54 protein-coding genes (1 of these 54 running past the window's edge) are annotated in these 57671 nt (G+C 58.6%); 34 read left to right on the top strand and 20 right to left on the bottom strand.

Annotated features, from left to right (window positions below; translation table 11 throughout):
* Positions 1 to 286: 286 nt before the first annotated feature.
* A complete protein-coding gene (locus tag HGP12_RS11660) occupies positions 287 to 514 on the bottom strand; it encodes a hypothetical protein (RefSeq protein ID WP_168878838.1) in 228 nt (75 codons plus the stop codon).
* A 210-nt stretch (positions 515 to 724) separates the two neighbouring features.
* Here HGP12_RS11660 and HGP12_RS11665 point away from each other — a divergent pair, with 210 nt between their 5' ends.
* The 4 genes from HGP12_RS11665 to HGP12_RS11680 all read left to right on the top strand — a co-directional run bounded on the left by HGP12_RS11665 (position 725) and on the right by HGP12_RS11680 (position 1870).
* Positions 725 to 934 carry a cold-shock protein gene (locus HGP12_RS11665; RefSeq protein ID WP_168842867.1) on the top strand — a complete coding sequence of 70 codons (210 nt, stop codon included), beginning with the start codon at positions 725 to 727 and terminating at the stop codon, positions 932 to 934.
* Positions 935 to 1003: 69 nt separating this feature from the next.
* Positions 1004 to 1327, top strand: coding sequence for a cold-shock protein (locus HGP12_RS11670; RefSeq protein WP_246703334.1), 324 nt, complete (start codon positions 1004 to 1006; stop codon positions 1325 to 1327).
* A 14-nt stretch (positions 1328 to 1341) separates the two neighbouring features.
* Entirely contained in the window at positions 1342 to 1587 is a 246-nt protein-coding gene (gene rpsU, locus HGP12_RS11675) for a 30S ribosomal protein S21 (protein WP_168842868.1), read from the top strand.
* 70 nt (positions 1588 to 1657) lie between these two features.
* Positions 1658 to 1870: a hypothetical protein gene (locus tag HGP12_RS11680; protein WP_168878839.1), complete on the top strand. Its 213-nt coding sequence runs from the start codon at positions 1658 to 1660 to the stop codon at positions 1868 to 1870.
* 691 nt (positions 1871 to 2561) lie between these two features.
* Here HGP12_RS11680 and HGP12_RS11685 read toward each other — a convergent pair.
* From HGP12_RS11685 to HGP12_RS11720, 7 genes are all read right to left on the bottom strand, one after another.
* Positions 2562 to 2825, bottom strand: a complete 264-nt coding sequence (locus HGP12_RS11685; RefSeq protein ID WP_168842869.1) for a DUF982 domain-containing protein — start codon at positions 2823 to 2825, stop codon at positions 2562 to 2564.
* Positions 2826 to 2954: 129 nt separating this feature from the next.
* Positions 2955 to 3200 carry a hypothetical protein gene (locus HGP12_RS11690; RefSeq protein WP_168842870.1) on the bottom strand — a complete coding sequence of 82 codons (246 nt, stop codon included), beginning with the start codon at positions 3198 to 3200 and terminating at the stop codon, positions 2955 to 2957.
* Positions 3201 to 3674: 474 nt separating this feature from the next.
* Positions 3675 to 3902 (bottom strand): hypothetical protein, encoded by a 228-nt coding sequence (locus HGP12_RS11695; RefSeq protein ID WP_168878840.1) that lies wholly within the window; start codon positions 3900 to 3902, stop codon positions 3675 to 3677.
* 321 nt (positions 3903 to 4223) lie between these two features.
* Positions 4224 to 4529, bottom strand: a complete 306-nt coding sequence (locus HGP12_RS11700; protein WP_168842872.1) for a hypothetical protein — start codon at positions 4527 to 4529, stop codon at positions 4224 to 4226.
* Between the two features lie 279 nt (positions 4530 to 4808).
* Complete coding sequence (locus HGP12_RS11705; protein WP_168842873.1) at positions 4809 to 5072, bottom strand: hypothetical protein; 264 nt, start codon at positions 5070 to 5072, stop codon at positions 4809 to 4811.
* A gap of 864 nt (positions 5073 to 5936) precedes the next feature.
* Positions 5937 to 6233: a type II toxin-antitoxin system RelE/ParE family toxin gene (locus HGP12_RS11715; protein WP_168878841.1), complete on the bottom strand. Its 297-nt coding sequence runs from the start codon at positions 6231 to 6233 to the stop codon at positions 5937 to 5939.
* Positions 6230 to 6496: a type II toxin-antitoxin system ParD family antitoxin gene (locus HGP12_RS11720; protein WP_168842875.1), complete on the bottom strand. Its 267-nt coding sequence runs from the start codon at positions 6494 to 6496 to the stop codon at positions 6230 to 6232. Before HGP12_RS11720 ends, HGP12_RS11715 begins: the two co-directional genes overlap by 4 nt.
* A 320-nt stretch (positions 6497 to 6816) precedes the next feature.
* Here HGP12_RS11720 and HGP12_RS11725 point away from each other — a divergent pair, with 320 nt between their 5' ends.
* Positions 6817 to 7200 carry an EAL domain-containing protein gene (locus HGP12_RS11725; RefSeq protein WP_281408258.1) on the top strand — a complete coding sequence of 128 codons (384 nt, stop codon included), beginning with the start codon at positions 6817 to 6819 and terminating at the stop codon, positions 7198 to 7200.
* A 34-nt stretch (positions 7201 to 7234) separates the two neighbouring features.
* On the opposite strand, the gene HGP12_RS11730 is transcribed toward HGP12_RS11725, so the two are convergent.
* Positions 7235 to 8245 carry a LacI family DNA-binding transcriptional regulator gene (locus tag HGP12_RS11730; RefSeq protein ID WP_168842953.1) on the bottom strand — a complete coding sequence of 337 codons (1011 nt, stop codon included), beginning with the start codon at positions 8243 to 8245 and terminating at the stop codon, positions 7235 to 7237.
* Between the two features lie 181 nt (positions 8246 to 8426).
* Between HGP12_RS11730 and HGP12_RS11735 the strand changes: the two genes are divergently transcribed.
* The 14 genes from HGP12_RS11735 (at position 8427) to HGP12_RS11800 (ending at position 17269) form a co-directional block, all read left to right on the top strand.
* The gene (locus HGP12_RS11735; RefSeq protein ID WP_168878842.1) at positions 8427 to 9380 is read left to right on the top strand and encodes a sugar ABC transporter substrate-binding protein; all 954 of its coding nucleotides are present in this window, start codon (positions 8427 to 8429) and stop codon (positions 9378 to 9380) included.
* 126 nt (positions 9381 to 9506) lie between these two features.
* On the top strand, positions 9507 to 10628 hold the full coding sequence (locus tag HGP12_RS11740; RefSeq protein WP_168842877.1) for an ABC transporter permease: 1122 nt from the start codon (positions 9507 to 9509) through the stop codon (positions 10626 to 10628).
* Positions 10628 to 11416 carry an ATP-binding cassette domain-containing protein gene (locus HGP12_RS11745; protein ID WP_168878843.1) on the top strand — a complete coding sequence of 263 codons (789 nt, stop codon included), beginning with the start codon at positions 10628 to 10630 and terminating at the stop codon, positions 11414 to 11416. Before HGP12_RS11740 ends, HGP12_RS11745 begins: the two co-directional genes overlap by 1 nt.
* A gap of 82 nt (positions 11417 to 11498) precedes the next feature.
* On the top strand, positions 11499 to 12290 hold the full coding sequence (locus HGP12_RS11750; RefSeq protein ID WP_168878844.1) for a TIM barrel protein: 792 nt from the start codon (positions 11499 to 11501) through the stop codon (positions 12288 to 12290).
* Between the two features lie 26 nt (positions 12291 to 12316).
* Positions 12317 to 13339: a Gfo/Idh/MocA family oxidoreductase gene (locus HGP12_RS11755; protein WP_168842880.1), complete on the top strand. Its 1023-nt coding sequence runs from the start codon at positions 12317 to 12319 to the stop codon at positions 13337 to 13339.
* A gap of 54 nt (positions 13340 to 13393) precedes the next feature.
* A complete protein-coding gene (locus HGP12_RS11760; protein ID WP_168842881.1) occupies positions 13394 to 13687 on the top strand; it encodes a MurR/RpiR family transcriptional regulator in 294 nt (97 codons plus the stop codon).
* Between the two features lie 21 nt (positions 13688 to 13708).
* Entirely contained in the window at positions 13709 to 13882 is a 174-nt protein-coding gene (locus HGP12_RS11765; RefSeq protein WP_168842839.1) for a hypothetical protein, read from the top strand.
* A 189-nt stretch (positions 13883 to 14071) separates the two neighbouring features.
* On the top strand, positions 14072 to 14281 hold the full coding sequence (locus tag HGP12_RS11770; protein WP_149637803.1) for a cold-shock protein: 210 nt from the start codon (positions 14072 to 14074) through the stop codon (positions 14279 to 14281).
* 170 nt (positions 14282 to 14451) lie between these two features.
* A complete protein-coding gene (locus HGP12_RS11775; RefSeq protein ID WP_168842954.1) occupies positions 14452 to 14832 on the top strand; it encodes a DUF6481 family protein in 381 nt (126 codons plus the stop codon).
* Between the two features lie 85 nt (positions 14833 to 14917).
* Positions 14918 to 15958 carry a fatty acid desaturase gene (locus HGP12_RS11780; RefSeq protein ID WP_168842882.1) on the top strand — a complete coding sequence of 347 codons (1041 nt, stop codon included), beginning with the start codon at positions 14918 to 14920 and terminating at the stop codon, positions 15956 to 15958.
* Between the two features lie 56 nt (positions 15959 to 16014).
* Complete coding sequence (locus HGP12_RS11785) at positions 16015 to 16338, top strand: hypothetical protein (protein ID WP_205926435.1); 324 nt, start codon at positions 16015 to 16017, stop codon at positions 16336 to 16338.
* Between the two features lie 67 nt (positions 16339 to 16405).
* Positions 16406 to 16714: a YkgJ family cysteine cluster protein gene (locus tag HGP12_RS11790; RefSeq protein WP_168842956.1), complete on the top strand. Its 309-nt coding sequence runs from the start codon at positions 16406 to 16408 to the stop codon at positions 16712 to 16714.
* Positions 16715 to 16768: 54 nt separating this feature from the next.
* A complete protein-coding gene (rpsU, locus tag HGP12_RS11795; RefSeq protein WP_168842883.1) occupies positions 16769 to 17011 on the top strand; it encodes a 30S ribosomal protein S21 in 243 nt (80 codons plus the stop codon).
* Between the two features lie 33 nt (positions 17012 to 17044).
* Positions 17045 to 17269: a hypothetical protein gene (locus HGP12_RS11800; RefSeq protein ID WP_168878845.1), complete on the top strand. Its 225-nt coding sequence runs from the start codon at positions 17045 to 17047 to the stop codon at positions 17267 to 17269.
* Positions 17270 to 18360: 1091 nt separating this feature from the next.
* Here the strand turns inward: HGP12_RS11800 and HGP12_RS11805 are convergent.
* From HGP12_RS11805 to groES, 8 genes are all read right to left on the bottom strand, one after another.
* Positions 18361 to 18870, bottom strand: coding sequence for an Hsp20/alpha crystallin family protein (locus tag HGP12_RS11805; protein WP_168842885.1), 510 nt, complete (start codon positions 18868 to 18870; stop codon positions 18361 to 18363).
* A gap of 93 nt (positions 18871 to 18963) precedes the next feature.
* Positions 18964 to 19440: an Hsp20 family protein gene (locus HGP12_RS11810; protein WP_168842886.1), complete on the bottom strand. Its 477-nt coding sequence runs from the start codon at positions 19438 to 19440 to the stop codon at positions 18964 to 18966.
* 460 nt (positions 19441 to 19900) lie between these two features.
* Complete coding sequence (locus HGP12_RS11815; RefSeq protein ID WP_168878846.1) at positions 19901 to 22111, bottom strand: amylo-alpha-1,6-glucosidase; 2211 nt, start codon at positions 22109 to 22111, stop codon at positions 19901 to 19903.
* 13 nt (positions 22112 to 22124) lie between these two features.
* A complete protein-coding gene (locus tag HGP12_RS11820) occupies positions 22125 to 23219 on the bottom strand; it encodes a glycosyltransferase family 4 protein (RefSeq protein WP_168878847.1) in 1095 nt (364 codons plus the stop codon).
* 75 nt (positions 23220 to 23294) lie between these two features.
* On the bottom strand, positions 23295 to 23726 hold the full coding sequence (locus HGP12_RS11825) for a hypothetical protein (protein WP_168878848.1): 432 nt from the start codon (positions 23724 to 23726) through the stop codon (positions 23295 to 23297).
* A gap of 51 nt (positions 23727 to 23777) precedes the next feature.
* Positions 23778 to 24032 carry a hypothetical protein gene (locus tag HGP12_RS11830; RefSeq protein WP_168842890.1) on the bottom strand — a complete coding sequence of 85 codons (255 nt, stop codon included), beginning with the start codon at positions 24030 to 24032 and terminating at the stop codon, positions 23778 to 23780.
* A 50-nt stretch (positions 24033 to 24082) separates the two neighbouring features.
* The gene (gene groL / locus HGP12_RS11835; RefSeq protein ID WP_168878849.1) at positions 24083 to 25711 is read right to left on the bottom strand and encodes a chaperonin GroEL; all 1629 of its coding nucleotides are present in this window, start codon (positions 25709 to 25711) and stop codon (positions 24083 to 24085) included.
* 58 nt (positions 25712 to 25769) lie between these two features.
* Positions 25770 to 26084 (bottom strand): co-chaperone GroES, encoded by a 315-nt coding sequence (groES, locus tag HGP12_RS11840; RefSeq protein WP_168842892.1) that lies wholly within the window; start codon positions 26082 to 26084, stop codon positions 25770 to 25772.
* A 276-nt stretch (positions 26085 to 26360) separates the two neighbouring features.
* On the opposite strand from groES, the gene HGP12_RS11845 reads away from it, so the two are divergent.
* The gene (locus HGP12_RS11845; protein WP_168878850.1) at positions 26361 to 26633 is read left to right on the top strand and encodes an usg protein; all 273 of its coding nucleotides are present in this window, start codon (positions 26361 to 26363) and stop codon (positions 26631 to 26633) included.
* A 512-nt stretch (positions 26634 to 27145) separates the two neighbouring features.
* Here HGP12_RS11845 and HGP12_RS11850 read toward each other — a convergent pair.
* Complete coding sequence (locus HGP12_RS11850) at positions 27146 to 29485, bottom strand: methyl-accepting chemotaxis protein (protein ID WP_168878851.1); 2340 nt, start codon at positions 29483 to 29485, stop codon at positions 27146 to 27148.
* Positions 29486 to 30111: 626 nt separating this feature from the next.
* Between HGP12_RS11850 and HGP12_RS11855 the strand changes: the two genes are divergently transcribed.
* From HGP12_RS11855 to HGP12_RS11910, 13 genes are all read left to right on the top strand, one after another.
* Positions 30112 to 30999, top strand: a complete 888-nt coding sequence (locus tag HGP12_RS11855) for an amino acid ABC transporter permease (RefSeq protein ID WP_246703335.1) — start codon at positions 30112 to 30114, stop codon at positions 30997 to 30999.
* Positions 30999 to 31760, top strand: coding sequence for an amino acid ABC transporter ATP-binding protein (locus tag HGP12_RS11860; protein ID WP_168878853.1), 762 nt, complete (start codon positions 30999 to 31001; stop codon positions 31758 to 31760). The genes HGP12_RS11855 and HGP12_RS11860 overlap by 1 nt, the downstream gene beginning before the upstream one ends.
* Before the next feature lie 40 nt (positions 31761 to 31800).
* A complete protein-coding gene (locus HGP12_RS11865; protein WP_168878854.1) occupies positions 31801 to 32631 on the top strand; it encodes an ABC transporter substrate-binding protein in 831 nt (276 codons plus the stop codon).
* Between the two features lie 130 nt (positions 32632 to 32761).
* Positions 32762 to 33634: a polysaccharide deacetylase gene (locus HGP12_RS11870; protein ID WP_168878855.1), complete on the top strand. Its 873-nt coding sequence runs from the start codon at positions 32762 to 32764 to the stop codon at positions 33632 to 33634.
* A complete protein-coding gene (locus HGP12_RS11875) occupies positions 33631 to 34530 on the top strand; it encodes a polysaccharide deacetylase family protein (RefSeq protein WP_168878856.1) in 900 nt (299 codons plus the stop codon). The genes HGP12_RS11870 and HGP12_RS11875 overlap by 4 nt, the downstream gene beginning before the upstream one ends.
* Positions 34520 to 35881 carry an MmgE/PrpD family protein gene (locus HGP12_RS11880; protein WP_168878857.1) on the top strand — a complete coding sequence of 454 codons (1362 nt, stop codon included), beginning with the start codon at positions 34520 to 34522 and terminating at the stop codon, positions 35879 to 35881. The genes HGP12_RS11875 and HGP12_RS11880 overlap by 11 nt, the downstream gene beginning before the upstream one ends.
* Positions 35882 to 35929: 48 nt before the next feature.
* Positions 35930 to 37318: an argininosuccinate lyase gene (argH, locus tag HGP12_RS11885; RefSeq protein WP_168878858.1), complete on the top strand. Its 1389-nt coding sequence runs from the start codon at positions 35930 to 35932 to the stop codon at positions 37316 to 37318.
* Between the two features lie 75 nt (positions 37319 to 37393).
* Positions 37394 to 38335 (top strand): LysR substrate-binding domain-containing protein, encoded by a 942-nt coding sequence (locus tag HGP12_RS11890; RefSeq protein ID WP_168878859.1) that lies wholly within the window; start codon positions 37394 to 37396, stop codon positions 38333 to 38335.
* 363 nt (positions 38336 to 38698) lie between these two features.
* Entirely contained in the window at positions 38699 to 38821 is a 123-nt protein-coding gene (locus tag HGP12_RS34460) for a hypothetical protein (protein ID WP_281408504.1), read from the top strand.
* A gap of 481 nt (positions 38822 to 39302) precedes the next feature.
* Positions 39303 to 40697 carry a TolC family outer membrane protein gene (locus tag HGP12_RS11895; RefSeq protein WP_409527209.1) on the top strand — a complete coding sequence of 465 codons (1395 nt, stop codon included), beginning with the start codon at positions 39303 to 39305 and terminating at the stop codon, positions 40695 to 40697.
* A gap of 29 nt (positions 40698 to 40726) precedes the next feature.
* Entirely contained in the window at positions 40727 to 42880 is a 2154-nt protein-coding gene (locus tag HGP12_RS11900) for a type I secretion system permease/ATPase (RefSeq protein WP_168878860.1), read from the top strand.
* The gene (locus HGP12_RS11905) at positions 42877 to 44181 is read left to right on the top strand and encodes an HlyD family type I secretion periplasmic adaptor subunit (protein WP_168842905.1); all 1305 of its coding nucleotides are present in this window, start codon (positions 42877 to 42879) and stop codon (positions 44179 to 44181) included. Before HGP12_RS11900 ends, HGP12_RS11905 begins: the two co-directional genes overlap by 4 nt.
* A gap of 41 nt (positions 44182 to 44222) precedes the next feature.
* A complete protein-coding gene (locus HGP12_RS11910) occupies positions 44223 to 44840 on the top strand; it encodes a ribbon-helix-helix domain-containing protein (protein ID WP_246703336.1) in 618 nt (205 codons plus the stop codon).
* A 56-nt stretch (positions 44841 to 44896) separates the two neighbouring features.
* Here the strand turns inward: HGP12_RS11910 and HGP12_RS11915 are convergent, their stop codons facing one another.
* Together HGP12_RS11915 and HGP12_RS11920 are read right to left on the bottom strand one after the other, a co-directional pair.
* Complete coding sequence (locus tag HGP12_RS11915) at positions 44897 to 45847, bottom strand: transglutaminase-like cysteine peptidase (protein WP_168878862.1); 951 nt, start codon at positions 45845 to 45847, stop codon at positions 44897 to 44899.
* Between the two features lie 260 nt (positions 45848 to 46107).
* Positions 46108 to 47151, bottom strand: a complete 1044-nt coding sequence (locus tag HGP12_RS11920; protein WP_168878863.1) for a hypothetical protein — start codon at positions 47149 to 47151, stop codon at positions 46108 to 46110.
* 408 nt (positions 47152 to 47559) lie between these two features.
* Here HGP12_RS11920 and HGP12_RS11925 point away from each other — a divergent pair, with 408 nt between their 5' ends.
* On the top strand, positions 47560 to 57671 hold the 5' portion of the coding sequence (locus tag HGP12_RS11925; RefSeq protein ID WP_168878864.1) for an S-layer family protein. It continues 3466 nt past the right edge of the window; only the first 10112 of its 13578 coding nucleotides appear in the window; the start codon lies at positions 47560 to 47562; its stop codon lies off the right edge, out of view.

Consider the following 57671-nt stretch of genomic DNA (forward strand, 5'->3'; position numbering starts at 1 on the left):
CCGCAGCGTCCCGACGGCGCGGATATAGACGATCTACTTCCGTTTAACTTTGCCAAATCCACTGCCACCTGACCCAGGGCGGTCGTCACAATCCACCCCGTCAACGCGCAGCGAAATGAGCGCTTACGATACACATGCGTGTCTGCAGCAATGCAAACTCTGATGCCGATCGTTGGCACACAGATCCCTAGCCGTCGCTTCTGATGGCCTGCACGATTTCCTTGTATTGAATCGGTCTATTCAATTAGTTGCACCAACCGGCACTTGAGGATTTGGTTCCTGGATTTCATGCGGGTGCCGCAGATTTGTCAAAAGAAGCAAGCCTTGACGAGACCCAACGAATGGCGTTGGGCGTTTCGCCGCAGCCGAAACGAGCGAAAACTGGCCTCATCATTCGTCGCTCCTGTTTGTGAATGAGGTTGTCTTCACCGGCACTGAGAGTGCCATTGCGAAACTGCCAGCGCGCTGCGGGATTTCCTCCTTTTTCCTCCAGGATAGTGGACAATTGTCGCATCTTATTTATCCAGCTGGTGGTCGAGAAGTCTCATTTATTTTTGAACGCACATTGCCAAATCAGAAATAGAGGCTATGTATGGGTCATCGACCATTGCTTGTGACGTCGCTCAAGGGCTCAATGCTCTTCCTCGGATTCCCTTTCAAATAATCGATCTAATCCCGCAAGGCATCGCGGGAATAACAACGATTGCTACGAAAGGAAATCGTTATGAACACTGGTACAGTTAAGTGGTTTAACGCCACCAAGGGCTTCGGCTTCATTCAGCCCGATAACGGCGACACGGACGTCTTCGTTCATGTCTCCGCTGTTGAACGCGCTGGAATGCGCTCGCTCAACGACGGTCAGAAAATTCGCTACGACATTGTCCAGGACCGCAAGTCCGGCAAGAGCTCGGCGGACAATCTTCAGGCCGCATGAATTGTCATTCGCTTAGGCTGACCACGGATGTACTGGCAGCGAAGTGAATGGTGCAGAGAGGTCGGGGTGATGCCCGGCCTTTTATTTTGCCCATCGGAGAACCGTATGCAAAAGTGGCATTATCGGATCGGTGACACAATCCTGTTGAAGTCCGGCGTTCTCGGAAGTTCCGGCCCTTCGGGATACGGTCGAATTCTTTCATGCCTGCCCGAGGCTCAGGGCACCGCACAATACCGTGTTCAGTTCGACGCCGAGAATTTCGAACGCCGCATCCTCCAGGTCGACATTGATGCTGCGGCATCCTCGTCACCAACACGAGAAGCGTCCTCCATGCCGGAAGGGAAGCTTTCCAGCTGGGTCAATTCGAGCGCAATCAGCATCAGAAAACGCTAACCGAAGGAACAATCTTGAGAGTAGATGTAAGAGATAATAACGTCGATCAGGCGCTTCGCGTTTTGAAAAAGAAAATGCAGCGCGAAGGCCTCTTTCGAGAAATGAAGGCCCGCAGTGCTTATGAAAAGCCCTCAGAGAAGCGCGCGAGAGAAAAAGCCGAAGCGATCCGCCGGAGCCGCAAGCTTGCCCGCAAGCAAGCCCAGCGCGAAGGCCTTCTTCCGATGCCAAAAAAGAAAGTAATAATCGGACGGGCGCGCTGAGCGTCCCGCCCTTGGAGCTCTCCACCGGCGCGCAGGGCTGGCATATTCTCTACCGCTTGAGAGGTAAGGCATGACTGCGAAAAAAGATCGGTTTTTCAAAACTGGCAAGATCACGGCCGAAACGAAGTTGGCCCAGACAAATGCTGCCGCAAAGGATATTATGGACGCCGAGGCTGCCATCAGGGCCAAGAAGACGGAGAGACTCCGCGCCCTTCGCTTAGCCCAGCCCGTGGCGGAGGCGCCGGAGAAGAAGGGGCGGCTCAAGTCAAACTCAAAGCCGTAACAATTGCGGATCTGCGACCTGTACCTGGAGCGCCACGCGTCACGTAACCGCGCGAGGCCGCTCGTGTGCGCCTGCCTTAAACGCTGATCAAAATGGGCAGATTGCCCATCCTCGGAGTAAGTAGGTTCAACTGGCCTGAGGAATAATGGCACGCATTATTGGCTTGGATGCGTGAGGCGTAGCGAACGGCGATTGGGTACTTCCTGCTAAAGCCACGGCAATGCCCTGGGCGCCGGCGCAATTGGTTTGATCATCTTATAGCGGTTCTTCGACCTTTGCGTGGTATCGTGGGCAGGATTGATGAACGCAAAGACCGCTTGGTCGCCGCCATCCTTCAAGAGAATGCGATGACAAGTAGAACCCGACGGTATGCCCTCCGCCAGGAAATAGATCTGTCCTGGACGGTCTACGATGTGTTTACGGGCAAGTCGGCAAAGCCTTCAACTTGGGCTTTGGAGAGTTTGCCCGAAAAGGAGGCCCGCATTTTTTGTGCTATTCTCAACGAAAAGGATGCGGCTCGCCGGATTGACGGCGATCGGAAGTAAGATTCCGCTCATCCTCATTGTCCAATTTAACAGGGCTTTCGCACTCGGCGGTCTCGGAGAACTAGGCTACGCATTCTCCATCGCATGGAGGCTTCGTCGCCGAGGCAGATGCGCGGCATCTTTGATGAGGCGGCAAGCGGTGAGCGCTACTTGGCGTCGATACAGGCATCACCACAAGCAAAAATAAAATACTGGCGGGCGATTTCAGGGGCGGAGCGATACCGAAGTGCTTTCGTGCAGGAGTAAACTGCGTTCCAATAGAGTTGGCCCGAGCGTTGTTCGAAGTCCTTTTGCAGATATCGAAGCGCCTCTCTGGGGCCGCTTATGATTCTCGTGTAAAAGCCCTCCTTCTGAATGAGGACTGGCGCCTCCCACACGAGAGAAAACCCAACATTTATGATCGAGCTCATGAATATCCTCCTCGCCGTCCCGGACGGAATCCCTTTGACTGCCGGCAAGCGGTGCCCGTGACACGAACCTCGGGATTCGCTGCTCGACCAGAAAATGGGAGCCGATCGTTCGTTCCGCTGGATCCTTGGCTATCGATGCGCCTTTTGCCCATCGAGATAGCCGTGTTCAAAAGCCTTCGCGAGCAAGGTTCCTTCCGGATAGGGATTTTCTTCATCTTCCTTTTCTTGGATGCCGGCGGCGCCTCCACGCTCATAGGCTTCTCTGGTTGTCTCATCGGAAACTTGCGAGCATGGGGGGCCGATTGTTTCGACTTTTCCCGGACCATACAGCTCTGGCCCCAACCGGGATGGAGCGAGGGGATTTTGGGTATGCATAGGTCTTTCCTCCCTAAAGCATAAAGCGGTCTGCCGCGGATGGTCCGAGCAAGTTTGTCGGTTTTCTGAAACGCTGACCTGCAAGGATTCGCTGCCGCTGCGGGCGCCAACCGGTCTTTCGATGGACTACGAAAGAGGAGGGCGACGATGATGGAACACTATCGCTCTCAGTTTAAGGCTATTTGATGCGCTGCGGCTCAATCCGCCGTTCGTCGTCGCCGGGCTTAGCGGAGCACGGGCTTGACCTTGCTGGACGTTCGGTCCTTTTCTCCCGCTTACCGATGCGAGGCGTCTGATCGATCTCTCGACGGCAGGCGTGATACGCCTACACTCGGATGGTCGAGAAAGGCATCAGCGTCGATCCGCCACTGGTCTGATTCTATTGAGGAATTGTCTCCAGCCGGACCAGGAGGGGTGTGCGCCTTGCGGATTAAGTGCATTGGCAAGCATTGCCGGCATCTGCATCGGTTGTCGTCAAACGTCCAGGCTGGCGCTTGCCGCCATGGCGAGTTGGAAGAGCTTTTCCTCCTCGTGAACTCCCTGCTGGTACAGTTTGATGACGAAGGCCGCGATAACCTCGGATTCTTGATGTTCGCGTGTGATATCCAGCTTGATCAAAGTGGCATCGAATGCGCGTTGGCAGACGTCCAGCGCTTCAGAATCCAGTGGTATCTCCCGCTGGTGAGCATACTTCATAATCATCGCGACCACCTCTGCAAAAGCAGATATCCCTAGACACGATCAAAATCTAAATCTTCGTGTTGGCGATTTCAATACTACAAACAGCCGGGATATCGGCAGTAACCGCGTCGGCGCATTCGCTGAGATGTTCGATATCTATTTCTGCCGCAGCATCCGTTGCAAGTCCACGGATAAGCCTCGGATGAGCTCGTAGCGTCGGTTAGCGGGTCCGGTCTTTTGGCCGATCCTGCGCAAGCTCATCGCGCCGAAAATCCGCAACGAGGTCTACCGCTTCTGCCGATCTCATCTTGTCGAATCCTCGCGATACGCCGGCGCGAATTCTCAGATGCCTGACCCATCGAGTTGCTCCGCATCGTCGCCTTCCCAGGGTGCGGGCATCGCGGTGCGGCTGAGATTGGCCGAGGGCATCGGCATCCAGCACTTCAATTCCGGCTCGGCATATTCGATGATGCAGCCGGGCGAAGAATCGGAGGCGCGCCAACCTTCCGCACCGAACTGATCGCCATTCGACCAATATGCGAGGTCAACTTGTGCCGGCCCCTGTTCGGACGGCCGGATGGTGACGAGGATCCGACTGCCGTCTTTCGGCGCGGCCGCCATATGGCGCCATTGGTCTGGCTCGTCCATCGTCTTCCCTCCTGCCTTGCTGTAGGTTGCAAGTGTCGCCCGGTCATCGGAAACGGTCAATTGAAACTTTGCAAGAAAATTCCTCTATCGATTGGCTGACGGTTCTCCTAAACCTCAGTGAGGTCATGCTAGCGACCAAACCCACTGGGCGGAAGTCACTAACTACCAACTTTGCCTTGGACTGGTTCCCTTCGGTGCCGACGATCTGCTCGAAACGTGTAGAGGCACGTAGGCCGCATTTGGCAAAATGGGGGCGGTCGAATACCACTCGCGCATCTTCTAGCCATTGAAATCTCGATCCAACTGGAACATCCAATGGCGCATATGATCGAGCAAAAGCGCGACGTCATATCGCCATTCCAGGGCGAGAAGTTTCAAATCCATTCGACCAGCCCGAAGGCGCACATCAAGCCGAAGCCTGAGGTCGGTGAGCTCGTTTGCGGTTGGCGAATGCTCAAGCGTGTTTTTCGGCGTAGCACTGCGAACGAGGCGCTTGGCAAAGAGGTCCAAATCCGAAGTTGGTTCATAGGTCGTCTTGGTCATGAGCAATCCTCCCGACCGTAATTTATATCGTAATACGACATAAATCTAGCGGGCAGGGTGTTTTTCGAGGCAGAAGATTAGCTCGCCGTGTGGTCGATCGGCCCGCTACAGCGCTCGGCGGAAATCGCGCAAAAACGGCGTTTGTGTTCGAACATTGACGCAGAAACGGAGCCGTTCAGCGAAAATGTAAGCGGAGAATGGCTTCCAGTTGGGGCGAGACCTTGCCGAAAACCCGGGCTTGACGGTTTCGGGCTATCAGACAAGGCTTTGTCCAAATGGAATGATTTCGGCAGCTTGCCGTAGCCCGGTTGCAACCACCGACACCCTAAATTTTCCAGCGAGAGCATTGTCGAAGATCGCTGGAGCCGATCCTTCCGGATCTCGCCGCGACTTACCCTGAGATCGAGCCTGAACTGACCGTAGAGGACCGCTTTATCGACATCGTTGCTGAGCGGTACGACGCCGGGATCCGCATCGCGAAATGATCAAGCAGGATGTGATCGCGGTATAGCGCAAGGTGAACGTCGACGCTGGCAGCGGGCGTCAAACCGACGCGAAAATTTCAATGAACAAAGGTCATCTCACTAGAATAGGAGGAGGGTCGACGGTTCGAGTTGGTTCAAGTGCGAGGTTATACGGCGGAACGGCCAGCATCCGTAATTGCGCACAGTCCTGGTCGTGAAGCGAGAAAATCAATGAAGGTACAACCTTCGCCGGCGGATACTTCCTGCTCGGATCACCCGCATCAGGGTGGTGCTGAGTGCTGCGGAGGTCGAGGGGCGCTTGCGATGATGATAAGACGTACAGGCCAGCCGCCTAGCTCCGCTGTTTGAGAGGGCGTTCGTCTCGGATCGACCCGTGCAGCTATTCACCGAACAGAATGGTCCCATAATCGGTGGTGCCATGCAGAAAATGGACGATGACTACCTTCATGGATTCGACGCGGTAGAAGATCAGATAGTTGCCATGGACGCGCCGGCGGATACCATGGTGCTCGTAGCGGGGGACGAGGGAGTAGCCGTTCGGATTGTCGACGAGAACCTCGCACTTGCTGCGCAGCTCTCGGATGAATGACAGCGCGCGCTGGGGATTGTCCCTTGAGATATAATCGGCGATCTGCTCAAGGTCGTTTTCCGCCTCGTAGGAAAACTCGAGGATCATGCCGACTTTTCGGCCTTGTCAGCCATCGCGCTGTATTTGGCCTCAAGCCGATCGAAGACACCACTCGCCGGCTTCGTTCGGCCAGCATCTCCATCGGCAATGCCGCGCATGATTGAAGCATCGAGTGCGGCAAGCCGGGTCTCGCGGTCCTGGACCAGTCGCACACCTTCCCGAAGGACTTCGCTTTTCGAACCATAGCGGCCTGTCTCGACAAGTTGCTGAATATAGCTTTCGAGCTGCTTTCCCAGATCGGCACTGATCATGCGGTCCTCCATCTGACGTGATTCAGAACAAAAATAGGCCGTTTATCAACTATTATCAATCGCTCGCGACCTGGCATCGAAGGAATTTACTTTTCGAGGCTGTTGATGGGCCATCCTAAACGAGGGCGGCCCAGCGGCCCGCAAGGTTTTGCTCATTTTTAACACATCGCGTGCATGAAAATTGACGGCGTTGTATTGAGTACACGCCACTCTTTGACGCGCGGACGGAACGGCCATGAATTACCGCGTGCTCGCGCACAACTTCATGTGCGGCCTGTAATGTCTCCTGTGAGCGTTGTCTGAAATTGCAGTCGTCGATCTTGTCAGCCGCGAAACTGAGGCTAATCGAGGAGCTTCGCACTGAGGGATTGCTCGTGGCTTTGGATGATTTCGGAACGGGTTACGCATCTCAAACCCACCTCCTCGAGTTCCCCGTTGACATAATCAAGATCGATAAGAGTTTCGTCGACCGGATATCTGACGATCGTGGTGAAACGATAGTCAAGGCTCTGCTTGATATGGCCGCCGGCCTCGGCGTGCGGATGGTAGCCGAGGGTGTAGAGACTACAAATCAAGCAAGCGATCTTGCGCGTTTGGGATGTCCATTTGCACAAGGCTTTTTGTTCGGTCGCGCTGCCGATCGTGATAAAATCACGGAGCTGTTGCAGGCAGGGATGGTGCCCGTGCCACCAATGGTCTCGTAGAAATGGATGGATTCCGGTCTGTCTATTACCGATATCACGTCGAACCTCTGATGATCAGTTTACCGGGGAGCGTGACTGTTTCGGCTTCGATGGTTCCAACGATCATTCCAATGATCGCCTCCACCATTTCGTGCCGGGGCTGCTCGTAGGTTGTGAGGCTATAGGCAGACGAGCCGCCTAGTTCGTAGTTGTCGAAACCGACGATCGCAATGTCTTCAGGCACTCTCAGCCCGTGCCTTCCGCGAATTTCATCGATGGCTCCCAATGCCAGGATATCGTTCTCGCACATGAGAACATCGATCCGGTCGGCAGGTGCCATTTGAGATAGATAGTTGCGGACAGATTCCGCTCCGGCCTCCGCACTATATTTCTCGGCTGACAGCAATTCGATCTCGCTAACACCTTTCTCTGCCCAGAAATCCGTGAAGTGCTGGCGTCGTCTTAGAGCGGTTGAAAGCGCGGTCGCGCCACTCATGAAGCCAGGTCGCCGATACCCTCGTTCATGCAGGTGATTGACGATATCCCGGAGAGCCAGCTCGGCGTCACATACAACTGCCGGCACACCGTCAATCTGACTATCCCGCGCCAGAACGAACATGGGCGGCATCCCGTTGCCGAGCTGGCGATCCGTCAGCGTCTCGTCGCGAAACGCGGTACCAAAAAGAATGACGGCGTCGACCTGCCGCTGATCCGCGTGTAGTAATGCATGCACGTGATCGAAGTGGTTGTTGATGTTGATGAGCATGGCGACCAGGCCGGCTGCCTGCAAGCGATCGGTCAATGTTTCAAGGAATGGAAGCTTCTGGGGGTTGCGGAAGTCGTCGACAAAGACGGCGACCTGTCGCGTGGAGTTTGTCGCAAGGCTTCGTGCCAGCAGATTGGGCGAATAATTCAACGCCGCCGCCGCTTCCATGACGCGGCGCTTGCTCTCCTCTGTGATTGAAGATCCGGGAGTAAAGGCTCGAATGACTGTCCACTTCGAGAGCCCGGCGGCGGCCGCAACTTCCTTCGCCGTGGTTCGCCTGATCGTCTCTCGCTTTCGCATGCTGCCTCCGGAGAAAATAGAACAAACATTCCATTTCTCGATTTCGGTGAAATGAATGCTTGCTTTTACCCCATTCACGCCTATGATGCACCTGCTTGCACCCGGTAGCAAGATATTTGCACCCGGTAGCATCTGCATTTTGCCGACCTGAGGAGCGGGCGGCACAAGGAGGAGGACCAACATGAAATCTATTCTCAGCAAACTCGCCTGTGGCATTCTGGCTGCCGGGATCGCCGTTTCTTGTTCAACGGCCGTACGTGCACAGGACCAACTGACGATCATCGCCGTCACCCACGGCCAGGCATCCGATCCATTCTGGTCGATCGTCAAGAACGGCATGATGCAGGCCGGCAAGGACAGCAATGTCCGGGTTGACTATCGTGCGCCTGAAACCTTCGACATGGTCGCTATGGGCCAGCTCATCGAAGCCGCCGCCAACCAGAACCCCGCCGGGATCGTGATCTCAGACCCTGATCCGGATGCCCTCGGTCCGGCGATCCAGAAAGCCGTGGCAGCCGGCATTCCGGTAATCTCCATGAATTCCGGCATCTCCGCGGCCGAAAAGCTCGGCATGAAGCTGCATGTCGGCCAGGACGAACTTCCAGCCGGCATCAAGGTCGGTGCAAAACTGAAGTCTCTCGGCCTGAAACATGTTCTGTGCGTCAATCAGGAAGTGGGCAATGCGGCCCTCGATCAACGTTGTGCAGGAACGGAAAAAGGCTTCGAAGGCGGCAAGGTGACCGTGCTGCCGACATCGGCCGATCCGGCCGAGATCGAAGCTAAGATTCAAGCCGCGCTCACCTCCGATCCATCGATCGACGTCGTCCTTGGTCTCTCTGCGCCGCTCGTCGGCGAGCGTGCCGTCGCGGTTGTCGAGAAGATGGGCGCTGGCGACAAGGTGAAGGTCGCGTCCTACGACCTGTCGGCGGGCTTCCTCAAGGCGGTGGCTGACGGTAAGGCGTTGTTCGCCGTTGACCAGCAGCCCTACCTTCAGGGTTATCTACCCGTGACCTTCCTCGCATTGAATGCGCGTTACGGCACGATTCCGGCAGGCAACGTCGCCTCCGGTCCGAGTTTCGTCGAAAAGGACACGGCCGCCAAGGTCATCGAGAAATCGTCCCAGGGCATCCGCTAAGCCGGAGCCGTCGCAGTTCCCGCTACGGCGGGAGCTGCCTCAACTGCCACGCCTGCCTAGCTGCGCGATCTCGTCCGCTGAACGCCGTGGCGCGCAAGGACAACGAACAATCTGAGGAACGATCCCATGACGCTGGCCAACGAACAGAACGGGACTTCGGCCCGATCCGACGAGCGGCTGAAAAAGGTTTCGACGATGACCGCGCTGCTGCGGCGTCCGGAACTTGGCGCTGTCGCTGGACTGGTGCTCGTCACTATCTTCTTTTTCTTTACCGCCAATCCCGCCATGTTCACGCTGGCCGGCGTGATCAACTTCATGGCTCCGGCCGCCCAGCTCGGAATCCTTGCGATCGGTGCTGCTCTCTTGATGATCGGAGGCGAATTCGACCTGTCTATCGGATCGATGGTTGCTTTTGCCGGCCTTGTATTCGGCACGGCGCTTGTGGTCCTGCATCTGCCGCTCAGCATCGCAATCCTGATTGCGCTGGGGTTTGCGGTGGCAATCGGCGTCACGAATGCGCAGCTCACGATGCACACGGGCCTCCCTTCGTTCATCGTCACGCTCGCCTTCCTGTTCATCCTGCGCGGTCTGACGCTGGTCGGGCTCAAATGGGCGAGCGGCGGCGCAACGCAGCTTCGAGGCATGAAGGAAGCAGCCGCCAACAGCCCGCTTGCGCCGATCTTTTCCGGCGATGCATTCACCGGACTGTTCTCCTGGCTCGGAAGCAGGGGCATCATCGAGACTTTTCCCAGCGGAGCGCCGAAGGTTCCCGGCATCCCGGTGGAAATCCTGTGGTTCATTCTGATCGCACTGGCTGCCACATGGGTACTTTTGCGGACGCGCTTCGGTAACTGGATCTTTGCCTCCGGCGGCGATCCGCGAGCCGCCCGCAAGTCCGGTGTTCCGGTCGCCCGCGTCAAGACGACACTCTTCATCGTCACTGCCATGTGCGCCACTCTCGTCGCAATCCTGACCGTGCTCGATGCAGGTTCCACGGATGCGCGTCGCGGCTTCCAGAAGGAGTTCGAGGCAATCATCGCGGCAGTCATCGGCGGCTGCCTCCTGACGGGCGGCTATGGTTCGGCGATCGGCGCGTTCTTCGGATCTATCGTCTTCGGCATGGTGCTGATCGGGCTGACCTACACATCGATCGATCAGGATTGGTACCTCGTCTTCCTTGGCGGCATGCTGCTGACGGCCGTCATCTTCAACAATGTCATCCGCAAACGCGTCACGGGAGAACGCTGATGAGCACGTCTCAGACGCCCATCATCGAAGCCAAGAACCTCGTCAAGCACTTCGGCTCCATCATCGCACTCAACGGCGTCTCGTTGAGCGTCAATGCCGGCGAAGTCCTCTGCCTTCTCGGCGATAACGGTGCCGGAAAATCCACCCTCATCAATACCCTGTCCGGCGTCTTCAAGCCGACATCGGGAGAGTTCCTGGTCGAGGGACGACCTCGGACGTTCAATGGCCCGCGTGACGCGCTCGACGCTGGGATTGCCACCGTCTACCAGGATCTCGCGATGATCCCGCTGATGTCGGTGACCCGGAATTTCTTCATGGGGCGCGAACCCCTGAAAGGTTTCAGTCCCTTCAAGCACATGGACATGGATTTCGCCAACAACGTCACGCGCGACGAGATGCGCAAGATCGGCATCGATGTCCGCGAGCCAGACCAGGCCGTCGGCACGTTATCCGGCGGCGAGCGCCAGTGTGTCGCCATCGCGCGCGCCGTCTACTTCGGTGCGAAAGTTCTCATTCTCGATGAGCCGACTTCAGCGCTCGGCGTTGCCCAAACCTCGATGGTCCTGAAATACATCGACCAAGTCCGCGGCAAGAGGCTGGGTGTCATCTTCATTACGCACAACGTCCGCCATGCCTATGCGGTGGGCAACCGGTTCACGGCGCTGAACCGCGGACAGACACTGGGAACCTTCGCCAAGAGCGAGATCGATCTAGACGGTCTCCAAAACCTGATGGCAGGCGGCAAGGAACTGCAGTCCCTCTCAGAGGAGCTTGGCGGAACCGTCTGATCCAACGCTTCGGAACAACCATTCGGTTCGGCGTTTCCTCGCCGCCACACGAACCTTCATATCCATCGACAAGGTAAGATCTATGACTGCTCCCACGTCTTTCTTCCCATTGGCGGCCTGCGCCGAGATGCTCTGGCGTGACAAGCCGATCGAATGGCGCGCCTCTCGGCTCAAGGAAATGGGCTTCGGTGTCGGCCTGTGGAATTGGCCGGAACACGACATTGGCAGGCTGGAGGCGACGGGCGCGACCTTCACGATCATGAATGGCTATCTCGCAGGCCGTCTGACCGACGACGAAGGCGCCGACGAGTTTCTAAGAACAGCGCGCGAGACGGCGCAAATCGGCAAGCGCCTCGGCGTCCAGCGGCTGAACCTTCATGGCACCGGTCTCGGCGATCGCGGCCTTCCGGTGCAACCGATCGAAGTCGTCACGGGGGCGATGTGGCTGAAAGCGCGCGACACCTTGCGTCGGATCGTCGATCTGGCCGAAGCAGAAGACGTCGTCTTCACGCTTGAGAACCTGAACCTGCCCGTCGATCATCCAGGCGTGTCCTTCGGTCGGGCCGAGGATACGCTGGCGCTTGTGTCGAGCATCGACCATCCGCGGCTGCGGCTCAACCTCGACCTCTATCATGCGCAGATCGGCGAAGGAAACCTGATCGAGCTTTGCCGCAAATGCCTGCCCTGGATCGGAGAGATCCAGGTCGCCGATGTGCCGGGCCGCTGCGAGCCGGGCACGGGCGAGGTCAACTGGAACGGTATCGCGAAAGCACTGAAGGCGATGGGCTATAGCGGTCCAATCGGCATGGAAGCCTGGGCTGTTGGCGACGCCGACGAAGCGCTCGCGGCATTCCGCACCGCATTCACAATCTGACATCGTAAAACCACAGGACAAACCCCATGCCCAAGATCAAAGCCGTCAATGTCGGCCTCATCGGCGCAGGTCGCATCGGCTCCTTCCACGGCGAAACCGTTGCAAAGCGGCTGGTCGACGCCGAGCTCGTCGCGATCGCCGATCCGGCACCCGGCGCTGCGGCAAAGCTTGCGGATAAACTCGGCGTCGATACATCGTACACCGACGTTGCCGAGCTTCTCGCGCATCCGGACCTCGACGCCGTCATCATCGCGACCCCCGCGCGTTTCCACACCAATGTCCTCGTTCAGGCCGCCGAGGCCGGCAAGGCGATCTTCTGCGAGAAGCCGATGGCGCTGACGCTTGAGGATGCCGATCGCGCGATCGCTGCCGCGCGCTCCGCAGGTGTTTTGATTCAGGTCGGCTTCAATCGCCGCTGGGATCAGGCCTTCGCCGAGGGGCGAGCTGCCATCGACGCCGGCAAGATCGGCGCGCCGCAGCTCATCCGATCCTTGACGCGAGATCCGGGGCCGTTCGGCGCCGATCCGGACAGGATCCCGCTTTGGACCATCTTCTACGAGACCCTCATCCACGACTTCGACACGCTGCTCTGGCTGAACCCCGGCGCCAAGCCGGTTGAGGTCTTCGCAATGGCGGACGCACTTCTACGACCGGATGCCAGGGATAAGGGTTTCCTCGATACCGCCGTCGTGAACATCCGCTTCAACAATGGTTCCATCGCCGTCGCGGAAGCGAATTTCTCCGCTCTTTATGGTTACGATATCCGGGGTGAAGTTTTTGGTTCCGGTGGCATGGTGACCATCGGCGACGTGCGCCGCTCGAGCATGACGCTTTTCGATAAGACCGGTGTCTCCAACGATACCTGGCGGCGCGACACGGATCACTTCATCCAGGGCTACGCCGCTCAGCTCGCGTCCTTCGTCAACGCCGTACGAGATGGAGAGCTCAGGGACGGTCCGACGGGCACCGATGCCCGCAATGCATTGGCGATTGCTCTGGCCTGCATCGAATCCGTCTCCAAGAAGCAGCCGGTCGCCGTGCCGCGATGACGCGAGATGCGCCGGCCTTCGGCGCATCTTCCTGCAACAACGGGAGCCATTTTCATGACCTCATTGAAAAAGCCGGAGAGCATTGGCGAGCTGAAGGCAATGATTGTGAGGAGCAGGTTGCGGCTCCCCGAGCAACAGGAACGTGTCGCAAGAGCGATTCTTGCTCGGCCTGACATTGTGGCTTTCGGCACGATCAGTTCGGTCGCCAGTACGTGTGTCGTCTCCCCGTCCACCGTCGTTCGAGTCGCGAACGCTCTGGGGTTTGAGACCTTCAAGGAGTTCAAGCTGTTCTTTCGACAATATCTGCGGTCGGTCTCTGCAAGCGGGCGCGCGATCAGTTTTGAATAGATTTGTTTCGGCGGAGCTTAAATGCACATCCTCGATTTCTTGCCCACCGGCGTTCGCCTTGCGGTCAGTCCACTTTCTTGGGCGAACGACGTTCTTGAAGATCTGGGCGCCGGCATCTCGCTCGAAACGTGCCTCACCGAGGCGGCCGGCGCGGGCTATCACGGCGTCGAACTCGAGTACCTCTCCGCATCGTAAATTTACAAAGTTCAAAACAAGAGGTAGACGACGGAGGTCGGCTTGTGTATGACATGGTGATCGATACTTTGTTTGCCGATATTTGTTTTGGCTGCGCTTAGCGCCTCTTGACCAACTTCCCTTTCAAAAGTCGAAACACCGCCGTGCGCCGCCCGGCGGACGCTAATTTTTGCTATGAAAGGGTTCGTTATGACCACTGGCACAGTTAAATGGTTCAATGCCGCAAAGGGTTTTGGTTTCATCCAGCCTGACGACGGCAGCGCCGACGTTTTCGTCCACATTTCTGCTGTCGAGCGGGCTGGAATGAACTCGATCGCTGAAGGTCAGAAGCTCGGTTTCGAGCTGGAGCGCGATCGCAAGTCCGGCAAGATGTCTGCCGGCCAGCTCCAAGCTGCTTAAGGCTCTTATAGCCGCCATGACCACGGATGTACTGGCGTGGCTGGCAAGGGCATTTGAAGGCCAGACAGATGTCTGGCCTTTTTGCATTCGATAAGATCTCGCCCGGTAACCGTGTGGTTTGCAATAAAGCCGTGTGCGTGCTGACACGTAGCGCCAAGAAGGAAAATCTATTGAGACATCTGAACGACAACAGCTTCGCCGAACGCCGCAAAACTGCGGAGAATGCCAAGCGCGAGCTTTTGACGAAATTTGCATCTGCGCCGAAACTGACCGATCCTGCTACGCAGCAACGTATTGCCGCCCGCGCGGCAGTTGCTGCGGCGAGGATGGCCCGCCAGGCTGAGCGCGAGGCTCTGAAGGCCGCGGAAAACGAGCGTCTGCTACAAGAAGCCGCCGCGTCAGCAGCGGCTGCAGAAGCACACGAAAAGGCGGAAGCTCACGCCGGGGAAGTGGAACGCAATAATCGACTTTTGCAGGATATGGCCGATGAGGCCGAGCGCAAGGCCGAACGAGATCGCCGCTATGCGGCCCGCAAGGCACGTCAGGGCTGAGAAGCGCAGCCGGTATCTGACTGGCCCGCTTAGTGCCGATATTACCGGCCGCGCAAGCGGCGTCAGGCTGGAAGGGATATCATCCATGAATGTTCATGCCCATGCGACTGAAGCGAGCTTCGACGGCAATGCCGGCGCCTGGCTGAAAATTCTGGCGACATACAGACAGCCTCAAATAGGCCGCAGCGTGTTCGAGCTGATCATTACGATCCTACCTTTCGCGCTCTTCTGGAGTGGGGCCTGTATCTCGATCGTTCAGGGTTTCTGGCCGGGACTTGTCCTGGTTTTGCCGGCTGCCGGGTTCCTGCTTAGGCTCTTCATGATCCAGCACGACTGCGGACACGGATCGTTCTTTGCGCGGCGAGGGGTTGACACCTGGATAGGGCGGACGCTCGGCGTGCTGACCCTGACACCCTACGATTACTGGCGACGGGCGCACGCGGCCCATCACGCCTCGGCCGGCAATCTCGACGAGCGAGGTGTCGGCGACATTTCCACGCTTACGATTTCCGAATATCGCGCCCTCTCCTGGTCCGGGCGTCTTGGCTACCGTTTGTATCGCCATCCATTGGTCATGTTCGGCATTGGCCCGGCGTGGCTCTTTCTCTTTAAGCAGCGTTTGCCTTTCGGGATGATGAGCTCGGGTGCATTACCGTGGATTTCCACAATGGCCACCAATGTGGCGATCGCGATCCTGACTGGCGCGATGGTTCTGCTTATTGGACCGATACCCTTTTTGATGGTCCATCTGCCGGTCGTGCTTCTTGCGGGGGCAGGGGGCGTATGGCTTTTCTATGTCCAGCACCAGTTCGAAGAAACCCATTGGTCTCGGACCGAAGCGTGGAAATTTCCGGAAGCCGCGCTCCACGGTGCATCCCACTACGATCTGCCGCCGGTGCTCCGCTGGCTGACGGGCAATATCGGCCTGCATCACGTACACCATCTTGCAAGCCGGATTCCTTACTACCGTCTGCCGGAAGTGCTGCGCGACCATCCGGAATTGATCGATGTCGGCCGGATCACCCTGTGGCAAAGCCTCCGGTGCGTCCGGCTCGTTCTCTGGGACGAAAAGAGCCGCAGGCTCGTTTCCTTCCGCGATGCTGCGCAGGCAGAAACACATTCATGACCTTCAACAATGAGGGCCGCTACAAACTCACCCGTGTTTAGGATCGAAATCTGAATATGAACGCAAAGACTACCACGAACGCAATCCCTTTGAGCGTCACCCTCACCCCGGCCGAGATCAGGGCCTTGAAGCTCGCGAAAGACGGCGACCTTTATCCTCAGGATGCGAAGAGGTGGACGCATCTCAATGCCACCGTCACCTATGCAAGAACTGACCGCTTCAAGGAGCGCCCGATTAAGGTGAAGGTCGTAACCACGGCAACGTTGGAGCAATTGCGGGACTACGGGCTTGTCCGAAGCCTTGAGCCCGAGATCGGTTCCTCACAACCGGCTCATGCCATAACGATGGCCGGCAAGATGTGGCTGCTGAAACACAAGTGACACTGAAAGCAGACGACAGATCCATTCTCTGTCCGTCGACCTCAGGAGTGTTTATTTCATGAATGCGATGATCCCAACGCTCGACCTTGACTGCCAGACATGCGGCGCTTGCTGCGCCTATTCATCTGATTGGCCCAGGTTCACCACTGAAAGCGATGCTGCTCTCGATTTGGTGCCAGCCCACTTCGTCGCCAAAGATCAGCGAGGGATGCGGTGCGAAGGCGCACGTTGCTCCGCGCTTTCAGGCCGTGTCGGCTCGCAGACATCCTGTCTCGTCTATGATGTTCGGCCGGACGTTTGCCGGGCCTGCATGCCGGGCGACCATGCCTGCATGATCGCCCGTGAGGCGTTCTTTCTGACCGGCAAAGCAGTCTAGCCGGCTCAATTCGAGCACAATCAGCATCAGAAAACGCTAACCGAAGGAGCAATCTTGCGCGTAGATGTAAGAGATAATAACGTCGACCAGGCGCTTCGCGTTTTGAAAAAGAAAATGCAGCGCGAAGGCCTCTTTCGAGAAATGAGGGCCCGCAGTGCTTATGAGAAGCCCTCAGAGAAGCGCGCGAGAGAAAAAGCCGATGCGATCCGCCGGAGCCGCAAGCTTGCCCGCAAGCAGGCGCAGCGCGAAGGCCTTCTTCCGATGCCAAAAAAGAAAGTAATCGGACAGGCGCGCTAAGCGTTCTGTTCTTCCTCACCTGAAAGGTCGGACATGACTGCGACAAAAGACCGTTTCTTCAAATCGGTCATAATTACCGCCGAAACGAAATTGGCGCAGACCGGCGCCAATGCACGCGACATCTTTGATGCCGAGGCTGCGATCAGGGCCAAGAAGACGGAGAGACTTCGTGCGCTTCGTCTGGCTCAACCTGTGGCGGAGATCCCCAAAAAGACAAGCCGCTCCAAGCCGAGCTCTGAAAAAGATCACAAAGCGTAGCAACCGCGAGCGAACTGCCCGGTTTTAATTTACAACTATCGAACCTAGGTGGATGGTACCGCAGATGGCTGCCGTTCGTCGTGCGATATCCATGGCCTTCCTTAAACGAAATCTACTGCCGTTCATTGTTTGCGCCATTATATCGGCATGTGCCTGCGACCTATAAAGTCGCATGACACCCCCAAGGCTTGGCTCTCCGCCAAAATACTCCATGCATTGAAGAGCTTGAGTTCGGCCGCCGAAAGCATAAGGCAAAACTAAATTAAAAAAATCGAGAATTTATTATAATTTTCCAATTTACTGTGCTAACATCCTCCTTCCATAGAAAATAATTACAACAAGGAGGGAAAATGAAAAACGTTGTTTTCGCCAATGCTGCGCGCCGTCTAACGAGTCTTATGATCGAGACGTCTGTTTTGATTGCTGGCGCATCCGCTATTCTTATCGTCGGCCTTCCATCCGTTCGCCCTTGGCTATGACCATGTCCAAACATGCAAAACGCTTTAAATGCCCTATCCAGGAGAAGACCGATACCGTCTTCCGCAAGATCACAACTGGCGACGTTGTCGGCCGAATTGAAACGGCCGCGCTTCTCAAAGCTCTGAGAATTGAGAGGGAACGTCCGACGCGTTCCCAAACCGAACGCTGAACAAAGCGCACGTCTGATAAAGAGGTTGCGGCTGATCTGGCCGCAGCAAGGTGAGTATCGATTTCGCCGGGCCGCATCGAACCTGAAAGGACGATTTCTCGACCCCTTCGCCAGCTTGGTGCTTCAATTCCAAGTCCTGTACGCGTCGAACCCGAAAGGGCAAGGAAGGAAACGGTTGCCGAGATCGGCATTCTTCTGTGTCGCTCTGGGCATGGTGGCCTGAGCTGGAGCGTCGCCCCGATCACGCGGGCAAAGGCGCCTTCGGCAAACAACGAACGCCCGCAAGAAAGATGGTCACGGCGGTTGTCACTCATCGTCCGCACACCGGACGTCCGTGTTTTGCTCTCGCGATGTGACTTTTTCTATTTCCGTGGTTCATTTCTTCCTATTCGCCAAAGAAGCCGGCGGCGGCCATCGGCCCGCCGCCAGCGGGTGGGATCGATCAGCTCTTGATGGCGATGCGCTTAACCTGTGACTGCGCCTTCTCACTCTTCGGCAAGGTCACGGTCAGCACGCCATTCTTAAAGGTGCCTTCGACCTGATCGTCCTTGACCTCCACACCGAGCGGGATGCGACGTTCGAACCGGCCGTAATAGCGCTCGGAGAACTGGCGATCCTTGTCTTCGGTCTCGGACCGCTTTTCGCCTTTCAGCGTCAGCACGCCATCATTGAGAAGGACTTCGATGTCCTTCTCCTCAAGGCCGGGGACCTCCGCCGTAACCTTGATTTCCTTATCGGTATCGGAAATCTCGACGCTAGGCCAGCCGCCGCCGAACGCGGAGCCTTTACCGAGAGACGGCAGGCCTGAGTCGAAGCCGCGGAAAACATCATCGAATAGGCGATTGACCTCGCGATGCAGCGACATGAAAGGATCACGGTCGCCATCGCGGGATAGACTGGGGACCTGGTTGCCGCTGTTGCGACCCCAGGGAATCAAATCACGAACGGTCATGTGTCTTTCCTTTCCGTTGTTCTGTTGGCAAAGCTTGCCTACTGGCGCCGAGCCTCGCTCGGCGCCACTGGCGCATATCGCATTCTGGAAGGCTTAAGCCGCCTGCTTGTCGGTTTCGATCTGCTTTGTCTCAGCGTTCGGCAGAGGCGTGTCGGCCGAAATCTCGATCCGGCGGGGCTTCATTTCTTCCGGGATTTCGCGCTTGAGATCGACGGTCAGCAGACCGTTCACGAGGCCGGCGCCCACGACCTTGACGTGGTCAGCGAGCTCGAACCGGCGCTGGAACGAACGGCCAGCGATGCCGCGATGCAGATACTGAACGTCTTCACCGCTTGCCTTTTGACCCGCGACGAAGAGGATGTTCTGTTCCTGCGTGATCGTCAGTTCGTCTCCGGAGAAACCCGCCACTGCCATGGCAATGCGGTAGTCGTCCTCACCGGTCTTGACGATGTCGTAGGGTGGCCAGTTGTCGATCGTATCGGCACGGCTTGCGGCCTCAAGCGCGTTCAACATTCGGTCGAAACCGATGCTCGACCGGAACAGGGGAGAAAAATCGAGGTTTGTCCTCATAGCCATATCCTCCTTATAAGCAACATGGATACAAGGAGACGCCAAGAGCACATGGCGTCTCCTGGACTTCGTCGATTCCCGTTGGGCAATCGAACAATATTAATATAATTCTGTGGCTTACGGGTTTCAAGAATAGGCAAACCATCTGGCATAAAAATTTGATCGCTCCTTTTCGTTCCAGACTCCCGTGCGGAAAACCAAAGGGGGAATTGGATGCGACAATGATTTTTGAAGGCGTTGCCATCATCTTTGCATCTGTCGATGAAACGCTGGTGGCCAAGGTCTGTGTGACTGGCGCCGTGGTCTGATCGCCGAAAGATTTGCCTGCCGGCAACGACGACACACCTTAGTGGGAAAGGTCAGTATCTGCCGGCAGGAAGGGGCGGGACTTATCATCGTCGACGGCCAATGAGACAGATCAAGCCGACTGAACCGATCGGCTAAGGAGAACTGCCATTTATCAAGCCGTCGTCAGCACTCGAACATCGCCTTGACGATTGACAAGGTCGACAACGACGTTGCGGCCGGACCGGCGGATGGCGACGTCAGCCGAGCCATTGCCGATCCGCAGGCGTCGAAGGAGCACTTCGTCGAGGAAGGAAGGCAGTTGTGGCTCGTCAAAGCTGAGGTGCCGCGCGTTCGGGTCGAAGTCAAGGCCCAGGCACGATTGCAGGAGGAAGAGCGGTGCTGCGGCAGCCCAGGCTTGAGGGGAGCATGCGACCGGATAGAAGGTCGGCCCTTGCGCCCGCTGGCGCGGCAGCCCGCAGAAGAGTTCGGGAAGCCGGCGAAGGTCGATATAGGTCGAGGCTGCAAACAGGCCCTCGAAGATTCGCTTGGCTTCATCACGATGGCCATAGCGGGCAAGGCCGTTGGCAATCAGGGCATTGTCATGCGGCCAGATCGAGCCATTGTGATAGCTCATGGGATTGTAACGCGCTTCGGTCGAGGGAATGGTGCGAATGCCCCAGCCGCAGAAGGATGAAGCATCCATCAGCGTGCGGGCAACAACGGTCGCCCGTTCGGGAAAGGCAATACCGGTGAAGAGGGCGTGTCCGGCATTGGAGGATCGGACCCGACACGGGCGCTTATCTCCGTCCAAAGCAAGCACATAGGTGCCGAGTTCCTCATCGAAGAAGCTCCGATCGAAAGCGCGGCGCAAGCCTTCTCCCCTCGCAAGGAAACTCGCGGCCCGTTCCGGCCTGCCGAGCCGGCGAAAGATCTCCGCAGCCGCTTGCCAGGCGCCGTAGAGATAGGCCTGAACTTCAGCGATCGCGATCGGTCCTTTCGCAAGCGTGCCATCGGAGTAGAAGATGGAATCGTGGCTGTCTTTCCAGGCCTGATTGATCAGTCCTTCTTCTGTCCGTCGCCCATATTCGACGAAACCGTCGCCATCTCGGTCGCCATGTTCATCGATCCAGGCAAGAGCCGACTCAATGGCAGGAAGCAGCGACTGGATCGTGGCAAAGTCCGCTGTGCGTTTGAGGTATTCGCCGGCCAGCAGCACGAAGAGGGGCGTCGAGTCGATACTGCCGTAATAGCGGCGGAAGGGCACCTCGCCGAGTTCGGCCATCTCTCCACAACGGACCTCGTGCAAAATCTTGCCCGGCTCGGCATCCGCGACGGGGTCGATCTCTGTCGCCTGGTTGGCCGCCAGATGGCATAGCACCCCACGGGCGATCTGTGGATCGAGCCAGAGCGTTTCCAGCGCCGTGATCAACGCATCGCGACCGAAAACGGTGCTGAACCAGGGAATGCCGGCATAGGGAAAGGGTCCTTCCGGCGTGTCGGTGATCAGCATGTAGAGGTCGGAGACGCTGCGGCGAGCCACCTCGTTAAAGATCTCGTTGGAGGTTGCGATTGATGCCGCGCGCGAGGAAGACGAACGCAAGGCTCGGCGCGCGTCCCTGAGCGCAAGGAAAAAGGAACGATGGCTCGGCCGGGGGGCAGCAGGTTGATCGCACCCGATCTCGATGAAGAAAGATCGCGTCTCGTGAGGCTCAAGATGGAGATCATAAATAACATGATCGCTGCGAATTTGATCCGGCTTTGGATCAAAGCAAAAGCGGGTCGACCGCTTTCGCTCATCAAGCCCGGCATAAGAAAGCAGGATCGAATCCTCCTCCACGATCGGGGGAAGGTGGCGACCTTTGCGTGCTCTGACAGTTCCGCGGACCTCGAATAGATCGGCAAAATCGGCCCCGTATGTGATCTCGATACGAACGTGCTGCCGTCGATCGTCATAATTCCTAATGGCCAGCCGCTCATAGCAACCGCCATTCCACAGAAATCGCGACCTGCGAAGATGAATAAGATCGTGACCGAGGGCGAGCTTGCCTTTCTCGTCGAAAAGATCAGGATTGGTGAGATCGCAGGTGAGCGTCGCGTTGTCGTCACGTGACGCCGACGATAAAAGCATCGGCCGCTTACCGTTGATCGTCAGATAGAAATGCGAGAGATAGCGCGTGTCGCGATGGAAAAGGCCTTCCGGGCTGGCTGGCCCGGAAAGCGCATCGCCATTGTGGTCGAAGACGGCGAAGGTATCGCCATGCTTCAGGGTGCGCGGTCGGCGCTCCTGCAGGGATGCGGTTGCCGGAATGAAGAACTGTGCCACCGTGGCGGTCGGCTCTTGCGATGCGACGGACGGCTTGCTGTCTACAGAAGCGGTCGACATGTTACGATGTCTCCTACGCCACAACCTGGAGATCCAGACCCTGTCCGTTGGCGCGACGCAGCGACGCTGCTTTCATGCGAACGCCAGGCAAGTTGCGATAGATATCGACATAGTCTTGCGCCATCCGTTCCGAGCTGAAACGCCTTTCGAAGGTCGCGCGCACCTTGCGCCGATCCATTCGGAGAGCCCATTCGACGTTTTCGGCCGCTTCCGTAACACTATCAACGACGATACCGGAAATGCCGTTGTCGATCACTTCTGGAACCGAACCGCATCCAAACGCAATAACCGGAGTGCCACATGCCATAGCCTCGATCATCACCAGACCGAACGGCTCTGGCCAGTCGATCGGGAAAAGCAATGCGCCGGCGTTGCCGAGGAAGTCGGCCTTCTGGTGCTCGTTGATTTCGCCGATGAACTCGACATTCGGATGGCTCTTGACCATCGGTTCGATCACGGTTTCCCAATAGGCTTTGTCGGCATTGTCGATCTTGGCCGCGATCTTGAACGGCATGCCGACCTTAGCCGCAATCTCGATGGCGCGATCCGGCCGCTTCTCAGGCGAGATGCGCCCAAGAAAGGCCAGGTAGTCGCCTTTGGGCTTTGCCGTAAAGGGAAGAAGATCAGCCGGGAGTCCGTGATATACAGTCCCGGACCAGTTGACCGGCGGCATCGGACGACGTTGGTCGTTGGAAATCGATACCAGCGGGATATCTGGAAAAGCCCGATAGAAGGGCTTGAGGTCAGGCAGGTCGAGGCGTCCGTGCAGCGTTGTGACCGTGCGGTCGGCAAAATCCCGGATCAGCGGGAAATGCAGGAGATCGATATGGAAATGCAGGACATCGAACTCAGGCGCCCACCGACGGATCTCCTCCAGCAAGACGATCTGATGCGGTAGATCGTCCTTGACGGCCGGATTGAGCCTCAGCGCGACGTCCGAGCACGCCACCAAGGGGGCCTCCGTACGGGAGTCACCGCTGGCAAACAACGTGACGTCGTGACCCTGGCGGACAAGTTCTTCAGTGAGATAGGAAACAATGCGCTCGGTTCCCCCATAAAGCTTGGGTGGAACGCTTTCGGCGAGCGGTGCGATCTGAGCGATCTTCATCGGCAAAACCTCCTCAAATGAGCAAAGAGTCGTCGGCAAAAATCATGCCCGCGTCCTCAAAGAGGCACGCGGCGGTTAGCGGCGATGTCTGTGAAAGGCGTGTCGGCGGCGGCCTCCTTTCCAGTGGCTGTATAGACCCAGAGGGGCGTAGCGACGTGCTTGCGGCTTGCCGCGAGTGGGCCTGTGGAAATTGAAGGAACAGGATCGATCGAGCTCTCGAGATTGCCGGTCGCCTCCGTCCAAGGTCTTCAACGCCTCGATGATCTCGTCATAGGAGACGGCCTCATCGGCGCCTGGGTATAGCCTGAGGGATGGAAGGGACTCGATCGCGAAGATATCGGAAGCCCACGATGCGAGAATAGCTCGCTTCTCTTCCTTGCCGATATCGTTGGCCGCAAGGACATCACGCGGGTGATCGAAATGCTTGCCCGGGTGGAGCAGATACTCGACGGTGATCGCCGCGGCGGCCTCATTCAAACACTGTATGTTGTTACATTCCTCTCTCATGGTTAGGCTCCAAAGATTGATCAATGGCTCCGGGGTTCATTCTACGAAACTCTACCTTGGGTGCGTGACGTCGCTTGCGATGGCCTGTTCCGCCGTCGAATTGGTCGACGCGTCGAACGCTTCAAGGGCCGCCGACAAAAGCTGCGCGCGATCCCGCATTCCCTTACTATAGAGCTTGGCAACGCAGGTGGTCAGCTTGCCGATGGCGACCGCGTCGCGAGCGATGCCCTTCGTGGCGGCGATCTCCCTGATCACCCCTGCGCACAGGCGCGCATCCTCTTTCGGTGGTAGATTTGTCGATCTCATACGTGCCTCCGAAGCTGGCCCACCCACGGGGATGGGCCAGTTCCCTCACATCAGAAGTCCGCGCCAGCGCCGGCGGGGATAGCGGGCGCCGCATCCTTCTTGGGTTTTTCGGCGATCATGGCTTCCGTCGTCACCAAAAGGCCGGCAACCGAGGCGGCGTCCTGAAGTGCCGTGCGGACGACCTTGGCGGGATCGATGACGCCCTGCGTATAGAGATCGCCGTATTCGCCTGTCTGGGCGTTCCAGCCATAGGAGAATTCAGATTTCTCACGCAGCTTGCCGACAATGATCGAGCCTTCGGCGCCGGCATTCTCAGCGATTTGGCGAACGGGCGCCTCGATCGCTCGGCGAACGATCTCAACGCCGACCTTTTGGTCCTGGTTGGCGGTGGTGAGATTGTCGAGTGCTTTGACGGCCCGAAGCAAGGCAACCCCGCCACCCGGCAGGATGCCTTCTTCGACGGCCGCCCGGGTCGCGTGGAGCGCATCATCGACGCGGTCCTTCTTTTCCTTCACTTCGACTTCCGTCGAGCCGCCAACGCGCAGGACGGCAACGCCGCCGGCAAGCTTGGCGAGGCGTTCCTGTAGTTTCTCGCGGTCGTAGTCGGAGCTGGTTTCCTCGATCTGCGCGCGGATCTGGGCAACGCGACCGTCGATCTCCGACTTCGCGCCGACACCGTCGATGATGGTCGTATTTTCCTTTTCGATCGCAACCTTTTTGGCACGGCCGAGCATGTTGAGGGTAACGGACTCGAGCTTGATGCCGAGGTCTTCGGAGATGACAGTGCCGCCCGTCAGGATGGCGATGTCTTCCAGCATGGCCTTGCGGCGATCGCCGAAGCCAGGAGCCTTGACGGCAGCGATCTTCAGGCCACCGCGCAGCTTATTGACGACGAGGGTCGCAAGAGCTTCGCCCTCGACGTCTTCCGCGATGATGACGAGTGGCTTGCCCGATTGCACCACCGCTTCGAGAACCGGGAGCATGGACTGAAGGTTCGAGAGCTTCTTCTCGTGGATGAGGATGTAGGGATCCTCAAACTCGACCCGCATCTTGTCGGTATTGGTCACGAAATAAGGCGAAAGGTACCCGCGATCGAATTGCATGCCTTCGACGACTTCGAGTTCGGTCTCAGCCGTCTTGGCTTCCTCGACCGTGATGACGCCCTCGTTACCGACCTTCTCCATCGCCTCGGCGAGATATCGGCCGATCTCCTGGTCGCCGTTGGCAGAGATGGTGCCGACCTGCGCAATTTCTGAATTGCTGGTGATCTTGCGCGCGTTGGTCTTCAGCTCCTTGACGACCGCGTCGACGGCGATGTCGATGCCGCGCTTCAGATCCATCGGATTCATGCCGGACGCTACGGCTTTCGCACCTTCCTTGACGATCGCCTGGGCAAGCACGGTCGCGGTCGTGGTGCCGTCGCCTGCAAGGTCGTTGGTCTTCGATGCCACTTCGCGTAGCATTTGGGCGCCCATGTTCTCGAACTTGTCTTCCAATTCGATTTCCTTGGCGACCGACACCCCGTCCTTGGTAATGCGCGGAGCGCCGAACGACTTGTCGATGACCACGTTGCGGCCCTTCGGGCCGAGGGTCACCTTGACGGCATTGGCGAGCACGTCGACCCCCCGCAGCATGCGTTCACGGGCGTCGCTGTGGAATTTGACTTCTTTCGCAGCCATTTCTTTAACTCCTCAATAGGCAGCTACTGTTGACTGATTGTTTGTTCACAAGAACGGCTCAGGCGGCCCGTTTCTGCTCGGCCTGGGCTTCGATGATACCCATGACATCGCTTTCCTTCATGATCAGCAGATCTTCGCCGTTGATCTTGATTTCCGTGCCAGACCATTTGCCGAACAGGACGCGATCCCCGGCTTTCACGTCGAGCGCCTGGATTTGGCCTGACTCGTTGCGCGCGCCCGGGCCGACGGCGATGACCTCGCCTTCCTGCGGCTTTTCCTTGGCTGTGTCGGGGATGATGATACCGCCCTTGGTCTTTTCTTCCGAATCGACGCGGCGGACGAGAATGCGATCATGAAGCGGTCGGAACGACATGTTTTCCTCCGTTGGACAAAAAAGATGACGTTGATCCCCTCGCCGGACCGGATGACCGGTCTGGGCGGGTGCGAACCTCATCTGAGCGTTCGCGCCGAAAGATTTATTTTTGCAATTTTTCGATTTCAAGAGGGCCAATTAAAAAATTTTCTCACATGGAGTGAGATTGCTAACGTGCTGGAAAGGAACAATAAACAGAGGGGCGGCGTTCAGAGTTCCGTTGATGGTGGCAAAATTTTGTGCCACCATCGGCGTGTCGTGAAACGGAGATGAAGCATGCGATTTTCATCGGATCTGGAGCGTCAGCTCAATGGCTATGGGCTTACCACCGCGCATATCCTCTACCGCATTCCCGAATTCGAGTCCGTCCTGCAGACCTACGTCTGGCAGAACTATGATCTGGCGCCTGATTTTCCCGAAATGCACAAGTTCCTGGACTTCTGGCAGGCAAGCCTCGACGGGCCTCTACATTCCGTCCGCTATACCCACCAGCGTCTGATCGGACCAAACGAATGGCGGCGGGTCGAGGGCGAATTCAAGCTGCATTGAAGTCCGAAGCCGAAATCTCCCCTTGCTAGGTCTTCGAAGACCGAGACTTGGTAAGCTCGGTCATTTCCCTTGCCTGTTCGGAGTAAAGGCCGATGTCGATTCTTCTGACCGGCGGCACAGCTTAGTCGGCACCCGACTTCTGCCCCGCCTGGTCGACGCGGAGATCGACTGCCAGAGTGCGCAGAAGAAGCTTCGCCACGAAACTACGAGTCGCGTTCAATAATGTAGCTAATGTGGTTTCGCTGGCGTGACAGGAAATACTGCTTTGCTGGATTCGAATGGACCAGCATCAGAACCGTCGTGTTCGCACCTTTTGAGGCGTGCTGCTTTGCCCTACCTTCAAACCGCGCGCCTTCTATTGATGGGCATCGACTGGCACGACCTGCGCTGGCTTCCTTTCAATCTAAGATGCCGATAAATAGCAAACGAAAAAGTCCCGGAAAACCTTTCCGAGACTTTCTCTAAGCCTAATGCATCGCAGGGCTTCGGCGCCCGCCTCGACGAGAGATTGATCAGAACTCCGACCACTCCTGCTGGAGATGTTTGAGCGCTGCGTTACCCTGCGTGGCGGGAGCGGCGCGTGCGGCCTGCCGGCCCGTTGCTGGGGCTGGGGCCGGTCGGGCCGCAGGTCTCGCCTGTGGCTGCCTGCGCTCGGCTGCGCCTGTGCGGAATGCGCTCAGGAGTTCGCCGAGACGGTTGGCCTCCTCGGAAAGACCTGATCCTGCCGCGTTCATCTCTTCCACCATAGCGGCATTCTGTTGTGTTGCCTGGTCCATGTGATTGACGGCGCCGTTGATCTCCGACAGTCCCATGGATTGCTCCTGAGCGGCGGTGGCGATCGCGTCCATATGCTGATTGATTTGCAGCACCAAGTCGGCGATAGCCGCGAGACCGTCACCGGTGTCGTTGACCAGCTTCACTCCCTCGCTGACGGCAACTTCGGAATTGCCGATCAGAGCCTTGATCTCTTTGGCGGCATTGGCAGAGCGTTGCGCAAGCTCACGCACTTCCTGGGCGACCACGGCAAAGCCTTTCCCAGCTTCGCCTGCACGCGCTGCCTCGACACCGGCGTTGAGCGCGAGCAGATTGGTCTGGAAAGCGATCTCGTCGATTACGCTGATAATCTGAGTGATCTGCTTGGACGAATGCTCGATCCTGCCCATAGCGTTGACGGCATTGCTGACGACTTGGCTCGAGTTTTCTGCCCGCAACCGCGCGCCACGGACTAAGTCACGTGCATCGCCAGCCCGCTTGGAAGTCGACTGGACGTTGGCCGTGACTTCCTCGAGGGCGGCGGCCGTCTCTTCCAGCGATGCGGCCTGCTGCTCGGTGCGCTTGGAAAGGTTATCGGAAGCCTGCGAGATTTCGTAGCTGCCACTATTTACCAGTGACGCGGCCTGACCAACGCGAGACATGGCTTCGCGAAGCTGGCTGACCGACGAATTGAAGTCTTGACGTAGATTTTCGAACTGCTCAGAAAGCGGCGTTTCGATCTCGCAGAGCAGGTCGCCGGATGCCAACTGACGCAGACCTGTCGCAAGCGAACCTGTTGCCTGCAACAGTCTCTGCTCGGCCTCTGCTTCGGCGCGACGCTGCACTTCGACGCGCTCATGTTCCGATCTCACCCGTACCTCTGTGGCTTCGGCTTCCAGTGCCTTATTGTGTATGGCTGCCTGCTGAAACACCTGTACGGAACGCGCCATGGCGCCGACCTCGTCGTGGCGCTCGACGCCGCCAATCGACACCGAGAGGTCGCCGTGGGCGAGTGCGGTCATGGAATGCGTTAGCACGCCGACCGGCTTTGTGACGCGGAAGATGATGACGCAGATACCGGTGATACTCAGGACCGCGGCGACGAGGAAGGTGAGCCCATAGGCGATCAGGCTGATGAATGCATCATTCTGGCTGGCGGCGGCCTTGCCGACCATGCCATCAGCCGCTGCCGCGGCGGTGTTTGTGATGGTCAGTAGCGCGGCGTTGCCAAGCGGGCGCCAGTCGTCGAGGGACATGGCCTTCTTCTCACCGGCTGCGAACTTTGCAAGCAATGCGCTGTGTTTTGCTGCAAAATCGCCAGTGAAATAGGTCGTGCTGCCGACCTTATAGGCGTCCTTGACCACCTGCGGTGTCGACGGATGATTGACCAACGTGCCGATCTGTCCCCAGGTGAAATTGGCAGCGTAATCGAATTGCTGGATCTTGCCGACGTCCTCAGGCTTCATTGCCTCTCCAGAGGCGAGCGTGTTGACGAACAACAGGTTTGCAGCACCTGCTGTCGCGCGGGTGTACCATGTCAGTGCACGGATCTGAATGAGTGCCGTCATTGAGGGATCACTTGTCCGAATCCGACTTTCGACGGCGTTCGAGCCGGCTTCCAGCGCTGTCAGCAGCTGCTGACCGATGTCCAGCGTCGTGGCCTGCAATGTCGGATCACGATCCACGAGCTTCTTTGTGATCTCGCTGTCGAGCTTTGACCGGAATGCGACAACCCGGTCGTATGCGGTCATGATGTCGGCCAGCGGGACTTTGAGCGTCGCGTCGTCAATAGTTGCCGAGACCGATTTTGCCTCGTCCATATACTTGTCGACTGTGGCGCGATCCGCCTTCAGCAGGGCGAGTGTTCCCTCTTGCGTGCCAAGCTCAAGTTTGGCGAGCGATGAGCCGTCACCCCGCTCGTTTCTAAAGTTGGCGAGCGTCTGGAAGATCGCGCGATCGAGCAGGGTAAACTTGGAGACGTCGGAATAAGTGCTTTCGCCGCGGTAGGCATCAAGCATCGAAGATCCCGCTAGCACGCATAGCGAAGCGCTGAGCAGAAGGAAAATTCCGACAAGGACGTTACGGATAGAGAAGATCATAGATGCGCACCTGCGTTCCAAGGTGCCGTGACGCTAAACCGCTTCACCGAGACCCGAATTTCTGGAGCCTTGTGTCATCTCGTTCAAAGGAGAACTAGTTCGTAAGCCATTGAGACAACACCAGAACGCAGGCGCCTCATGGCCTGTCCAACCAGAGACCAAAATAGCTCGGCTTTATTGAAGCAGGATTAATATCGCCTTCCGGAAAAAGATAAAAACAATGGAATTCAGACGACGTCGTTCGTCGATGTTCGGCCCACCTCGGGAACCGTGTCGGCGTGTCCACGAACCTGCCTAGTCTAAGGTCTTTTTGCGGCGAGTGGTTTCAATTCCAGAGCCGATACCCTCGGGGGTTAGCCCGGCTGCTCAACCATCCGATCGCCCGCTTGCGCACGGTTGGGTGCGTATCGGTCGGCCCGACAGCCAATCCCCCGCGAACAACGTCCAGAGTCGCTCGCGTCTCAATTGATGGCGGCGAGCTTGTGCAATGTCGTCATGGGCCTATTTGATTTATGCGCAATTTGCATAAATCGCATGTGCAAATCTCGTTTGTGGCCAAATTAAAAAGCGACGTAGGTTTTCTTATTAGAAAACGAAGCTCATTAACGAGCTCAGGGGATCGAAACTTGACGAATTCAGCGCCACTAGACGTGAACGCGCTCGTGATCGTGCCGCAGCGGAAAATCGGCACCAAGATCATGGCTGCGGTCTGTATCATCCTTCTGCTTCTGCTGGCGAGAGCCTTCTGGAAGGGCGACATTGCCTGGGAATATGTCGGGGAAAACCTCTTTTCCAAATCCGTCCTTGCAGGCGTCGGCAATACGATCATCATGACGGTCTGCGCCATGATCGTCGGTATCGTCCTTGGCGTCATAGCGGCCATCATGCGCATGTCCGACAATCCGGTTCTGCGCAGCATATCCGTCGGCTATGTCTGGCTGTTCCGGGGCACGCCGGCGCTGCTGCAGCTCCTTCTGTGGTTCAATCTCGCGCTGATTTTCCCGACGATCGGCATTCCGGGATTTCTCTCGGTTCGAACCGTCGATGTGATGACCCCCTTCGTTGCGGCTCTTCTCGGGCTTGGCATCCAGCAGGGTGCCTATACCGCCGAAGTCGTGCGCGCCGGCATCCTGTCGATCGACAAGGGGCAGATGGAAGCGGCGCAATCGATTGGCATGACGAAGTTGCGGGCGACCTTGAAGATCGTTCTGCCACAGGCCATGCGCGTCATCGTTCCGCCGATCGGCAACGAGACGATCGGAATGGTCAAGCTGACGTCGCTCGCGAGCGTCATCCAATATTCCGAGGTGCTGAGAAGCGTCGAGGACATTTACTACGTCAATTCGCGCGTCATCGAACTGCTGATTGTCGCCGCCATCTGGTACATGGTCATCGTCACCGCCTTGAGCCTCGCGCAGATCTACATCGAGCGGCATTTCTCCAAGGGATGGGGCAGGCGGGACGCCAGCGCCCAGCAGGCAACCAATCAGGCTCTCGTCGGGGAGGCTGGCTGATGGACGCGATCATCAAGGCGCACGGTCTGCAGAAGTATTTCGGCACGTTCCACGTCCTGAAGGACATCGATTTCGAGATCAGAAGGGGGGAGGTGGTCTGCATCATCGGACCATCCGGCTCGGGAAAAAGCACTTTCCTGCGCTGCATCAACCAGCTCGAGCAGATCGATGCCGGTTATGTCACGGTCGAGGATGAAATCGCCGGCTATCGCCGCGAAGGCAACCGGCTGTTCCCTTTGCCGGACCGCGAGATCGCCCGCCAGCGCCAGGCTGTCGGCATGGTCTTTCAGAAGTTTCATCTCTTCCCGCATCGCACGGTCCTGCAGAACATCATCGAGGGTCCGGTCGGCGTGCAGAAGCGGCCGCGGCAGGAATGTATTGCCGAGGCGCGCGTCCTTCTGCAGCGTGTCGGCCTCGCCGACAAGGCCGGCGCCTATCCGGGCGAATTATCCGGCGGTCAGCAGCAGCGCGTCGCGATCGCCCGCGCACTTGCGATGAAGCCGAAGGCGATGCTGTTCGACGAGCCAACCTCGGCGCTTGATCCCGAACTTGTCGGCGAAGTTCTCAGCGTCATGAAGGAGCTTGCAGCTTCCGGCACTACGATGATCGTCGTCACGCATGAGATCGGCTTTTGCAGGGAGGTTGCCGATCGCGTCGTCTTTATGGATGGCGGCATGATCGTCGAGACCGGTACACCCGGTGAGATCCTTGAAAACCCCAGAAATCCCAGAGTGAAGAACTTCATCTCTGCGGTGCTTTAAACAACAAGACCCTGAAGAAAGAACATCAGAGGAGAATTTCATGAAACTCATTCGTCTCGCCGTTTCCGCGGCCCTCTTGTCGCTCGCTGCGACCGCCGCGTCCGCGGATTCGAACCTGAACCTGCGTAAGGATGGCGAGCTACGCATCCTGACGAACCCGATCTATCCGCCGATGGAGTTCGTCAATCCGAATAGCGGTACAATCGATGGCTTTGATGTCGATCTGGCGAATGCCATTGCCAAGAAGCTCAATCTGACGACCGTCTTCGTCACCTCGGCCTTCCAGGAACTGCAAAGCGGCCTTCAGACCGGACGCGCCGACATGATCATCTCCGGCATGAGCGACAATGTGAAGCGCCAGGCGAGCATGGATTTCGTCGACTATCTCACCAGCGGCCCGATCCTGTTTACCGTCAAGGCCAATGCCGACACGTACAAGGAGACGACCGATCTGTGCGGCAAGACCGTTGCTGGAAGCCGCAGCACGTCCTTTGGTGACAACGTCAAGTCCTGGAGTGCGGCCAATTGCGAGGGCAAGGGCAAGCCGGCCATCAAATTCGAGGGGACCGCGGATTCAAATGCTGCCCGTCTCGGCATGAAGCAGGGACGCTATGACGCCGTCGTGCAGGGCATTGAGACGATCGCCTATCAGATGCATCTCGAGCCGGACACCTATAAACTCGTCGGCGAACCGTTGCTCAGCAACGACACCTTCGGCATGGGTTTCAAGAAGGACAATACCGCGCTTCGCGATGCGATTGCCGGTGCGCTCGACGCCGTCATCAAGGACGGCACCTATGACCAGATCCTTCAGAAGTGGGGCCTCGTGCACAACGCTGTTCCGAAGGCCGTCATAAACAGCGTCAAGTAACATCCAAGGCAAGCGCCGCTCTTAGCGCGGCGCTTCCAGATCCTCTGCATGCAGCCATTGGCCGGGACGCTTCGGCGTCCGCGGGCGGATAGCGGCGCCCTGAAAAACTCAAAACGCATAGCTGAATCCCATGACTGCCAAGAGTGCAACCAAATCGGCGAAACCAACTTTGTGGCCGGAAGGCCGGCAATCGGCGGTGGCGCTCGCCTTCGATGTCGATGGCCCGACGGGTGACGCGATGCTCGACGGCTCCCTGCTCTCCAACCCACGCTACTTCACACAGGGCGCCTATGGCCCGTGGCGGGCACTGCCGCGCCTTCTCGACCTTCTCGGAACATATGGTCTCAAAGCGACGTTCTTCGTGCCGACCTGGGTGGTCGAACATTGGCCGTCGCAATGCGAACGCATCCTGATGGAGGCTCACGAAATTGCCTATCACGGTCACTATCACGAGGTCTTCATCAACTGCAGCCCGCAGCAGCAACTCGACATCATGGAGCGCTCGCGCGAAATCTTCCGCTCCCGAATGGGGATGATTCCGGTCGGTTTCCGCACGCCCTCGGGTGACTGGAGCGACGAAACGGCCGAACTTCTGCGCGACTTCGGCGTCATCTACTCCAGTTCGATGCGCGGTGACGACCGTCCTTATTTCCACACGACGCCGCGCGGGCGCGGCCTTGTCGAGATTCCGGGGCGGTGGGATATCGATGATTACACCGCTCTTGCCTACAGCGAGGAGCCTGATTTCCCCGTCGGTCTCGACCGGATTTCAGGCTACGGCGACGTTCAAAGCAACTGGTGCGCCGAATTCGAAGGCTATCACCGCGAAGGGCTTTGCTGGACGACGATCCTGCATCCGAAGGTCTGCGCCAAGCCGGGGCGGCTTGCGATCCTCGAAGGCCTTTTCAAAGCGATCACCGCCCATGGCGACAGCGTTTGGACAACACACTGCGCTGAAATCGCAAAATGGTGGATCGCACAACATCCGGAGAATGCCGCATGATCAGCACGGCTGCCGAAAGCTACTGGCCACAGGGCAAGAAATGCGCAGCGATTGTCTCCGTGATCTTCGACGACGGCCTCGATGCGATTGCACAGGCTCCCGATCTCAAAGGGCGCGCCAAGAGCTTTTCCGTCTGGCAATATGGAGCCGCGCGCGGCGTCGAGCGTCTTTGCGATGTCTTTGCTAATGCGGACATATCCACAAGCTGGTTCGTGCCCGGCATCCTCGTTGAAAAGCATGAACAGCTGCTGCGCGATGTCGTGTCGCCGCGCCATGAGATCGAGAGCCACGGCTGGAGCTTTGAACGCTATGACGCCATATCAGCACCTGAAGCCGTCGATCTCCTCAAGCGCAGCCGGGAGCGACTGAATGCGATCGCATCGAACGATGTTTCCGGCTTCCGGTTGCCCGCCGGCAACTGGCCGCGTCGCTTCGATCGCCTGCTTCTTCAGGCGGGCTATTCCTGGTCGGCGTCGTTGAATGGCGACGATACGCCCTACAGCCATTTCTCGTCGCTGGTGGAGATCCCGGTTCATCTCGAGCTCGAGGACCGGCCTTATTTCCAGTTCAATTTCACCCCGGCCTTTCCGAAAGGGCAGGGGCGTCTCCCCTCCTATGAGGCGGTTCTCGGCAACTGGATCGCCGAGTTCGATGCCTACCGCCAATACGGCCTCTGCTATGTCATCCAGCTTCACCCGGAATGGACCGGAACGCCCGGCCGGATCGCGCTCGTGGCAGCCTTGCTCGCTCATATCGCCAGCTTCGATGATGTGTGGTTGGCAACGGCTGCAGAAGTAGCTCGCTGGCACGCCGGGAAGGGCATTGCCGCGCCTGGCGATCATCCCGTCAATGTCTATGAAGCCTATGTCGACGAGGAGCGGGCCGTTGAGCGATAATCTGACACAGGCATTGGCGGGGCTGGTTTGTTCGACGAAATTCGAGGCCTTTCCGCCTGAAACCATTCACAAGGCGAAGCTCCATATTCTCGATACGCTGGGTGCTGCGATTGCCGGTTCGGCATCGCGCGAAACCGATGCCGTCGTCGCGATGCTTGGCATCCAGGCCGGAGCCGGGAACGTCCCGATCTGGGGACGGCTGATCGGGACGGACGCGAGGACGTCGGCCTTCGTCAACGGCGTATCGGCTCACGCCTATGAGCTTGATGACAGCGGCGGCTGCGATCATTCTGGTGCCGTCGTCCTTCCGGCCGTGCTCGCCGTCCTCGGCGATCATAGAGGGTCGATCGGCGGCCGCGAACTGTTGCGCGGTGTCCTACTCGGTTACGAAGTCGGCCGGCGCGTATTGGAAGCAGTCGGTGGATACGAGGAGCATAACGGTCTCGGCTGGCATTCCACGGGAACTTGCGGCGCGTTCGGCGCTGCCGCCGCCGTCGGCAGCGTGGTAAACCTCGACGTGACCGGCATGGCCTCCGCGCTTGGCGCGGCCTGCTCCTTTGCCGGCGGCACCTGGGCCTTCATCCACAATGGCAGTTCAGCCAAGAAGCTCCATGCCGGCCGTGCCGCCGAAGGCGGCCTCATGGCCGCCTATCTCGCAAGGCAGGGGTTCGAAGGTCCCGACAGCGTCTTCGAGACGAAGCGCTGGGGCAGCTTCTTTGCGACCTTCGGCGCGGGCAAGGGCGATCCCCAAGCGCTTGTCCGCGACTTCGGAGATTATTGGCGTCTGAACCGATGCTCCATCAAGCCGCACGCCACTTGCCGCGGCACGCATGCGGGGATCGATGCACTGGATCTCATGCTGCAGCGCTACGGCGTTGCGCCTGCCGATATCGCCGCCATCGAAATTGATATCAGCGGCTTTCAGTACGGCATGTGCGGCGGCAAGGTCATCCAATCCCGCGCGCAAGCCCAGATGAGCTTGCCCTATGCGCTGGTCGCTCGGCTGCGCTATGGCAAGGTCTTTCTGGCCGAGCTGGAAGAGGCCGCTTGGTCGGCAGTCGAGATCGGTCCGTTGATGGATCGCATCACAGTTCGCGTCGACCCGGCGATGAGGGACGAGGACGAACCGGCGATCACGATCGTGACGAACACTGGCGAACGGCATCGGCTCGTCGTCGAATTTCCCCTCGGAGGCCCGCAGAACCCGCTGAGCGACGAGCGGTTAGTCGCCAAATATACGGCGCTCGCCCGCATGGTTCTGCCGGCAGCAAAGGTCGACGTTATCAGCGACTTCGTTCTCGACCTTGAAAACCAGGCCGACGCTCGCAGCCTGCTTACTCTGCTTCAATAAAGGATGCGCCCGGAGGAGGGCGGCGTTCGTTCAAAAGGGAAGACCGCGATGAGAAACCAGAAAGAAGCCACATGGTCGCCGCTGTTCAAGGAGGCGGTCTCCCGGGATTTCGAGAGCTTTCACGAGTGCCTCGATCAGGACAAGCGCATAGCCTTGCACGATGTTGCGGGTTCGAAGGTCCACGCCGATATGCTTGCCCGTGCAGGCATCCTAAGCGCGCAGGACAACGCCCAGATCCAGGCCGGCTTGGACCAGGTGGCGGACGAAATGCGCTCGGGTACCTTCGAATGGAAGACGGAACTCGAAGACGTTCATACCAATGTCGAGAGCCGGTTGATCGCCCTGATCGGGGATGCTGGCAAGAAGCTGCATACCGCCAGATCGCGCAACGATCAGGTCGCGACCGATATCCGTCTCTATGCCCGAGAGCAACTGGATCTCCTGGCCGATGATCTGAAAACGCTGATTGGCGCATTCGTCGATCTTGCCGAGAAACACGCCGATGCGATCATGCCGGGCTTCACGCATCTGCAGGTGGCTCAGCCCATCACTTTCGGCCACCATCTCATGGCCTATGTCGAAATGTTCCTGCGTGATCTCGACCGCGTTGGCGCAGCGCGCGAGCGCCTCAACGTTTCCCCACTTGGGGCCGCAGCGCTTGCCGGCACCGGTTATCCGATCGATCCCGAATATAGCGCTTCTGCGCTTGGCTTTTCGGGGTCCTTCGTCAATTCACTCGACGCCGTTTCCGACCGTGACTATGTCGTCGATGTTTGCAGCGCCGGTTCGATCATCATGGGACATTTGTCGCGTTTCAGCGAGGAAGTCATCCTCTGGTGCACGCCGATGTTCGACTTCATCGAGGTCGGCGACCAGTTCTGCACCGGCTCCTCGATCATGCCGCAGAAGCGTAATCCAGATCTCGCGGAACTGGTGCGCGGCAAGGCCGCCCGTGTCATGGGCAATCTCACTTTTTCCGCAGCCCTGATGAAGAGCCAGCCGCTCGCCTTCAACAAGGACCAGCAGGAATCGAAGCCGCCGTTGACCGATACGCTTGAAACCGTGCGCGCGGCTGTCCGCGTCACGGCTCAAATGATCCCGACCATCAAAGTCAAGCATGCCAAGATGCTTGCGGCTGCCAATCAGGGCTATTCGACGGCAACCGATCTTGCCGATTATCTCGTCCGCGCCGGCTTGCCGTTCCGCGATGCGCACCATGCCGTTGCCGCAATCGTCGGCACTGCCCGCGACAAGGTACTGCCGACGCTCTCGGAGCTTTCGCTTACCGATATGCAGACTTTTGCGCCGACCATTCGCGAGGACGTGTTTGAGGTGCTGACGGTGGAGGGCTCGGTCGCCAGCCGCGATCACAAGGGGGGCACAGCGCCGCGAAGGGTGAGAGAAGCCATCGAGACGGTGCGCCGGGCGATTGCCTGAGTGTATCGGTTGCCATTCCATCCGCATGCTTTAATGCTTGTTGTTTCACACAGCAGCGGAGAAACCGGGTAGGGAATGGAGCCGAGGTTCGATCATAACAGATTGCCGCCGCTGCAGACGCTGCAGACCTTTTCGGTCGTCGCGGAAACAGCCAGCTTCACGGCGGCGGCAGCCGAGCTCAATCTGAGCCAGAGCGCGATCAGCCGGCAGGTGCAGCAGCTCGAGCATTATTTCGGCTGTAGCCTGTTTGAGCGCCATACGCGCAAAGTGGCGCTGACGGAGCGTGGCATGGCGCTGATCCCGATCGTCGATGGTCTGCTCGCCTCGTTGAAGACCTCGTTCGAGGCGACGCGGACGACGGTGCGGTCGCTGACCATCCGCATGCCCCCGACCTTCGCGCGCAAATGGTTCCTGCCGCGGCTCCCGGATCTTCACAACCATCATGAAGACCTGAACATCAATATCGATACCGCCTGGTTCCTTCGGCCAACCTTTTCGGTCGGCGATATCGACATGCTGATCACCTACGGCAACGGCAACTGGCCGGGGATGGATGTGCTGCCGCTGTTACGAGAACAGTTGACGCCGATGTGCTCGCCTCAGTTTCTATCTAAACTTGGCGATCCGCCTGAGGTCGAGAACCTGCAGAGCTGCGTTCTGCTGCATTCCAATCCACGACACAGCGACTGGACGCTCTGGCTGCAGGCCGAAGGCGCCTATTCCTTTCAGGCAACCCGCCACCAGGTCTTCGACACGCAGGATTTCGCGATGACTGCTGCTGCGAGCGGTTATGGCGTGACGATGGGCGATCTCGCCTTTTCGCGACAAGATCTGGAAAGCGGTGAGTTGGTCGCCCCATTCAAACGTATCATCGACAGCGGCTACGGCTACTACGCACTTTGGCCGGCCCGCGCCGAAGCGCGCCAGAAAGTACGCGCCTTTTCCGATTGGTTGGGGCACGCCTGCAGCGCGAGCCCGGACGGCTTTGGCGGAGATCGAACCGAGGCTTTATCGTAGCGTTATCGCAGTCTTTCGATGCCTCGATTGTGACGTCTAATTCCGCCGCACGTTCGGCGCGCCGCTATCGAGACCTTTTTCCTGCGACGTTGACATGAGCCAAATTAAGACCATCGCGACTCGCGGATCGAGCTGATGCAGACAGAAGCGTGCTTCACCAAAATCCGAACCTATACCCATCTATCAGAGAAAGCCGAGCTTGCCTGGTCATCAGTCTTGCGGCCGAGGCGGTATGGCAAAGTGGTAAGCTCGCACGCAAGGCACAAGACACCACCCTTGAATGGGTAACAAAGAACAAGGCTGCTGTCGCCGCCGAGTGGAACCGGACTAATCCCCGCTTTCCCGGTTGAGGAAGGGAAACATATGAGCCACCCGTCAACCCAGCCTGATATCGAGGTGATGTTCGAACCGACATCGCTTCGCTTCGACGGCGGCGCGGCCCTGTCTAGTTCCGCGAGCGAGGAAAATGCATCGGAAACGCCGTAAACGCGATCACCATCCGCGTCGGCTTCTACCATATGCCCAACGAAGAAAATGAGGCCTTCAGTCTTCGATGGCTGGCGGATTGCGGTCATCCACGCATCTGGGACATGCTTGCCAATGAGTTATTTCTAATATTATCAAAATTTTCGACTGTTTTAAATTGAATTCTGACGGGTCGGAATAGCTAATGCCATGTACATTCTGTGTGTGACCGGAGGTAATAATTGTTGCCATCTTGCGACAGTGACATGCGACTCTGTGAATAGTCCAAAAATAGTCACTTGGTTTCGGCCAGACAGGCTTGCGCTCTTCGGTATTAACTGTTTCAGGAGATTAAATCGGAATCTATTTTGCAAGTGGACGTGATGTCGTCTACGCTTGTAGGTAAATAAGACTTACAAAACGTATCTGCTAAAGTATAATTTGGGGAAGGGACGTAGTTTTGGTTTATAAGACGCGATTGATGGCGGCAATCGGTATTTCGATGGCCGTGAGTTCTTTATCAAGCGGTTCTGCGGGCGCCATGACGTTGCAGCAGGCAATTGATAAGACAATGAAAACTAATCCTCAGATTATGCAGGCAGCGCAAAATCGGGAAGCAACCGAGTTTCAATTGCGTCAGGCGAGGGGTCTTTACCTGCCCTCAGTCGACCTCGAGTCTGGTTATGGTCGCCGTAGACTATCGGACGTCACATCCGGCGCCTTGTCGCGTACTCATGATTACTTGAATCCGGCAGATGTAAGCTTGACTATTACGCAGACTTTGTTCGATGGCGGCGACCGCAAGGCGCAGAAGGACAAGCAGGCGGCTCGTGTCGACGGTGCATCCTTCCGCGTCCAACAGCGCTCGGAAGCATTGGCGCTGGAAGTGACCCAGAATTATCTTGAATATCAGCTGCAGATGGAGATCGTCGCGGCTGCTGAAAAGAACGTCGCCTTCCACAAGCAGATGGTCGGAAATATCGAGGATAGCATCAAGGGCGGCGCTCTCACGGATGCCGATCGCCTTCAGGGCGGTGAGCGCCTGCAGGCGGCTAACGCCCGCCTTCAGGAAGCAAAGAAGGAGCTCGACGCGACGAAGATCCGCTTTCTCCAGGTTGTCGGCGAGTCGATCAGTAACGCGAGCCGACCGGCTTCCGTTGCGCGTTACCTGCCCAAGACATTGGACGACGCGGTCTTCATTGCTCAAAAGAACAACCCGCAGATCTCGTCGGCCAAGGCTGATGTCAATGCCGCTGACGCAGACGTGCGCGGTTCCAAGTCCGCATTCCTGCCGCGGCTAGACCTCGTCGGCAGCGCTCGCATTGGTGACGATGTCGATGGCAACAAGGGTAACACCAGCGACGTCCAGGTCGGGGTCGTTGCCAAATGGAACCTTTATCACGGCGGCATCGATACCGCCCATCAACAGGAGCTGGTTCGTCGCGCCGCCGAACAGCGTTTTGCACTGAGCCAGACTTACCGCGAGGTCGACGAGTCCGTCCGGTCCGCGTGGAGCGAGCGTACCAACGAGGCTCAGTTAGCGCATATCCTGGGCGGGCAGGAAAAGACCAACGCCCAGCTCGTCACGTCTTACCGCGAGCAGTTCAAGGTTGGCCAACGCTCGCTGCTTGATCTCCTGGATGCCCAGAACACCCGCTTCAACACCGAGATTTTGGCCAAGACGGCGGAGGTCGCATCCCTTTTTGCCGAATACAAGATCCTCGCAGCATCGGGCAGCCTGTTGTCGACGATGAAACTGAAGCCGGTCGATCAGGCGACGCCTTATGCCCGCGATCAGTTCGCTGTTTCGTCGAATACGGCTGATCCTGGATATACCAAATACGACTCGCATCAGAAGCCCGGCCTGCCGATGGATCTGCTCGAGCCGATTCGTTAATCGTTACGATCCGAATTGGATAGCGCTTCATGTTGAACGTAGCACCTGACGTGTCTGCGAGCATATCGCTGCTGACGTTCAAGTCGGCATTTAAATCGGTCGCTGCGTTTTATGGCCGACCGAGCTCGGATACGGTGCTCTTTTCGGGCATTCCGGACGAAATTCTGGAAGCCATGGAGCTGGACGATGTCGAACAGCTGTCGGAACGCGTCGGGTTGCAGGTCCTGAAGCATACGGAACGAGATTGCCGGCTGGGCAACTTCGACTGTCCCGCCATCGTCACGTTCGCCGGTGGCGGTGTTTTGCCATTGCTCGAAATGACCGAGAATGGTTCCTACGTCACTGAGATCGCGTCAGCCGTCGGGGCGCCCGCCTGCTTGACGCGGGAGGAACTCTCGGCGCTCAATCCGCAATCGGCATTTGCCTTTACGCTCTATTACCAGAATTCGTCGGACGAAGCGCGCGTCGGCCATGCCATGGAGATCGAGAAGCGTCACTGGCTGGCAACCGCGCTGGTGCCCTACTGGCGAACCTATGCCCGCGTCATGCTGGCGGCGCTGTTCATCAACATCATCGCGCTGGCCTCGCCGCTTTTCACCATGAACGTCTATGATCGGGTCCTGCCAAATAAGGCATTCCCGACGCTCTGGGTACTGACCGCCGGCATTTCTTTGGCCTATCTCTTCGATTTTCTTCTGAAAACAGCCCGCGCATCGCTGATCGACTATGCGGGCCGCAAGGCGGATTTGCGGCTCTCGCAGTTGATCTTCGACAAGATCCTGAATTCGACCCTGGCGTCCCGTCCGATGTCGACCGGGGAATACGCCAATCGCGTGACGCAATATGAATTCGTGCGCGAATTTTTCACCTCGAACACGATCGGCGTGCTGATCGACAGTCTTTTCGTCGTGATCTTCCTGGTCGTCATCTATTTGATCGCTGACTGGCTGGTGATTATCCCAGCCGTCGCCTTTGTTCTGTCAGTGACCATCGGGCTCGTTGCGCAGGCCCAAATTGGCAAGCGCATGGCAACGGCCACGAACGAGGCATCGCGCCGCCAGTCGATGCTCGTTGAGACGATTTCGACGATAGAGACATTGAAGAGCCTGCGCGCCGAGGCGACCATGCTGCGCCGCTGGCAGGAACTCACCAAATATTCAAGCCGCACCAGCGAGGATATCAAGCATATCTCGTCGAGCGCCATCAACATGACGATGTTTCTCCAGCAGATGGTCAGTGTGCTGATCGTCGTCGCGGGCACCTATGAATTCGCCGATGGAAAAACCGCCATGGGTGCGATCGTCGCCACCGTGATGCTGGCGGGCCGCGCCGGTGCGCCTTTCGGGCAGATCGCCATGACGCTCGCGCGGTTCCGCCAGGCCACCATGTCCCTGCGTATTCTGGACAAGATCATGGAGCAGCCTGATGACCGGCCGTCGACCGTCGGCTTCGTCAATCGGCAGATCACCAGTAGCGGCTTCAGCTTCCAGAACGTTTCCTTCCAATATCCTGGCTCCGACCAGGCGGTCATCAATCAGCTTTCCTTCACGGTCGCACCGGGCGAAAAGATCGGGATCATCGGCCGTATTGGGTCGGGCAAGACGACCCTCGGCCGGCTTCTCGACGGGCTGTTCCAGCCTTCCAGCGGCCGCGTGCTGATCGATGGCGTCGATATACGTCAGTATCACATGGCCGAGGTGCGCGCCGCCGTTGCTGTCGCCGGCCAGTCGTCGGACCTGTTCTCCGGCACGGTGAAGGAAAACCTGCTGCTCGGCCGCGCTGATGCCAGCGACGAGGAACTATTGGCCGTTTCGCGCATGACCGGCGTTGAAGAGTTCGTTGCCCTGCACCCACGCGGTTTCGACATGCCGGTCGGAGAGCGCGGCGCGAACCTCTCGAACGGCCAAAAGCAGGCGTTGACCATAGCTCGGCTTCTCCTGACCCGGCCGAAGATCGTCTTTCTTGACGAGCCGTCTGGGGCAATGGATTTGGCAAGCGAGCGCCATCTCATCAGCAAGCTGACCCAGGCATTCGGCCCGCAGACCACGCTACTCGTTGCAACCCACCGTCATAGCATGCTGGAGCTCGTCGATCGGCTGATCGTCATCGACAAGGGGCGCATCATCGCCGATGGACCAAAGAACGCTGTCATCGAGGCGATGCAGCGCAAGGCGGTGCAATGATGCGTGCCGCTCGCCATAACATCCACGACAATCCGCCGCTTTTCGCGCGGCTGATCCTCGGCCTTTGTGCCCTGATGATCGTTGCTTTCATCGCCTGGGCGGCCTTTGCCGATATCGACGAGATCGCACGCGGCGAAGGGAAGGTGATACCGGTATCGAAGACGCAGATCGTGCAATCGTCCGAGCCTGGCATCGTCCAGGAGATCAATGTCAATCTCGGGCAGATCGTCCACAAGGGCGATATGCTGGTCCAGCTCGACAATACGACGACGGCGTCGACGCTTGGCGAATCGGTTGCCAAGGCTCGCGCGCTCGGTGCCAAGGTTGAGCGCCTCGCCTTGGAGGAGGCGGGCGCCTTAGACGCACAGTTCGTCTGCCCGGCTGATATCCTTGCCACCGCAAAAAACGTCTGCGACAACGAGGAAAAGCTCTTCGAGGCGGATCGCGCTTCCTATAAGAACAAGCTCGATGTTCTCGATCAGCGCCTGAAGCAACATCAAAACGAGCTGGAAGAAGCCCACGCCAACATAGACCGCTTGACGCAGAACATCGTTGGCGCCCAGAAGCAATATGATCTGCTAAAGCCGCTTGGTGAGAAAAAGCTTGTTGCTCAAACGGAAGTCCTCAAGGTCCAGCGAGAGCTTGTCGACCTGCAAGGGCAGCTTAAGGTCTATGTCGAGAGCCTCGATCGCCTACAGTCAGCCATCAAGGAGGCGACGTTGCAGGTTGGCGACCTCGGACTCCAGTTGCGCCAGCAAGCCCTGACCGACAAGGGCCAGGCACTGTCCGAACTTTCGGTCGTCGACGAGACGATCCGCGGGGCATCCGATCGGGTCAAGCACACGGATATCCGCTCACCGGTGGACGGCATCGTCAATACGCTGGAAGTCAATACGATTGGCGCCTACGTCGACGCCGGCAAGGTCATCGCTGGTGTCGTCCCGACAGCGGATACTCTTCTGATCGAGGCGAAGATCTCGCCCCGCGACGTTGCGTTTGTGCGTATCGGCCAGCCGGCGATTATCAAGATCTCGGCCTATGATTTCTCGATCTTCGGCGCCTTGGACGGCAAGGTCGTCAACGTGTCCGCCGACAGCCTTGTCGAAAAGGACAAGAACGAAACCTATTACCTCGTGCGCATCAAAACCGACAAATCGGCCCTGGAGCGAGACGGCAAGCATTATCCGATCATCCCCGGCATGGTGGCTTCAGCCGAGATCCTGACGGGCCACAAGGCAATTCTCGCCTATCTGATGAAGCCGATCAACAAAGCGCGCTCCGAGGCGCTCACGGAACGGTGACAGCAGGCATGCGCAAAGGATCCGGGAAAGACGAAGCGGTCATGACAGTCCGGGAGGAAGCCTTGCCCTCGGTGGATGGTGACGAGCTGGAACCGCGTTTCCGCGCGGTAACGGGCGGCGGCGAGCGTCGTGGCATTCGCCTGGAGCGCATCTATTGGGATGGTCTTGGACGAATGGCAGAGGCCGGCGGTATCAGCATCGGCGACCTGGTGTCCGCCACGGCAGCCGATATGCCCGAAACGGGTAACCTCACCTCCTTGTTGCGCGTGCTGAGCTTCAAATGGGCGCTGCGGCGTCTCGATGCCGTCGAGGATGTCGCATCGCTGACCAATCTCAATGCAGTCCTTCAAGCGTCGCCGACGCCAGCGGTGGTGCTGACGCAGGAGCGCGGGATCAAGCTCTTCAACGATGCCTTCCTGAAGATGCTGCGTCATCGCCTGCCGATGATCGATGATGTCCAGCAGACGGCTCGAACGTTACGCCTTTCGATCGACACCCAGGTCCAAGAGGTGCTTTCCGTCCTGTCGCTCAATCGCGGCAAGACGCTGAACACTGGATTCAAGATCGGTCTCGGTCAACAATCGCTGACGGGCCAGATCAGTCTGGCGTTGGCGCCGACGCACGAGGCGTTGATGTTGATCGGCTATCTCTCTGTTTAGCAGAATGCCGTCGCTCTTGTGACGCGATGCTGCCGCCGGAGCGGCTGGCAGGCGGGTTAGTGGATCTCGCCTTCGCCGGGAACCACCTTGGCGAGCGGCACTGCGGTGGCAACAGCCTGGGCATGCGGATCGCGCGAGCCGTGCAGATAGCCGCGACCTGCGACGATCGAGTAGAGCGGCAGGTATTCCGCAAGACGTTTGTCGGACAAGACCTCATCGCGCATGTTGTCGAGAATAAGATTGTTGCCATTGACGGAGACCGACAGGATGGCATGGTAAAAGTGTCGCTGCTGGTCGAAGAGAACGACCAGGGTCATATGGTCGAGATCGACACCCGCCTTATAGAGTGCTGCCATCTTCAAGATGGCGTAGTCCTCGCAGTCGCCTTGCTCATGCAAGAGCGCTTCACTCGGTTTCGCCCAGTGATCCGTCATATGATAGGTATCCATGTCGCTAGCATAGCGCACGGCATGATTGACGGTGTAATTGATCGTATTGATCTTGTCGCGCATCGAGGCGCCGGCAATCTTTGCTTCAGCGGTCGCAAGTGCGCTTTCGGCCGCATTGCATGCACCTGCTGTGCAATCGAGCGATTTGCCCGACCGGATTTCCGCAAGCGGGCCGGCGAAATTGTTAAGAGCGGCAAGATGTTTGAAGGGAATGGCAACGGTGCCGAACACCGAGTCGCCCAAGGGAGCGTTGTTCGGCTTTGCGGCGCGCACGGGCTCGGACGCGACGAGGTTATCGTGCGGAAGGCCGCCGGGCGCGACGGCCAAGCTATGATTGAGCGCAGCAAGGTCGATGCCGCCGATCGCCCTTGCGGCGTTTCCGATGGTGGGCGCGAAGAGATCGATGGCCGTATCGACCAGCGGGTCCTCAAACAGCGTCACGACAGGGCGGATGGTGTCGCCGGCCGCCGCCATGCCAACGGTTGGTGATGATAGACCGAAGGCAAAGGAAGCTGCAGCAAGTGCTGAAAGTATAGCTTTTCTGTTCTTGCGTTCCATTGGCGCTCAATTCTCCCTTATGAGAGAATAGTGCGCGATACTTCTGAATATGACGTTCGGAAACGTAGATAAATTAAGTATAAGTTAAGTGATCAAATAAGTATAAAATCCTACGGGTTTCAATGGGAAACTGTTAAGGATGATATCGCAAGGGCGCCGAAGTGATCCGCGCTATCGAGCCCGGCTCTATGAACGGGCCCTATCGTGATGGCGGCAAGAGGCCTTGACGACACGCAATCGCTCTATGAATTTGTCCGCTCTCAGAATGACTGCGAGGGTTGCGCGGAAACCTTCAGTTTGCCGTCCGCAAGGGTATTGATGACCATCCTGCGCTCCACCTGGCCGGTGGAATTGAAGCGGAAGAGCCCAGTCGTGCCGCGGAAACCGACCTTGTTCCTCAGATTGGCCGCGGTGATGGCTTGCGGCCCCTGGGAACGGATGAGGCCGGAGGCGATCGCCATGGCGTCATAGCCATAAGCGCCGTAGGTCGTCAGTGGGTGGTTGAAGTGGCGCTGATAGCGCTCGGCAATTAGCCCGCTGCTGTGCGCGTCGTCGGTTGCGACAAAGGCGCCGGCCACCGCCGGCACCGCATACACCGATTGGGGCCAGCCGTTGGTGCCGACCAGTGCCTGGCCGGGAATGGCTGCGCTGCGCACGGCACCTGCCGCCATACCAACTTCAGTGGTGTTGCCAAGAATGACCACGATTTCGGCCGACTGGATGAGCGGTCGATTCTTCGTAAGGATATCAGCGGGCTGATCGCTTGCGCCGTAACGGCCCAGGCCCATGAAGGTGTTGCCGCTGTTCCAGATGGCATTGCTCAATCTCGTTGTGTCGGATTGAGAAAAATCGGCAGGTACAAGCGCTGATACCTTCTTGTGGCCTGAAGGATCGGCCGCCTTGAGGCCCTCGATCGCGCTGTCGAGTTCATCCGAGGCAAGATTGAAGGCATCGCCGCCGGTCGTGACGGTCGCACTTGCAAGATTAAGCAATGGGGGACGCTGCGCGGATGGGATGGCAGCGATGGAAGCCGTCTCGGCCGGCGGCAGATAACTGACGATCAACGCGGCGTTTCGGCCCTTGGCCGCAGCGACCTGCGCGGCAACGCCCGCAAGACCGGGGCCGACATTCTTGACGCGCAGCCGAACCTGATTGTTGCCGAGTTCGCCGATGCCAAGCACCGCCCCGTCGCGTATGTCGCGGGCAGGACCTTCGTAGAGGCCCGCCGCGCCCTTGCGCAGCAGCAGCGTGATTTCCGTGCCGTTGTCGCCGCCATAGCTCTCTTCAATGGCAGTGGACGGCATTTTAATGTCGTCTTTCTTGCTATTGTTCTCCAGTCCCGCACCGTCCATCTGACAGCCGGCGAGGCTTGCACAGAGGATGAGTCCGACACCGCGGACTGATCGCCAACGCGGTCTGCGCGGCAGCCACTCGGTCAAAAGGCTCAACGAAAGGCTGATCGCAAACGGCACAACTACTCCCCCGATTCTCTACGGCAGACTGCAACAGCCTAGCGGGCGGCATTTGCACACCGCGGCTGACGTAAAGTCAAGCGGTATACTTAATGAGTTGTTCTTTGGTTAAGTTAACCATCGGTAAAATAATTCTGGGGTGCTGCATAACCGGCTATATCGGCGAGGTTAACGAAGTATTGCAATCGTCCCGCTCCCGTAATTGATTGCGGCAAATTATGAGACATCGGGAGCCCGACCATGGACGACTTGAACCTTTCGACCGTAGACCACGAAACTGCTTCGCACGATTTCGCGTCAAGCGGCCGGGACTCTGGCGTCGCAACCGATATCAGCGCCGATCATCTGCTGCCATTGTCGCAGAATGGTGATGTCGCCGCATTCGAGGTAGCACAAGCCGAGGAGCAGCAGGCGAATGGTAAGACGGCGCGCCTGGCCGCCAACGAGCCACAGGACAACGGCGCTCGTCAGCCGATCCAGATCGTGCCCGACAATGGAAATGTCGTCCATCTGCCGCCGAACACATCCATCGACGACATCCACGTCGAGGGACATAATCTGGTTCTCATCCAGGCCGACGGTACGCGCATTGTCATTATCAATGGGGCGCTGCACGTTCCAACCTTTCTCATCGGTGAAGTCACGCTGCCGCAGCAGGCCGTCGTCGCCGCGCTGCAGCAGCAGGGCATTAACGTCGCCGAAGGCCCCGATGGTTCGGTTCACGCCGGCAATAGCACCAATTCTGGCCACCAGTTCACGGATAGCCAGGCTGGCAATGCCCGCACGCCCCTCAATCTGCTTGGGCTTCTCGGTCCTGGCGACATTATCGGCGGCGGTAATGGCGGCAATCTGACTGGCACCCAGACCCACGTTCCCTTTATCAATCAGCAGGCGACCGAAACCGCTTCGCTGCTCGAAGGCGCCAGCAGCACCGGCGCCTTCCTCACGGCAAGCAGCACCGGCCGCTTCGGCTTCGGCGGCGTGAATGCCGCGATTACCACCGTCACGCTGGTCGGCGAGGCGGAAATCACCGGCAGCGGCGCGCAGCAGCTTGCAGGTCTAACTTCGGGCGGCGTTCCCGTTGTCGTCACCCAAAATGGGCAGACCGTCACCGGCGTCGCCAATGGCGTTACGGTCTTCACGCTGGTATTCAACACTTCGACGGGCGACTACACCTTCACTCAGCTCGCTGCCCTGGACCATCCCCGCGGCGCCAATGCGTCCAGCGATGTGCTTCAGCTTCAATTCCGGTACACGGTCTCAGACACGAGCGGTCATACGGTTGCGTCCGTCGCGCATGTCGACATCACAGACAGCGTACCGGTTGCGGCCACGGGGACCGCGGGTTCGGTCACTGAGTCGGCGCTGGCTGCCGGCAACGGAGCCCTAAGCCATGATACAGGCGCTGCGACGGCCAACGGCTCGCTTAACATCTCCTGGGGTGCTGACAGCGCCAATACCGATCAGGGTGGCCTCGGCGATCGCTCGGTTGCCTTCACCAGTGCTGCCGTCACCGCGCAGGGCGAGGACAGCGAAGCACTGAGCTCGCATGGTCTTGCCGTTCATACCGCGCTTTTGGCTGACGGCACGCTGGTGGGTTACACCGGCGAGACCGCGCCGACAGCGACGTCCGCAACCAACGTCGTCTTTTATGCGACGCTCTCCGACAGCGATAATGGTCACTATAATTTCACGCTGGTTCAGTCGCTCGACGACGCCAAGGGTTCGGATGCCGTCACGCTGACCTTCGGCTACACGGCCAAGGATTCCGATGGCGACACGGCCGCAAATACCTTCTCCGTCACCATCGCCGACGACAAACCTATCGTCGCGACCGGCGATGTGGGCTCCGTCACCGAAGGCGCGCTTACCGGCGGCAACGAGAATCCGCATGTCGCAAGCGACGCAATCGCTACCGGCTCACTCAATATCTCCTGGGGCGCTGACAGCGCCAACACCGATCAGGGTGGCAACGGCGATCGCTCGGTTGCCTTCACCAGTGCTGCCGTCACGGCGCAGGGCGAAGATGGCGACGCCCTGAGCTCGCATGGTCTTGTGGTTCACACCGCGCTTTTGGCTGACGGCACGCTGGTGGGTTACACCGGCGAGACCGCGCCGACAGCGACGTCCGCAACCAACGTCGTCTTCTATGCGACGCTCTCCGACAGCGATAACGGCCATTATAATTTCACGCTGGTCCAGTCGCTCGACGATGCCAAGGGTTCGGACGCCATCACGCTGACCTTCGGCTACACGGCCAAGGATTCCGATGGCGACACGGCCGCAAACACCTTCTCCGTCACCATCGCCGACGACAAGCCAGTCGCCAACGATGTCACCGTCGACACAGGCAGCCTTTACGACACGACGCCGGCCGAGCAAATGCCGCTCCGTCCACTCAGTGAGTTGAGCGAAGGGGCAAAGCCGGAGGGTGCCACCGACTCCGTCAGCGGCGGATCGGGAAGCCTGTTTACGGCCGGTGCTGATGGCTTCCAGCAGGTTACCTTCACGGATCCGGCCGGCCTTAAGGGCATCTACATCGATGCCAATGGTGTCGCTCACAAGGAAGGCCTTTCCTATGGCACCACGACGGACACTCAAGGCAACACGATCTACGCTGCAACCGGCAAGGATTCCGGCCAGGTCATCTTCACGCTCACCGTCCATGCCGACGGCAGCTACACCTATGTGCAGTCGGGCGCGTTCGCCGATGCCAGAGGTTCTGACAACGAGAGTTTCAAGATCTCCTTTGACGTCACCGATGGTGACGGCGACAAGGCAACGGGCTCGCTGACCCTCAACGTCGCCGACAGCCTGCCGGTCGCCAATCATGTGACGGCCGACTCGGGCAGCCTCCACGACACCCTATCGACCTCCTCAGGGACGGATCTGCCTCCCGTACCGTTGCCCCTAGAGAGGTCGAGCGAAGGCTCGACGCCGTCGGATGACGCCAAGGCTAACTCCGACACCGTCACCGGCGCATCAGGCAGTCTGTTCACGACCGGAGCCGACGGCTTCGCGCGGCTGACCTTCACCAATCCAACCGGTCTGAAAGCCATCAATATTGATGAAAACGGTGTCGCACATACGGAAGGGTTGCATTACAGCACCTTGAGGGACGACGCCGGCAACACGATCTACACTGCGACCGGCAAGGATTCCGGCCACGTCATCTTCACGCTGACCGTCCATGCCGACGGCAGCTACACCTATGTGCAGTCGGGCGCCTTTGCCGATGCCAAGGGGTCTGACAACGAAAACGTCAAGATCGACTTCGAAGTCACCGATGGTGACGGCGACAAGGCAACGGGCTCACTGACCCTCAACGTCGCCGACAGCCTTCCGGCGGCCCACGCCGTCACGGCTGATCATCTCGTCAACGACGATATGGCCCCGGGTGGCAATGCCGACACGACCGATGAATATAAAAGCGTGAGCGGCAACGTTGGCAGCCTGTTCGACATGGGCGCTGATGGATTTAAAAGTGTCACCATCGCTCATTCGGATCTGCCGAAGCTGACCACGATCTATACCGACGCGAATGGCGTCGCGCATCAGGAAGCGGTGTCTTGGAGCAAAGCCCAGGCTGGCGATGGCAGCACGACCTGGATCGCCAGCAGCGAGCATAATCAGACCGTTGCGACATTGGCTATTCATGCCGATGGCTCCTACACGTTCTCGACGGGTGCGCCGCTCGTCCATCCGACGTCGCAAGCCGCCGAAGAGACCCTTTCCCTGACATTCAATTTCACCGTCACCGATGGTGATGGCGACAAAACAACGGGCTCGCTCACGGTCGGCGTCAAGGACGATGTGCCGATTGCTCACACGGTCGACAATAATATCTCACCGCTCAACGACGATGCGCAAGCTGGTGGAAATCTGGACGCCAACGACGCCAATGTGCACAGCGTCTCTGGCGCCGCCGGTACCCTGTTCGGCACTGGCGCCGACGGCTTTGCAAGTGTCGCGATCGATCCGTCCAGCCTGCCGGCTTTGAAGACGGTCTATGTCGATGCCGGTGGTTTCGCGCAACAAGAAGATGTTACCTGGGGCAAGCCGACGATTTCCGGCGGAGCGACGAGCTGGGTTGCCTATAGCGCCAATCATGAGACTGTCGCCACGCTGACGATTAACGCAGACGGCTCTTACACCTTCAGCACCAGTGCACCGCTCGTTCATCCGACCTCCGGATCGACGGAGGAAAGCCTTCCGCTGACCTTCACCTTCACGGTGACCGACGGCGACAACGATACGTCGAGCGGCTCGCTGACCCTGCATGTTACGGATGACGTGCCGTTGGCAAATTCGGTCACTGTTACCAGCCTGACGCTGAACGACGACGCGCTGAAGGGTGGAAATCCTGACACGATCGGCGTAACGGATACCGATACTGTCAGTGGCGCGAGCGGCGCGCTCTTCACGGGTGGCGCGGATGGAGTTCATCAGGTAACGCTCGGAGCGACGACCGATTTCAGCGCCATCTATACCGGCAAGGACGGCTTTGGCCATGTCGAGTCGGTCGTCTGGGGCAGCCCAACCACGACGACAGATGGCGAAACGATTTGGATCGCGACCGGCAAGGACAGCGGCCAGACGGTCGCGACACTGACGATCGGCACGGACGGTTCCTATAGCTTCGTGCTAAGCGCACCGGTCGCACATGCAGCAAACCCGACCGCGGAAAATACGCAGGATCTGACGTTCAACTTCACTGTCACCGACGGTGACAGCGATACGGCCAGTGGCTCGCTGACGGTCACCGTCAAGGACGATACACCAGTCGCCCATAAGATCGATGTCACCTCGGCGCCGCTCAACGACGACGCGCAGGCCCATGGCAATCCGGATGGATCCGCCGATGCAAAGACAGTCAATGGTGATGCGCAGGTTCTGTTCTCCGCTGGCGCCGATGGTCTCAAGAGCGTGTCGATGGACAGCCTGCCGACGCTAAAGGCGATCTACCTCGACGGCCACGGCGTCGGTCATCAGGAGGCCGTCAGCTGGACGTCGTCTGCGACGAACGGCGTGACAACCTGGACAGCAACCGGGATCTCGAGCCATACCGCCGTTGCGATCCTGACGATCGGCTCTGATGGGTCCTATAGCTTCACCGCGAATGCACCGCTCGTTCATGCGACGTCGTCGACCACCGAAGACAGCCTGACATTGAATTTCGGCTTCACCGTCACGGATGGCGACGGCGATTCGGCGAAGGGCTCGCTGGCAATCGCCATCACCGACGACGTGCCCGTCGCCACGGGCACGATCATTACGGTGAGCGCCGACGAGGGCGACATCTACAATCTCCTGTCACACGGCAATAGCCCGCTGGATGGCACGCATGACGGATCATCCTCGCAGCCGGCTCTGTTCGGTCTCGGCTTTGCAGCGACGGTATCCGGCTCGGTTGCTTCCGTCGTGTCTTTTGGTGCCGACGGCGCAGCGGCAGGCGGTGGCTTCAGCTTCACCACCAATGCGGCGTCGACCTTGGCCGCTCTACATCTGACCTCCGGTGGAGAGGCGCTCTCCTATGCCGTCGTCAACAACACGATCATCGGCTATGTCGATAATGCCCACCACAGTGGTTACAACCCGCTTCTCGACCGTCCTGTCCTGTCGCTGACGCTTTCCGGCGACGGCACCTTCACTTTCCAGCAGCACGATCAGCTCGACAACGTCGCTGGTCCTGGCAACGACCTGCGCTCGGGCAACGGCTCGATTTCGGCCATCGACTTCGGTTCCGTCATTCAAGTGACCGACGGCGACGGCGACAGAGTGACACTGATCGGCGCATTGAAAGTCACGATCGTCGACGACATGCCGAAGGTTGATCTGGCTCTCACGGGCTCGATCACGGTCGACGAGAGCGGTAGCGGTGACAACGACGTCAGAGCCGGCAATTCGGTCACGAGCCTGTTTGCCGGCATTACCGGCGGCAACGATCCCGATATGCCAACGGTCTATGCTCAGCACAACGTCGTCTCAGCGTCGGTCTCGATAGGTGCCGACGATGCGACGGGTAGGACGAGCAGCCTGACGCTTCATATCGACAATGCCGACTCCGGTCTGACCACGACCGCTGGTCAGGCGATCACGCTTTCGCAACTCGCCGACGGCACGGTTGTCGGCAAGATCGCCGATGGCGAGATCGCCTTTGCGATCCGCCTCGACAACAACGGCAAGGTCAGCATCGCCCAGTACATGTCGCTCGCCAATCCGAATACGTCGAAGGCGGAGGGCGATACGGTCGATCTCACCGGCAAGCTCTCGGCGGTGCTGAGCGCGACCGATAGCGACGGCGACACCGTGGGCAAGTCCGTTTCCATCGGCAGTAGCATTCGCTTCGATGATGACGGACCGTCGATCGGTGGTGCCGTCTCGACGAAGACGCTTGCCGAGCATGATCTTGTGACGAATTCCGGTTCGCTGTCGCCTTCAGGTATCAGCACTGGCGCGGTCGCGCTCAATCTCGGCTTCGGCGCCGACGGGCCGGCCGCCCATGCTGCCACCTTCGCAGCCCATTCGAACGGCAGCTATTTCACTGCAAGCGACGGCAATAATCAGACGCTTGATGCAACCAAGCTCAGCTCTGGCGGCCATGCGCTGTCCTATTTGCTCAGCGGTGACGGCACGACGCTCATCGCCTACACCGGCAGCAATGCCACCGACCAGGCGAGCTGGGTCTTCAAGGTTGTTTTGTCCCAGGACGGCGCCCACACCAACGGCGCCTACAACTTCACGCTTTACAAGGCGTTCGACGACGTCAACGGTCAAACCAATCTCTCGGATATCAAGCTCACCTTCCAGGTTGCTGGCCATGATGGCGACGGCGACACGACGAATGGCATACAGAGCTTCACCGTCGACGTCGTCGATGACGTGCCGACATTGGTTGATCACGCCACGGTCTCGGCGACGGTCTCGGAAACGGCGATCAATGCCCCGGTGGTGTCGACGACATCCGACGTGGTCGACTTCGACACCGTGACCCCTGCGGCTGCCAAATTGACAGTCAGCGAAGGCAGCGTCAGCGACGGCCAGGTGGGCTCGTCTTCCAAGGGTGGCGAGGTCGTGCTCGTATCCAATACGGGAACGACCTTTGTCCTCACCCAGATGGATATAGGTGTATTTGACCACAAAGGCGCGTCGTCCAAGACTGTCACGATCATCGGCACCGATGCCCAGGGCCATACCTATTCGGTGACAACCACCGGTACGACCTTCTCGGCCGCTGGCACGGCACTCGAAGGCAAACAACTGACGTCGCTCGAAATCGATCCGCACGACAACTCGCTGACAATCACTGTCGACAACATCCATGTCACCGATACGACGACGACGCCCACCCATGATCCTGCGCAGACGACGATCGATCTGACCTCGCTCGTCCACGCCGGTGCGGACAGCCCGCTGACCTGGTCGGTGAACCCGGTGGCCGCCGGTACCTCCTCCGGCAATCTGACAGGCGGTACCGGATTGACCTACAATGGCGCTGTCATCACGCTCGCCAGCACCGATGGGCACACGATCACCGGCTCGGCGGGAGGCGTCACGGTCTTCACTTTGACCGTCGACCCCACGAGCGGTCACGCCACATTCGACCTTTACCATCCGGTCGATGGCGGCAATGCCCTGCCGCTCGACTTTTCCAAATTACTGACGGCGACGGATTTCGACGGCGATCCCGTAACCCTCGGCACCGGCTCTGTCACCATTGTCGTGCAGTCGGCCACGGACCACCTTCCGACAATTTCTTCGGTCGGGCTGGTGTCAAGCGTTAGCGAAAGCGGCTTGCCGGGCGGAACCGGGGTGGATGGCGTCGCCAATGTCCATTCGGGCAGCATCGCAATTTCGGCGGGCGATACGCCTTCGACCGTGACGATCGACGGTCATACTTTCAGCGTCGGTGCCGCAATCGCCAACGGCGATACCAATGCCACCATTCAAGGCAGCTACGGCACGCTGCAGATCCTCAGCGTCACCGCGACGGCCATCGACTACAGCTATAAGCTGACCGCCGCCACCAGTGGAACGGGCAACCATGACGCCTTCTCCGTCAAAGTGAGCGATGCGCCGATTGACGGTGAAAGCCAGACTGCCACTCTCACCTTCAATATCACCGACGACAAGCCGATCGCACACACCGCTTGGCTCGGATCGATGTATGAGAATGATAGCAGCGCAACCTTCACGCTGGCTTCCGGAACCATCGCTTTCGGCGCCGACGGAGCGGCTCAGAGCGGGGCGATCCATGTCGACAGCGTCAGCGCCAGCGGAGATATCGCCGGATCGACGCTGAGCACCTCCATGGTCACGATCGATGGCGGTCACGTCACTGTCACGCCGGGTAGTGCACTCGATGCTCTGCCCCTCGGTCACTCATCGACCCTCTCGATCGGTTACACGGTCACCGACGGCGATGGCAGCAAAAACAGCGGTACTTTCACTATCAGGGTCGACGGCGTCAACCACGCGCCGACCACGGCGGACGGGAGCATCTCCACTGGCGAACATGCGGATCATTCTTTCTCGTCGAAGGATTTCGCCTTCGGCGATAGCATCGACGGCAATACGCTGAATTCCGTCACCATCACAAGCCTGCCGAGTGGTGGGACGCTTTATCTGGACGGAACAGCCGTCACGGCTGGTCAGCAGATCGCCGCGAGCGCGCTTTCAATGCTTCATTTCACGCCATCGCCGGAGTTTGCTGGCGCGACCGAAACCGAGACCTTCGGCTTCACGGTGCAGGATAATGGCGGCACGGCCAATGGCGGCGCCGACACGTCGACCGTCCATACGATGACGATCAACGTGACGGCCGTTGATGACGGTGCGGCTACGGTATCGCTCGCCGACCAGACGACGCATACAGGCAATGCGGTTGTCGCCGGCGACACGTTGAACGCGGTGATGGCCACAGACGACCCCGATCACGGGCAATCCGGCTTGACCTATGCATGGAGCTGGGCGGACGATAGCGCGCACACGGTTCTCGGAACCGCGGCATCCTACACGGTGACGAGTGCCGACGTCGGCCATTCGTTGGTCTTGACGGTGAGCTATACGGACGGTCAGGGCTTCAGCGATGTCGCGACACAGGCGACGTCCACTGTGATCGCGCCGACAGTCTTCGCGCCGACAATCGATACAACGCCGCTGTCGGAGGCGCATCTTTCGGGCGGCTCCGATCCGCAGCCCTCCGAACTGACGGCCACGGGTAGCATTGCCCTCGGCACCCTGGATAATCCGCATATCACCAGCGTCATGGGTGCCAATGGCTCGGCGGTAAGCGTCGATCAAATCGCTCCCGACAGTCAGACGACGGTGATCCATGGCTCCTACGGCGATCTCGTAATCGATGCGAACGGTGCATATACCTACACCCTGACGCATCCGGGCTCGAGCCCGTCGGGAGATACGGATCAGTTCAGCTATACCGTGACGGATATGAACGGCAAAACGGCTCAGGAGACCCTGACGTTCAATATCGCCGACGACGCGCCGACGCTGACCGGCACGGGAATTTCCGCAACGGTTTCCGACGATGGCGTGGTAACGGCCGCCGATCATTCGGCAACGACGACGGCGGAACTGATTTCGCTTGTTAACTCCGGTGCCGACAGCCCGTTGACGTGGTCGGCGAACGCCGTTGCAGCCGGTACCTCTTCCGGTACCCTGACAGGTGGCACGGAGTTGGCCTACAACGGTGCGCCTATCTCACTTGCCAGCACGGATGGGCACACGATCATCGGCTCGGCCGGAGGCGTCACGATCTTCACGTTGACGGTCGACACCAGCGGTCATGCCACGTTCGTGCTTGACCAGACGCTCGACGGCGCCAAGGATCAGACGCTCGATTTCTCGCACTATGTGAAGGCCACGGATTCTGACGGTGACGCTGTGACGTTGGGCACAGGCGCCTTCACCATCGCCGTGGATCACGTCAATCATCCTGCCGCTATCGGCGGGACCGACAGTGGCGGCATCACAGAAGATCTGAATGTCTCCGGCGACGGCTATCTGCAGGCAAGCGGCACGTTGATCATCAACGACGCGGATCGGGGCGAAGGCAAAATCCACGCGGCGACCATAAACGCCGATGCCACGCATCTTGGTACCCTGACGATCGGCGAGGACGGTAGCTGGACCTACAAGGTCGATAACAGCCTGTCAGCCGTGCAGAATATGGGTGTGAACCAGAGCACGACCGACACGTTCACCATTTCCTCGATCGACGGAACGACGCATGACATCGTGGTTACGATCAACGGCACGAACGACGCGCCGACGATCTCGATCGCCAGCGGCGACAGCGCCAGCGGGGCCGTGACCGAGGCCGGCATTGGCAT

This window comes from Rhizobium sp. P28RR-XV (assembly GCF_012641385.1).
GTDB lineage: Bacteria > Pseudomonadota > Alphaproteobacteria > Rhizobiales > Rhizobiaceae > Rhizobium.

What these genes read in the sequence shown, in the direction of transcription:
- HGP12_RS11660 (WP_168878838.1), bottom strand. Translation starts at nt 514, where the DNA reads ATGCGACAATTGTCCACTATCCTGGAGGAAAAAGGAGGAAATCCCGCA.
- HGP12_RS11665 (WP_168842867.1), top strand. Translation starts at nt 725, where the DNA reads ATGAACACTGGTACAGTTAAGTGGTTTAACGCCACCAAGGGCTTCGGC.
- HGP12_RS11670 (WP_246703334.1), top strand. Translation starts at nt 1,004, where the DNA reads ATGCCCGGCCTTTTATTTTGCCCATCGGAGAACCGTATGCAAAAGTGG.
- HGP12_RS11680 (WP_168878839.1), top strand. Translation starts at nt 1,658, where the DNA reads ATGACTGCGAAAAAAGATCGGTTTTTCAAAACTGGCAAGATCACGGCC.
- HGP12_RS11685 (WP_168842869.1), bottom strand. Translation starts at nt 2,825, where the DNA reads ATGAGCTCGATCATAAATGTTGGGTTTTCTCTCGTGTGGGAGGCGCCA.
- HGP12_RS11690 (WP_168842870.1), bottom strand. Translation starts at nt 3,200, where the DNA reads ATGCATACCCAAAATCCCCTCGCTCCATCCCGGTTGGGGCCAGAGCTG.
- HGP12_RS11695 (WP_168878840.1), bottom strand. Translation starts at nt 3,902, where the DNA reads ATGATTATGAAGTATGCTCACCAGCGGGAGATACCACTGGATTCTGAA.
- HGP12_RS11700 (WP_168842872.1), bottom strand. Translation starts at nt 4,529, where the DNA reads ATGGACGAGCCAGACCAATGGCGCCATATGGCGGCCGCGCCGAAAGAC.
- HGP12_RS11705 (WP_168842873.1), bottom strand. Translation starts at nt 5,072, where the DNA reads ATGACCAAGACGACCTATGAACCAACTTCGGATTTGGACCTCTTTGCC.
- HGP12_RS11715 (WP_168878841.1), bottom strand. Translation starts at nt 6,233, where the DNA reads ATGATCCTCGAGTTTTCCTACGAGGCGGAAAACGACCTTGAGCAGATC.
- HGP12_RS11720 (WP_168842875.1), bottom strand. Translation starts at nt 6,496, where the DNA reads ATGATCAGTGCCGATCTGGGAAAGCAGCTCGAAAGCTATATTCAGCAA.
- HGP12_RS11730 (WP_168842953.1), bottom strand. Translation starts at nt 8,245, where the DNA reads ATGCGAAAGCGAGAGACGATCAGGCGAACCACGGCGAAGGAAGTTGCG.
- HGP12_RS11735 (WP_168878842.1), top strand. Translation starts at nt 8,427, where the DNA reads ATGAAATCTATTCTCAGCAAACTCGCCTGTGGCATTCTGGCTGCCGGG.
- HGP12_RS11740 (WP_168842877.1), top strand. Translation starts at nt 9,507, where the DNA reads ATGACGCTGGCCAACGAACAGAACGGGACTTCGGCCCGATCCGACGAG.
- HGP12_RS11745 (WP_168878843.1), top strand. Translation starts at nt 10,628, where the DNA reads ATGAGCACGTCTCAGACGCCCATCATCGAAGCCAAGAACCTCGTCAAG.
- HGP12_RS11750 (WP_168878844.1), top strand. Translation starts at nt 11,499, where the DNA reads ATGACTGCTCCCACGTCTTTCTTCCCATTGGCGGCCTGCGCCGAGATG.
- HGP12_RS11755 (WP_168842880.1), top strand. Translation starts at nt 12,317, where the DNA reads ATGCCCAAGATCAAAGCCGTCAATGTCGGCCTCATCGGCGCAGGTCGC.
- HGP12_RS11760 (WP_168842881.1), top strand. Translation starts at nt 13,394, where the DNA reads ATGACCTCATTGAAAAAGCCGGAGAGCATTGGCGAGCTGAAGGCAATG.
- HGP12_RS11765 (WP_168842839.1), top strand. Translation starts at nt 13,709, where the DNA reads ATGCACATCCTCGATTTCTTGCCCACCGGCGTTCGCCTTGCGGTCAGT.
- HGP12_RS11770 (WP_149637803.1), top strand. Translation starts at nt 14,072, where the DNA reads ATGACCACTGGCACAGTTAAATGGTTCAATGCCGCAAAGGGTTTTGGT.
- HGP12_RS11780 (WP_168842882.1), top strand. Translation starts at nt 14,918, where the DNA reads ATGAATGTTCATGCCCATGCGACTGAAGCGAGCTTCGACGGCAATGCC.
- HGP12_RS11785 (WP_205926435.1), top strand. Translation starts at nt 16,015, where the DNA reads ATGAACGCAAAGACTACCACGAACGCAATCCCTTTGAGCGTCACCCTC.
- HGP12_RS11790 (WP_168842956.1), top strand. Translation starts at nt 16,406, where the DNA reads ATGATCCCAACGCTCGACCTTGACTGCCAGACATGCGGCGCTTGCTGC.
- HGP12_RS11800 (WP_168878845.1), top strand. Translation starts at nt 17,045, where the DNA reads ATGACTGCGACAAAAGACCGTTTCTTCAAATCGGTCATAATTACCGCC.
- HGP12_RS11805 (WP_168842885.1), bottom strand. Translation starts at nt 18,870, where the DNA reads ATGACCGTTCGTGATTTGATTCCCTGGGGTCGCAACAGCGGCAACCAG.
- HGP12_RS11810 (WP_168842886.1), bottom strand. Translation starts at nt 19,440, where the DNA reads ATGAGGACAAACCTCGATTTTTCTCCCCTGTTCCGGTCGAGCATCGGT.
- HGP12_RS11815 (WP_168878846.1), bottom strand. Translation starts at nt 22,111, where the DNA reads ATGTCGACCGCTTCTGTAGACAGCAAGCCGTCCGTCGCATCGCAAGAG.
- HGP12_RS11820 (WP_168878847.1), bottom strand. Translation starts at nt 23,219, where the DNA reads ATGAAGATCGCTCAGATCGCACCGCTCGCCGAAAGCGTTCCACCCAAG.
- HGP12_RS11825 (WP_168878848.1), bottom strand. Translation starts at nt 23,726, where the DNA reads ATGAGAGAGGAATGTAACAACATACAGTGTTTGAATGAGGCCGCCGCG.
- HGP12_RS11830 (WP_168842890.1), bottom strand. Translation starts at nt 24,032, where the DNA reads ATGAGATCGACAAATCTACCACCGAAAGAGGATGCGCGCCTGTGCGCA.
- groL (WP_168878849.1), bottom strand. Translation starts at nt 25,711, where the DNA reads ATGGCTGCGAAAGAAGTCAAATTCCACAGCGACGCCCGTGAACGCATG.
- groES (WP_168842892.1), bottom strand. Translation starts at nt 26,084, where the DNA reads ATGTCGTTCCGACCGCTTCATGATCGCATTCTCGTCCGCCGCGTCGAT.
- HGP12_RS11845 (WP_168878850.1), top strand. Translation starts at nt 26,361, where the DNA reads ATGCGATTTTCATCGGATCTGGAGCGTCAGCTCAATGGCTATGGGCTT.
- HGP12_RS11850 (WP_168878851.1), bottom strand. Translation starts at nt 29,485, where the DNA reads ATGATCTTCTCTATCCGTAACGTCCTTGTCGGAATTTTCCTTCTGCTC.
- HGP12_RS11860 (WP_168878853.1), top strand. Translation starts at nt 30,999, where the DNA reads ATGGACGCGATCATCAAGGCGCACGGTCTGCAGAAGTATTTCGGCACG.
- HGP12_RS11865 (WP_168878854.1), top strand. Translation starts at nt 31,801, where the DNA reads ATGAAACTCATTCGTCTCGCCGTTTCCGCGGCCCTCTTGTCGCTCGCT.
- HGP12_RS11870 (WP_168878855.1), top strand. Translation starts at nt 32,762, where the DNA reads ATGACTGCCAAGAGTGCAACCAAATCGGCGAAACCAACTTTGTGGCCG.
- HGP12_RS11875 (WP_168878856.1), top strand. Translation starts at nt 33,631, where the DNA reads ATGATCAGCACGGCTGCCGAAAGCTACTGGCCACAGGGCAAGAAATGC.
- argH (WP_168878858.1), top strand. Translation starts at nt 35,930, where the DNA reads ATGAGAAACCAGAAAGAAGCCACATGGTCGCCGCTGTTCAAGGAGGCG.
- HGP12_RS11890 (WP_168878859.1), top strand. Translation starts at nt 37,394, where the DNA reads ATGGAGCCGAGGTTCGATCATAACAGATTGCCGCCGCTGCAGACGCTG.
- HGP12_RS34460 (WP_281408504.1), top strand. Translation starts at nt 38,699, where the DNA reads ATGAGCCACCCGTCAACCCAGCCTGATATCGAGGTGATGTTCGAACCG.
- HGP12_RS11895 (WP_409527209.1), top strand. Translation starts at nt 39,303, where the DNA reads ATGGCCGTGAGTTCTTTATCAAGCGGTTCTGCGGGCGCCATGACGTTG.
- HGP12_RS11900 (WP_168878860.1), top strand. Translation starts at nt 40,727, where the DNA reads ATGTTGAACGTAGCACCTGACGTGTCTGCGAGCATATCGCTGCTGACG.
- HGP12_RS11905 (WP_168842905.1), top strand. Translation starts at nt 42,877, where the DNA reads ATGATGCGTGCCGCTCGCCATAACATCCACGACAATCCGCCGCTTTTC.
- HGP12_RS11910 (WP_246703336.1), top strand. Translation starts at nt 44,223, where the DNA reads ATGACAGTCCGGGAGGAAGCCTTGCCCTCGGTGGATGGTGACGAGCTG.
- HGP12_RS11915 (WP_168878862.1), bottom strand. Translation starts at nt 45,847, where the DNA reads ATGGAACGCAAGAACAGAAAAGCTATACTTTCAGCACTTGCTGCAGCT.
- HGP12_RS11920 (WP_168878863.1), bottom strand. Translation starts at nt 47,151, where the DNA reads ATGCCGTCCACTGCCATTGAAGAGAGCTATGGCGGCGACAACGGCACG.